General features: G+C 36.9%; 62 protein-coding genes, 1 tRNA gene and 1 pseudogene (2 of these 64 running past the window's edge). 24 read left to right on the top strand and 40 right to left on the bottom strand.

What is annotated here, in order from left to right; genetic code table 11:
- A protein-coding gene (locus tag EDC24_RS11035; protein WP_124222533.1) for a penicillin acylase family protein crosses the window boundary here: on the bottom strand, positions 1-1529 show its 5' portion. It extends 880 nt beyond the left edge of the window; only the first 1529 of its 2409 coding nucleotides appear in the window; the start codon lies at positions 1527-1529; its stop codon lies beyond the left edge, outside the window.
- Between the two features lie 120 nt (positions 1530-1649).
- On the opposite strand from EDC24_RS11035, the gene EDC24_RS11030 reads away from it, so the two are divergent.
- Entirely contained in the window at positions 1650-1871 is a 222-nt protein-coding gene (locus tag EDC24_RS11030) for a hypothetical protein (protein ID WP_124222532.1), read from the top strand.
- Positions 1872-1886: 15 nt separating this feature from the next.
- Positions 1887-2537: a hypothetical protein gene (locus tag EDC24_RS11025; protein ID WP_124222529.1), complete on the top strand. Its 651-nt coding sequence runs from the start codon at positions 1887-1889 to the stop codon at positions 2535-2537.
- A 44-nt stretch (positions 2538-2581) separates the two neighbouring features.
- On the opposite strand, the gene EDC24_RS11020 is transcribed toward EDC24_RS11025, so the two are convergent.
- On the bottom strand, positions 2582-3055 hold the full coding sequence (locus tag EDC24_RS11020) for a glutathione peroxidase (RefSeq protein ID WP_124222527.1): 474 nt from the start codon (positions 3053-3055) through the stop codon (positions 2582-2584).
- A complete protein-coding gene (locus EDC24_RS15430; RefSeq protein ID WP_281274520.1) occupies positions 3055-3189 on the bottom strand; it encodes a hypothetical protein in 135 nt (44 codons plus the stop codon). The genes EDC24_RS11020 and EDC24_RS15430 overlap by 1 nt, the downstream gene beginning before the upstream one ends.
- A 124-nt stretch (positions 3190-3313) precedes the next feature.
- Between EDC24_RS15430 and EDC24_RS15205 the strand changes: the two genes are divergently transcribed.
- Positions 3314-3457, top strand: a complete 144-nt coding sequence (locus tag EDC24_RS15205; RefSeq protein WP_170158566.1) for a hypothetical protein — start codon at positions 3314-3316, stop codon at positions 3455-3457.
- A 61-nt stretch (positions 3458-3518) separates the two neighbouring features.
- Here EDC24_RS15205 and EDC24_RS11015 read toward each other — a convergent pair whose 3' ends face one another.
- The 4 genes from EDC24_RS11015 to EDC24_RS11000 all read right to left on the bottom strand — a co-directional run bounded on the left by EDC24_RS11015 (position 3519) and on the right by EDC24_RS11000 (position 7413).
- Positions 3519-4259 carry a PepSY domain-containing protein gene (locus EDC24_RS11015; RefSeq protein ID WP_124222525.1) on the bottom strand — a complete coding sequence of 247 codons (741 nt, stop codon included), beginning with the start codon at positions 4257-4259 and terminating at the stop codon, positions 3519-3521.
- Positions 4260-4423: 164 nt separating this feature from the next.
- Complete coding sequence (locus tag EDC24_RS11010) at positions 4424-5299, bottom strand: PepSY domain-containing protein (protein ID WP_124222523.1); 876 nt, start codon at positions 5297-5299, stop codon at positions 4424-4426.
- A 58-nt stretch (positions 5300-5357) separates the two neighbouring features.
- The gene (locus EDC24_RS11005; RefSeq protein WP_170158565.1) at positions 5358-6716 is read right to left on the bottom strand and encodes a sensor histidine kinase; all 1359 of its coding nucleotides are present in this window, start codon (positions 6714-6716) and stop codon (positions 5358-5360) included.
- Positions 6700-7413 (bottom strand): response regulator transcription factor, encoded by a 714-nt coding sequence (locus tag EDC24_RS11000; protein ID WP_124222519.1) that lies wholly within the window; start codon positions 7411-7413, stop codon positions 6700-6702. The genes EDC24_RS11005 and EDC24_RS11000 overlap by 17 nt, the downstream gene beginning before the upstream one ends.
- A gap of 88 nt (positions 7414-7501) precedes the next feature.
- On the opposite strand from EDC24_RS11000, the gene EDC24_RS10995 reads away from it, so the two are divergent.
- Positions 7502-7894 carry a thiol-disulfide oxidoreductase DCC family protein gene (locus tag EDC24_RS10995; RefSeq protein ID WP_124222517.1) on the top strand — a complete coding sequence of 131 codons (393 nt, stop codon included), beginning with the start codon at positions 7502-7504 and terminating at the stop codon, positions 7892-7894.
- Positions 7895-7969: 75 nt separating this feature from the next.
- Here EDC24_RS10995 and EDC24_RS10990 read toward each other — a convergent pair whose 3' ends face one another.
- From EDC24_RS10990 to EDC24_RS10945, 10 genes are all read right to left on the bottom strand, one after another.
- Complete coding sequence (locus tag EDC24_RS10990) at positions 7970-8731, bottom strand: CAP domain-containing protein (RefSeq protein ID WP_124222516.1); 762 nt, start codon at positions 8729-8731, stop codon at positions 7970-7972.
- A gap of 87 nt (positions 8732-8818) precedes the next feature.
- Positions 8819-9775 carry a Gfo/Idh/MocA family protein gene (locus EDC24_RS10985; protein WP_124222514.1) on the bottom strand — a complete coding sequence of 319 codons (957 nt, stop codon included), beginning with the start codon at positions 9773-9775 and terminating at the stop codon, positions 8819-8821.
- Between the two features lie 83 nt (positions 9776-9858).
- Entirely contained in the window at positions 9859-11295 is a 1437-nt protein-coding gene (locus EDC24_RS10980; protein WP_245998127.1) for an aldehyde dehydrogenase family protein, read from the bottom strand.
- Between the two features lie 5 nt (positions 11296-11300).
- Positions 11301-12344 carry a homoserine dehydrogenase gene (locus tag EDC24_RS10975; protein WP_124222512.1) on the bottom strand — a complete coding sequence of 348 codons (1044 nt, stop codon included), beginning with the start codon at positions 12342-12344 and terminating at the stop codon, positions 11301-11303.
- 12 nt (positions 12345-12356) lie between these two features.
- Positions 12357-13541, bottom strand: a complete 1185-nt coding sequence (locus EDC24_RS10970; protein ID WP_124222611.1) for a cystathionine gamma-synthase family protein — start codon at positions 13539-13541, stop codon at positions 12357-12359.
- 28 nt (positions 13542-13569) lie between these two features.
- Positions 13570-14778: a M24 family metallopeptidase gene (locus EDC24_RS10965; protein ID WP_124222609.1), complete on the bottom strand. Its 1209-nt coding sequence runs from the start codon at positions 14776-14778 to the stop codon at positions 13570-13572.
- Positions 14779-15184: 406 nt separating this feature from the next.
- Positions 15185-16855, bottom strand: coding sequence for a PucR family transcriptional regulator (locus EDC24_RS10960; protein ID WP_124222510.1), 1671 nt, complete (start codon positions 16853-16855; stop codon positions 15185-15187).
- A gap of 90 nt (positions 16856-16945) precedes the next feature.
- Entirely contained in the window at positions 16946-18271 is a 1326-nt protein-coding gene (locus EDC24_RS10955; RefSeq protein WP_245998134.1) for a DUF2254 domain-containing protein, read from the bottom strand.
- Positions 18272-18312: 41 nt separating this feature from the next.
- Entirely contained in the window at positions 18313-19710 is a 1398-nt protein-coding gene (locus EDC24_RS10950) for a tyrosine phenol-lyase (protein ID WP_124222506.1), read from the bottom strand.
- 170 nt (positions 19711-19880) lie between these two features.
- Positions 19881-21254, bottom strand: a complete 1374-nt coding sequence (locus EDC24_RS10945) for a dipeptidase (RefSeq protein WP_124222504.1) — start codon at positions 21252-21254, stop codon at positions 19881-19883.
- 159 nt (positions 21255-21413) lie between these two features.
- Here EDC24_RS10945 and EDC24_RS10940 point away from each other — a divergent pair, with 159 nt between their 5' ends.
- On the top strand, positions 21414-22331 hold the full coding sequence (locus tag EDC24_RS10940) for a glycerophosphodiester phosphodiesterase family protein (protein WP_124222502.1): 918 nt from the start codon (positions 21414-21416) through the stop codon (positions 22329-22331).
- A gap of 34 nt (positions 22332-22365) precedes the next feature.
- On the opposite strand, the gene EDC24_RS10935 is transcribed toward EDC24_RS10940, so the two are convergent.
- The gene (locus EDC24_RS10935; protein WP_124222500.1) at positions 22366-22896 is read right to left on the bottom strand and encodes a YceI family protein; all 531 of its coding nucleotides are present in this window, start codon (positions 22894-22896) and stop codon (positions 22366-22368) included.
- A gap of 139 nt (positions 22897-23035) precedes the next feature.
- Here EDC24_RS10935 and EDC24_RS10930 point away from each other — a divergent pair, with 139 nt between their 5' ends.
- Positions 23036-23368, top strand: coding sequence for a winged helix-turn-helix transcriptional regulator (locus EDC24_RS10930; protein WP_124222498.1), 333 nt, complete (start codon positions 23036-23038; stop codon positions 23366-23368).
- 99 nt (positions 23369-23467) lie between these two features.
- On the opposite strand, the gene EDC24_RS10925 is transcribed toward EDC24_RS10930, so the two are convergent.
- The 7 genes from EDC24_RS10925 to EDC24_RS10900 form a co-directional block, all read right to left on the bottom strand.
- Positions 23468-23707, bottom strand: a complete 240-nt coding sequence (locus tag EDC24_RS10925) for a GIY-YIG nuclease family protein (protein ID WP_124222496.1) — start codon at positions 23705-23707, stop codon at positions 23468-23470.
- On the bottom strand, positions 23708-24544 hold the full coding sequence (locus tag EDC24_RS10920) for a gamma-glutamylcyclotransferase family protein (protein WP_170158564.1): 837 nt from the start codon (positions 24542-24544) through the stop codon (positions 23708-23710).
- Positions 24545-24556: 12 nt separating this feature from the next.
- Positions 24557-25240: a CPBP family intramembrane glutamic endopeptidase gene (locus EDC24_RS10915; protein WP_124222492.1), complete on the bottom strand. Its 684-nt coding sequence runs from the start codon at positions 25238-25240 to the stop codon at positions 24557-24559.
- A 129-nt stretch (positions 25241-25369) separates the two neighbouring features.
- Positions 25370-25468: a cytochrome bd oxidase small subunit CydS family protein gene (gene cydS / locus EDC24_RS15520; protein ID WP_425455187.1), complete on the bottom strand. Its 99-nt coding sequence runs from the start codon at positions 25466-25468 to the stop codon at positions 25370-25372.
- 2 nt (positions 25469-25470) lie between these two features.
- A complete protein-coding gene (locus tag EDC24_RS10910) occupies positions 25471-26496 on the bottom strand; it encodes a cytochrome d ubiquinol oxidase subunit II (protein ID WP_124222491.1) in 1026 nt (341 codons plus the stop codon).
- Entirely contained in the window at positions 26496-27839 is a 1344-nt protein-coding gene (locus tag EDC24_RS10905) for a cytochrome ubiquinol oxidase subunit I (RefSeq protein WP_124222489.1), read from the bottom strand. Before EDC24_RS10905 ends, EDC24_RS10910 begins: the two co-directional genes overlap by 1 nt.
- A 257-nt stretch (positions 27840-28096) precedes the next feature.
- On the bottom strand, positions 28097-28681 hold the full coding sequence (locus EDC24_RS10900) for a hypothetical protein (RefSeq protein ID WP_124222487.1): 585 nt from the start codon (positions 28679-28681) through the stop codon (positions 28097-28099).
- Positions 28682-28857: 176 nt separating this feature from the next.
- Here EDC24_RS10900 and EDC24_RS10895 point away from each other — a divergent pair, with 176 nt between their 5' ends.
- Genes EDC24_RS10895 through EDC24_RS10880 form a run of 4 tightly spaced genes read left to right on the top strand, consistent with a single transcriptional unit; the run spans position 28858 to position 32814 of the window.
- Positions 28858-30063, top strand: coding sequence for a hypothetical protein (locus EDC24_RS10895; protein WP_124222485.1), 1206 nt, complete (start codon positions 28858-28860; stop codon positions 30061-30063).
- 16 nt (positions 30064-30079) lie between these two features.
- Positions 30080-31234, top strand: a complete 1155-nt coding sequence (locus tag EDC24_RS10890) for a hypothetical protein (RefSeq protein WP_124222483.1) — start codon at positions 30080-30082, stop codon at positions 31232-31234.
- Positions 31235-31250: 16 nt separating this feature from the next.
- Positions 31251-32138: an ATP-binding cassette domain-containing protein gene (locus tag EDC24_RS10885; RefSeq protein WP_124222482.1), complete on the top strand. Its 888-nt coding sequence runs from the start codon at positions 31251-31253 to the stop codon at positions 32136-32138.
- Between the two features lie 13 nt (positions 32139-32151).
- A complete protein-coding gene (locus tag EDC24_RS10880; RefSeq protein WP_124222480.1) occupies positions 32152-32814 on the top strand; it encodes a hypothetical protein in 663 nt (220 codons plus the stop codon).
- A 31-nt stretch (positions 32815-32845) separates the two neighbouring features.
- Here EDC24_RS10880 and EDC24_RS10875 read toward each other — a convergent pair whose 3' ends face one another.
- The 3 genes from EDC24_RS10875 to EDC24_RS10865 all read right to left on the bottom strand — a co-directional run bounded on the left by EDC24_RS10875 (position 32846) and on the right by EDC24_RS10865 (position 34997).
- A complete protein-coding gene (locus EDC24_RS10875) occupies positions 32846-34048 on the bottom strand; it encodes a PstS family phosphate ABC transporter substrate-binding protein (protein WP_170158563.1) in 1203 nt (400 codons plus the stop codon).
- Positions 34032-34601 (bottom strand): hypothetical protein, encoded by a 570-nt coding sequence (locus EDC24_RS10870; RefSeq protein WP_124222476.1) that lies wholly within the window; start codon positions 34599-34601, stop codon positions 34032-34034. Before EDC24_RS10870 ends, EDC24_RS10875 begins: the two co-directional genes overlap by 17 nt.
- A 204-nt stretch (positions 34602-34805) precedes the next feature.
- Positions 34806-34997: a hypothetical protein gene (locus tag EDC24_RS10865; RefSeq protein WP_124222474.1), complete on the bottom strand. Its 192-nt coding sequence runs from the start codon at positions 34995-34997 to the stop codon at positions 34806-34808.
- A gap of 97 nt (positions 34998-35094) precedes the next feature.
- Here EDC24_RS10865 and EDC24_RS10860 point away from each other — a divergent pair.
- The 4 genes from EDC24_RS10860 (at position 35095) to EDC24_RS15200 (ending at position 36091) form a co-directional block, all read left to right on the top strand.
- Positions 35095-35166: transfer RNA gene (locus EDC24_RS10860), tRNA-Val, on the top strand.
- Positions 35167-35293: 127 nt separating this feature from the next.
- Entirely contained in the window at positions 35294-35500 is a 207-nt protein-coding gene (locus EDC24_RS10855; protein WP_124222472.1) for a helix-turn-helix transcriptional regulator, read from the top strand.
- A gap of 11 nt (positions 35501-35511) precedes the next feature.
- Positions 35512-35895, top strand: coding sequence for a hypothetical protein (locus EDC24_RS10850; protein WP_124222470.1), 384 nt, complete (start codon positions 35512-35514; stop codon positions 35893-35895).
- Between the two features lie 19 nt (positions 35896-35914).
- Positions 35915-36091, top strand: a complete 177-nt coding sequence (locus tag EDC24_RS15200; RefSeq protein WP_170158562.1) for a hypothetical protein — start codon at positions 35915-35917, stop codon at positions 36089-36091.
- A gap of 85 nt (positions 36092-36176) precedes the next feature.
- Here EDC24_RS15200 and paiA read toward each other — a convergent pair whose 3' ends face one another.
- Positions 36177-36701, bottom strand: a complete 525-nt coding sequence (gene paiA, locus EDC24_RS10845) for a spermidine/spermine N(1)-acetyltransferase (protein WP_124222607.1) — start codon at positions 36699-36701, stop codon at positions 36177-36179.
- 166 nt (positions 36702-36867) lie between these two features.
- Between paiA and EDC24_RS10840 the strand changes: the two genes are divergently transcribed.
- Complete coding sequence (locus EDC24_RS10840) at positions 36868-37572, top strand: hypothetical protein (protein ID WP_245998126.1); 705 nt, start codon at positions 36868-36870, stop codon at positions 37570-37572.
- A gap of 7 nt (positions 37573-37579) precedes the next feature.
- Here the strand turns inward: EDC24_RS10840 and EDC24_RS10835 are convergent, their stop codons facing one another.
- The 5 genes from EDC24_RS10835 to EDC24_RS10820 all read right to left on the bottom strand — a co-directional run bounded on the left by EDC24_RS10835 (position 37580) and on the right by EDC24_RS10820 (position 43116).
- Positions 37580-38101 carry an HD domain-containing protein gene (locus tag EDC24_RS10835; RefSeq protein ID WP_124222605.1) on the bottom strand — a complete coding sequence of 174 codons (522 nt, stop codon included), beginning with the start codon at positions 38099-38101 and terminating at the stop codon, positions 37580-37582.
- A gap of 127 nt (positions 38102-38228) precedes the next feature.
- On the bottom strand, positions 38229-38390 hold the full coding sequence (locus EDC24_RS15195; RefSeq protein WP_170158561.1) for a hypothetical protein: 162 nt from the start codon (positions 38388-38390) through the stop codon (positions 38229-38231).
- Between the two features lie 21 nt (positions 38391-38411).
- Entirely contained in the window at positions 38412-39098 is a 687-nt protein-coding gene (locus tag EDC24_RS10830) for a response regulator transcription factor (protein ID WP_124222467.1), read from the bottom strand.
- A gap of 18 nt (positions 39099-39116) precedes the next feature.
- Complete coding sequence (locus EDC24_RS10825) at positions 39117-42353, bottom strand: ATP-binding protein (protein ID WP_245998123.1); 3237 nt, start codon at positions 42351-42353, stop codon at positions 39117-39119.
- 385 nt (positions 42354-42738) lie between these two features.
- Positions 42739-43116 (bottom strand): DUF4870 domain-containing protein, encoded by a 378-nt coding sequence (locus tag EDC24_RS10820; RefSeq protein WP_124222465.1) that lies wholly within the window; start codon positions 43114-43116, stop codon positions 42739-42741.
- 505 nt (positions 43117-43621) lie between these two features.
- Here EDC24_RS10820 and EDC24_RS10815 point away from each other — a divergent pair.
- The 5 genes from EDC24_RS10815 (at position 43622) to EDC24_RS10795 (ending at position 48641) form a co-directional block, all read left to right on the top strand.
- The gene (locus EDC24_RS10815) at positions 43622-45070 is read left to right on the top strand and encodes an aldehyde dehydrogenase family protein (protein WP_124222463.1); all 1449 of its coding nucleotides are present in this window, start codon (positions 43622-43624) and stop codon (positions 45068-45070) included.
- 14 nt (positions 45071-45084) lie between these two features.
- Positions 45085-45945: an NAD(P)-dependent oxidoreductase gene (locus EDC24_RS10810; protein ID WP_170158560.1), complete on the top strand. Its 861-nt coding sequence runs from the start codon at positions 45085-45087 to the stop codon at positions 45943-45945.
- A 31-nt stretch (positions 45946-45976) separates the two neighbouring features.
- Positions 45977-46780 carry a DUF3100 domain-containing protein gene (locus tag EDC24_RS10805; RefSeq protein WP_124222459.1) on the top strand — a complete coding sequence of 268 codons (804 nt, stop codon included), beginning with the start codon at positions 45977-45979 and terminating at the stop codon, positions 46778-46780.
- A 12-nt stretch (positions 46781-46792) separates the two neighbouring features.
- Positions 46793-47248: a LysO family transporter gene (locus EDC24_RS10800; RefSeq protein ID WP_124222457.1), complete on the top strand. Its 456-nt coding sequence runs from the start codon at positions 46793-46795 to the stop codon at positions 47246-47248.
- A gap of 757 nt (positions 47249-48005) precedes the next feature.
- Positions 48006-48641 (top strand): hypothetical protein, encoded by a 636-nt coding sequence (locus tag EDC24_RS10795; RefSeq protein ID WP_124222455.1) that lies wholly within the window; start codon positions 48006-48008, stop codon positions 48639-48641.
- 531 nt (positions 48642-49172) lie between these two features.
- On the opposite strand, the pseudogene EDC24_RS10790 reads toward EDC24_RS10795, so the two are convergent.
- Positions 49173-49714: pseudogene (locus tag EDC24_RS10790) on the bottom strand (GNAT family N-acetyltransferase).
- 486 nt (positions 49715-50200) lie between these two features.
- Here EDC24_RS10790 and EDC24_RS10785 point away from each other — a divergent pair.
- The 3 genes from EDC24_RS10785 to EDC24_RS10775 are packed head-to-tail and all read left to right on the top strand — an operon-like array spanning position 50201 to position 53277.
- The gene (locus EDC24_RS10785) at positions 50201-51250 is read left to right on the top strand and encodes an MMPL family transporter (RefSeq protein ID WP_124222453.1); all 1050 of its coding nucleotides are present in this window, start codon (positions 50201-50203) and stop codon (positions 51248-51250) included.
- Positions 51243-52688, top strand: a complete 1446-nt coding sequence (locus tag EDC24_RS10780) for an efflux RND transporter permease subunit (RefSeq protein WP_124222451.1) — start codon at positions 51243-51245, stop codon at positions 52686-52688. The genes EDC24_RS10785 and EDC24_RS10780 overlap by 8 nt, the downstream gene beginning before the upstream one ends.
- Before the next feature lie 28 nt (positions 52689-52716).
- Entirely contained in the window at positions 52717-53277 is a 561-nt protein-coding gene (locus EDC24_RS10775) for a TetR/AcrR family transcriptional regulator (RefSeq protein WP_124222449.1), read from the top strand.
- 304 nt (positions 53278-53581) lie between these two features.
- Here the strand turns inward: EDC24_RS10775 and EDC24_RS10770 are convergent, their stop codons facing one another.
- Together EDC24_RS10770 and EDC24_RS10765 are read right to left on the bottom strand one after the other, a co-directional pair.
- Complete coding sequence (locus EDC24_RS10770; protein ID WP_124222601.1) at positions 53582-54148, bottom strand: GNAT family N-acetyltransferase; 567 nt, start codon at positions 54146-54148, stop codon at positions 53582-53584.
- 210 nt (positions 54149-54358) lie between these two features.
- Positions 54359-54979, bottom strand: a complete 621-nt coding sequence (locus EDC24_RS10765; RefSeq protein ID WP_170158559.1) for a hypothetical protein — start codon at positions 54977-54979, stop codon at positions 54359-54361.
- 165 nt (positions 54980-55144) lie between these two features.
- Here EDC24_RS10765 and EDC24_RS10760 point away from each other — a divergent pair, with 165 nt between their 5' ends.
- Positions 55145-55462, top strand: a complete 318-nt coding sequence (locus EDC24_RS10760) for a YrhK family protein (protein ID WP_124222444.1) — start codon at positions 55145-55147, stop codon at positions 55460-55462.
- A 457-nt stretch (positions 55463-55919) separates the two neighbouring features.
- Here EDC24_RS10760 and EDC24_RS10755 read toward each other — a convergent pair whose 3' ends face one another.
- The 3 genes in view from EDC24_RS10755 to EDC24_RS10745 are tightly spaced (each overlapping or abutting the next) and all read right to left on the bottom strand, a layout consistent with a single transcriptional unit that may run on beyond the window.
- Positions 55920-56552: an ABC-2 transporter permease gene (locus EDC24_RS10755; protein WP_124222437.1), complete on the bottom strand. Its 633-nt coding sequence runs from the start codon at positions 56550-56552 to the stop codon at positions 55920-55922.
- Complete coding sequence (pmtA, locus tag EDC24_RS10750) at positions 56545-57411, bottom strand: phenol-soluble modulin export ABC transporter ATP-binding protein PmtA (protein WP_124222435.1); 867 nt, start codon at positions 57409-57411, stop codon at positions 56545-56547. The genes EDC24_RS10755 and pmtA overlap by 8 nt, the downstream gene beginning before the upstream one ends.
- Positions 57411-57671, bottom strand: partial view of a GntR family transcriptional regulator gene (locus EDC24_RS10745; protein ID WP_124222433.1) — the 3' portion only. The gene runs 120 nt beyond the window's last position; only the last 261 of its 381 coding nucleotides appear in the window; the start codon falls outside the window, past its right edge; it ends in the stop codon at positions 57411-57413. The genes pmtA and EDC24_RS10745 overlap by 1 nt, the downstream gene beginning before the upstream one ends.

Raw genomic sequence — 57671 nt, 5'->3', positions numbered from 1 at the left:
GTTGCTATAAAGTCTTTATCAGGATTTATCAATGTTGGCAGTTCATCAAAAGGAATAAACTCATCTAAATCATTTTCCGAATCCCAACCAGGTAATGGCAGTAAGGCTTGATCTGGGTGATCATACTTAGGAATTTTGCCATTCGCTTTATATGCAATCGTGCCATCTTTTGATGCAAAGACGAAGTTCTGTGCTGGGGCATGAAAATCTTCTAATGCCTTTTCAAACTCATTCCAATTGCTCGCCCGATTAATCTTCAAAACAGATGATAGTTCAGTTGTTGCATCTAATGCAGTCCAATCAATCGACAGAGCATTAGATGGATCATTTGATCCTATATCATTAGCAAACTCAGAAATAATTGGTCCATGAACCGTTTCAACAACTTCATATTCAACTGATTCTTCACCGTCAACATGAATGGTTTCTGTAATGACATCCGCATCCACCCATTCGCCATCATATTCAAATTGATAAGGATTCTCTTCATTACGTCTCTCTAAATAAAGTTGTTGTACATCCGGTCCCACATTCGTAACACCCCAAGCAATCTCTTCATTATGACCTAATATAACACCTGGTACACCTGAGAAAATAACACCAGAGACGTTGTATTGATCAGATTCTAAATGAACTTGATACCAAATAGATGGTGTTTGCAATCCCAGATGTGGATCATTAGCTAAAATCGGTATGCCACTTTCTGTTTTGTCGCCACTTACAACCCAGTTATTGCTTCCATTAAACTCATGGGTTTGAGGTGCTTTCGTTAGACTTGCTGTGACGTCAACATATTCTTCATCTGATATATTTGTCATGGCCCCTTCTGGATAAGTCGGGAATAGCTCATAAGCCTCTTCTTCACTAAAATCATTTAACAAATAATAATTGAAAGCCTGCCTTTGCCAGTGACCACCCAAATCATAGGCCATGTATTTTCCAATCGTTAATGAATCTACAACTGACCACTCTTTCATGTCGTCTAAACCCATTAACTGAAATTCTACAGGAAACTTTCCATCTTCTTTCGATTCTTCAATATATTGATTAACACCCGCTGCGTAAGCTTCTAACACCGCTATGGATTCCTCATCATACAGCTTCAAAGATTCCTCAGCCGCTCGGCGAAGTCCTAGAGTTCTAAAATATTTATCTTGATTTAACGCTGCTTCACCAGCAACCTCGGCTAGCTCACCAGATGCTTGTCTCCTAGACATCTCCATTTGAAACAAACGATCTTGCGCCGTTACATACCCCTGAGCATAAAATAAATCGTGATCATTAGATGCACTAATGTGAGGTACACCTTGCTCATCCCTAACGATACTAACATCACTTTGTAATCCTTCTAATATTTTTTCTCCTTCAGTTTCAGCTAAGGATCGATTTATGTAAGCGTTAATATACAATAGCGTAGCGCCTACAGCGATTATAAGAATGCCTGAAATGATTAACGTCCATTTAACCCAACGTTTCATTCCTTTTTTAGATTGTTCTTCTTGAAACTCTTCTTTGCGTGCTTCTTCCATCACGTCTCCCCCTTTAACATTAATTTTACAAAAATTCTAACTGTTTAACAATTTTTAAACAGTTAGTTTTCAGTCGCCCATCGTACTTGATTTGTTATACAATAAGATAAGGTGATAAATATGTTTAATTGGATTCCAAAAATATTAATGGTCATGTCCATAGTTGCAACGGGCTTTCTATGGTATTTAAAGGTAGAATGGCTGTATGCTGTAGTGCCAATTTTATTTTTATTAACAGCCGTATCGGCCTTCATTTTTCGACATAACGAAACTAATCAATTAATTTTATTTTTGTCATTAGGATCAATATTTGGGATTGCTATATTTACAATGATTTTATAATTAAGGGGAATAATCATGAATACAAATAAAAAATTATTAATTACAGGGCTCATTGTTGTTGTTTTACTTGTAGGTATCATTGTGTACTTATCTTATCTTGGACTTAAACAAGATCCGGAGAAATCGAATGAGGTAAAAGAAGAAGCGAGACAATATTTAGAAGAGAATTATAATACAAATTACGAGATCAATGATATCTTATATGACAATGTTGATGTGTATGAGCAATTTAGTTACGCAGCGATGGTAGAACTTCCTGATACGCCTTATCAAGTACTCGTTTTTGAAGACTCAGAGTCAGGTGAGTATACAGATAGTTATGTAGCAGAAACATGGGAACATGAACTAGAAACATATTTACTTGAACAGCTGAATGAAGCCTATGGGAAAGACCAAATCCAAGAGGTATGGTTGACATATCCGAAAAATATCGGACAAGAACTAGGGTTGGGTTATCCTGATGTGCCATCGGTCAAAGAGTTTGATGTTAAACCGATTATACGAATTACGTTAGACCGTGGAGAAGAAGATCAAGATGAAGAGAAATTAGATCGCATTATCGAAAATCTACAAACAGATTTAAACGTTGATGGAGGATCTATTAATTTAAGCTACAATGATTCAGCGATTTTATTTAAAGACAAAGATATTAAAAAGGATTTTTAATATAGCAGTCCCCAACGAAACTTATTCGTTGGGGGCTGATTTACTTAAATTATATTCTCAATATCTTCTTTAATTTTCTCAGGTTTCGTCTGTGGTGAGTAGCGTTTAACAACATTACCGCCACGGTCGATTAAAAATTTGGTGAAATTCCATTTAACCTCTCCACCTAATATTCCCTTCTTCTCGTTTGTCAGAAATTCAAATAGAGGAGACTGATTCTCACCTTTAACATCCACTTTCTGATACATAGGAAATGTAACACCATAGTTTGTTTGGCAAAACTCCATTATTTGATCTTGGTCATCAAACTCTTGATTCATAAATTGATCGGATGGAAACCCTAATACGTCTAATCCTTTTTCGTGATAATCGTCATAGAGTTTTTGTAGCCCTTCGAATTGTGGTGTGAAACCACATTTACTAGCCGTATTGACAACTAGCAGCACTTTTCCCTTATGTTCAGTCATCGATTGCGTTTCACCATTACTTTTAGTAACTTCAAGATCGTATAATCCCATTACGTATCCCTCTCTTTCTTAGAATAACAATCCGTACAATACAACTGCTGCTCTTCATGAACACCATTTAAAAAACCATTTTCGCAATAAACTGGTTTCTCACAACTGTGGCAATGTCCGACTAACTCTTCCATTTCATCACCACCATTCTAATTTACATACTAGTATATCAAAGTTGACCATTAGGTAAGTAAGATTTTGTTTCTGTTTAGTCATGCTAAAATATAATTACAATACCATCTAGTAAGGAGTGAGCAGGTGGGTCTTAAATCTACTTTTTATAAATTTTTAAAAATTTGGAATGATGTCGATGCTATACGCAAAGGGAAAGTCGGAAAGAGAATAGGTCGACGTGCAGCCGGTAAAGCAACAGGTAAAACACTTAAAAAGTTATTCAAATAAAATGGGATGCCTAGCTTTTAGGCATCCCTATTTTTATCTCATCACGCTTTTGCGTGTTGTTTTAATCACGTTCAACTTCTAAAATCTCACCCGTGTTAGCATTAATCTTAATTTCTGTTTCCGTTTGGCCTTCTAATTCAACTTGATAGATCATCATGCCGTCATCTTCATCTAATTCAACTTCAGAGACTTTACCAGATGCGACTTCCAGTGCAAGTTTAATTGCTTGCTCATGATTAATCATTTTCTTTTGATCATCCTTCGCTTTTTTTACTGGATCTTTAGATGATTCTTGGTCGTCGCGTTCATCGTTATCGTGTTGGTCATCGTCATAATTTTCTTTTGAATTATCTTGCTTATTAACCTGTTTAGTTTCTTTGTTTTGCGATTGCTTCTCTTGTTGGTCACGATTATCTGATGAATTTACATTACTCTTCTTTTGGGAATCCTCCTTACGATCTTCTACCTTCAAAACCTTACCAGTATATGCATCGATGTATAATTCATATTCTTGATCACCATTTTGGACTTGTACTTCAAAATAAGCGTTATTAGAGTTTTTTGTCTCCAATTCAACTTCTTCAATGGTACCTTCAACTTCGCCTGAGACGATATCTTGTAACTCTTCAACACCAATTAATTTTTTAGTATCTAGCTTGACCGTTTCCATATCGCTTTCCACTTCCGCTTTTTCATTTAATGAATGCTTTGAAGTTAAGGAGTCACTTAATGCTACACTGCCCACTGTTCCACCTACTGCTACTGAGCTAGCGATCGCCCCAGCGATTAATTTACGTTTCATATGAATTCCTCCTAATCGTTTATGTTTCTAATTTCACTATATCTTTCAAAGATGAGAAAACTTATAATAGAAAATTAAAAAACGATTAGAATTTGAATAGAAATTAAAAACAATAACTTCATTAATAAATAAATCCAAAAAGAACGAAGCGCTGCTGCTTCGTTCTAATCCTCTTCACTGTCATCGTCATTTTGATCATCATCGTTATCTTTGTCATTAGCCTCTTCATAATCATCATAAATAATTGATGCAATGTTGCCAGTTAATGCATTGATTTTTACCTCGATATCTTGATCAAGTTCATTTTCGATTTGTATAAAATAATATAAAGTACCATTTAAATCTTCTAATTCAATGTCATCAACTTCACCACTAATTTTATTTAAAGCGATATCTACTGCTTCATCCCCACTAATTGGCGGTTGTTGAACCGTTTCTTTCTCTTCTGATTCAACTTCTCCCGTTTCTGCATTTACAACTAGGCGATAGCGATGTTTCTCACCCTTAATCTCTAATTTATAAATCGGTTGGTCGCCTTCCTCAAATTCAACCGTAACCAGTTGACCATTATATTGTTCATTAATTTGATTTATAATTTCTTCTTCTGTTAATAAATCAGTATCTTCTTCGACTTTAGATTCGTCAGGTTCCTTTGGCTCTTGTTCCTTCTCTTCTTGCTCTTTTGGCTCTTGTTCCTTCTCTTCTTGCTCTTTTGGATCTTGTGATTTATCTTCTTCATGCGTGTTCTCTTCTTGATGCTTTTCCTCAGTTTGAATAACGTCGATTAAATCGCCTGTTCGTTTATCGACAATCACGACATAGGCCGTGGAGTCCAACTGGACGTTCACCGAAAAAGTGTCCCCATCATCACGGGTCTCATAGATCTCTCCCGAGAATTGATTCAGAACAATCGATTCTGCTTCATCTTTAGAAATTTCCTGTGCAGATGTTGAACCGAAGAGAAATTGTTGTGCCAATATAAACACAACAACTGTAATAATGACGCCTCCTAACATCCATAAAATTCGTTGCTTAACCATAGAATTACCTTCCTTAATAGCGTTCTTTACTTATATCATACCTCAATAACATTAAAATTTAATGAGAATGAAATGAGTGAACCGTTAAAATAACCGTTGTTCCTTGATTTTTTTCACTTTCTAAATCGATTTTAATATTAAGGGTATCTGCTATTTCTTTCGCAACCGCTAACCCTAGTCCTGTACCGCCCTCGTCTCGTGTTCTTGCCTGATCGACTCTGTAAAAACGGTCAAAGATTTTGGCTTGTGCGGAGCTTGGAATACCTATTCCTTGGTCTTTAATCTTTATAACTGGTTGAGATTTCTGTAATAACTCAACATCAATCGCTTCATCGCTATATTTTATCGCGTTATCTATGAAAATATATAGCAATTGTTTTAACTTCTCTTCATCTGTTGAAACTTGAGCACTTTCACTGATATTCAGACGAATGTCGCGGTTGTAGGCTCGCTTCATATTCGTAGCCACATTCGTTACGACGTCTGATAAAGTGACCGTTTCAATATTTAGCTTCCAGTCTTTATCGCGTCTAGCCAGTAATAATAGTTGCTCGGTCAAACCTTTCATCCTTAATGCTTCAGTATGAATAGCTTCGATTGATTCCTTTACTACCTCAGGACGCTCTAATCCTCTACGTTTAACTAAACTCGCATAACTTCCAATAACTGTAAGAGGAGTTCTTAACTCATGTGACGCATTTGAGACAAACGCTTCTTGCTTCTCATAGTTTTCCTTCAGCAAATCCATTAAATCATTAAACGTCTCACTCATCGTCGAGAGCTCATCGTTCGTTGTTTTTTCAATCGGTATATGTTTAAATGATTGGCTACTTTTAATATCATTCATCGTTTGAATTAAAGATTGAATAGGTCGAATGATTAGATCAGATAACAGCCGACCGGATACTAAGATGGGAATGATCGCGATAAATGTTACAAGCATTAAGACTATTCTTAACGTATCTAAATTACTTTCAACAGCATCAAGACTTGAGAAAAACTGTAAATAAACGACCTGTCCATCTTCCCATATCGTTGGCAACTGAACTAATCCGTAACGTTGCCCGTCATAAGTAATCATCTGCGATTGCCGACCGCGTTCAAAATTGGCATCCACCTCTCTGAGTGAAGTCGATTCGTCACCTGAGACCGTTGCTGAAATCACTTGTCCATCCCGATTTACAATTCGAAGCATACCATTACTTGGATCATATACTCTTAAAATATCCTGATAGCTAAATTGTTCATTAGACTGACGTAACCCCGACAACACATTGCCAGCCTCAGATTCAATTCGCTCCATTTCCCGATCATAGGTAATATTGGTAAACGTAAAATAGACCGTGACTGACAACGCCACTATCACAATGACAAATAAAAATGTTGAATATAAGAAAATTTTATTTTTTAGCTTCATAAGCATCCTTCATAACATAGCCAACGCCTCTTACGGTATGGATCAGCTCACGGTCCGTATTGGCGTCTACTTTTTTTCTTAAATAACGCACGTAAACGTCAACCACATTCGTATCCCCTACGTAATCAAACCCCCATACAGCATCCAAGATTTGATCACGAGTTAATACTTGACGTTGATTGTTTAAAAAATATACTAATAAATCAAATTCGCGTGGCGTTAACTCGATTGGATAGTCATTTCTATAAACTTCACGAGTTCCTTCGTTTAATTTCAAATCAACAAAGGTTAACCATTCCTCTTCTGTTTCTTCAGATGTAGAATTAACGTTCACTTGACGTAATGTTGCACGAATTCTCGCTAATAATTCCTCAATTTGAAAAGGCTTCGTCATGTAATCGTTTGCACCTAAATCAAGGCCAGTTACTTTATCTTCGATTGAATCTTTCGCCGTCAGAAGAATGACAGGTGTTTTTTCGTCATCTTTACGAATCCGTCTTAAAAGCTCTACCCCACTCATTTCAGGGAGCATTATATCTAAAATAATAAGATCCCAATCGCCTTCTCGGTATTTTTCTAATGCATCATAGCCAGAGAAAGATTTTTCAACGCCATAGCCTTCATAAGTTAATTCCAACTCTAAAACACGCGCAATTTTCTCTTCATCTTCTATAACTAAAATATTTGTGTCTGCCATCCAAACACCTCTTTTAAAATCTAAACATTCATTTAATTTCATGATATCATAGAATATAACAAGACGTGAGATAAAGGGCGTGTGTGGTATGAAGAAAACCGTACTATTTGATGGCGAATGTAATTTATGTAACGGAATCGTTCAGTTTATTCTAAAACGTGATTACAATAAGCAATTTCAATTCGCCTCTTTACAGGGTAATGTAGGCCAATCACTTATTGAAAAGCATGAGCTACCAGGTGATTTGAGTACATTTATCTTATTAAAAAACGATAAAGTTCTAACTAAATCAACTGCAGCCTTACATGTTTTTAAAGATTTAAAGGGCCTTTGGAAATTTCTTTTTACCTTTATCATTATTCCGAAATTTTTAAGAGATCCGGTATATAACGTAATTGCTAACAATCGGTACAAATGGTTCGGTAAACAAGACCACTGCATGATGCCTAAACCAGAATATAAAGAGAGGTTTTTAGATTAAGCTTTCTATGATAGAGGGTTTGAACACCCTATAAAAAAGCTGTTCCAGATTGTAAAATGGAACAGCTTTTTTCAATTATTTAGCTATAAACATCTGAGTCCAATACGGTGACATATTTCCGCTTGGTTCATAACCAATCCCGATGTGTGTAACGGAATCGTTTAAAATATTTTTACGGTGACCTTCACTATTCATCCACTGTTTTACAACTTGTTCTGGTGATTTTTGTCCTGCGGCGATGTTTTCTGCTGCAACAGTGTAATCAACACCAAATTGATCTAACATCTCAAATGGTGAACCATATGTTGGTGACTGGTGGCTAAAATATCCATTGTCTGCCATGTCAACTGACTTTGTTTGAGCAACATTGTTTAGTTCTTGGTCAATTTTCAATTCAGATAAACCATTCTTCGTTCTTTCCTGGTTGGTCAATCTTACAACCTCTTCGATCATATCATTCGGTGCAGATTGATTATTTTGCGTTTGCTCGTTTGTTTGACTTCCATTTCGGTTTTCATTACGATTTTGATTATTATTTTGATTACCGTCACGATTTGGTTCTACTTCATTGTATCGATTATTAAAATTAAATCCTCTGTCATCATCATTGTTCCAAAAATTATTGTTATCATTGGTGCCATTATCATTAATAAACGGATTATTATTACGGTTCTCAGCTCCGTATTGACCATCCGTACCTTGATTGTCCCCAGCTCCAAAACCAACTTGTTCTAAATCTTGATCACCGTTATTTTCAGCTCCACCTTCCATATTACAACCAGTTAGTAATACGGAAAGAAGCATAATACCAAAAATCCATTTTAATTTAGCCGCCATGACTTAACCTCCTTTTTTAGTCGGGCATTATTAGTTTTAGACATGGGTAAAAAAATATGCTCCCAATTAAAGGGAGCACTGGTATCATCATTTACTTGCTAAAATGGCTTCTAGCACTTTCTGAACTTGATATCCTTCTTCAAAAGAAACTAAGTGAGCATCTTCGCCATCTAATTTTTTAGCTAATTCATCTAATAAATTTAAGGATTCAAGATGGGTTAGTTCAACTTTTGATTGGTCATTTTCTCGGTCTCTCAAATATAATACTCGCCAATTTCTAAGTTCTAACACAGCTTTTTCGCCCAAAATTTTGAGTGACATATGCTCTTTTTGACCGATCTCACTTAAACCATTAAATAAAAATGGAATTTGTTCATTTACTAATAACCTAGCCATTACACCCAACTCTGATGCTCGTTCGTCTAATGGATAGTCAACATGAGATGCTATGTAAGATGGCTGTCCTATAAGTCTCGAGATTAAATGGAGATAATGCGGGCCAATCTCCCGAATAAATCCACCTTGCTCTCGTGTAGCAATCCAGCTATTTTGTTGCCACGCTCTTGGCCAGGTCGGAAAATGCATATTAAACTCAATTCGCTGTAATTCACCAAGCGCTTTTTCATCAAGAAGTTGTTCCATTTTAAAATAAGCCTCTTGATAAGGTAATGGAAAATTCATGGCATGTACCACACCAGCATTCTCAGCTGAGTCATACATTTCTTTAGCTTCGTTAATGTTATTTGCTAAAGGTTTTTCACATAAAATATGTTTGTTGTGAGCTATAATATTTAACGCAATCTCGTGGTGAAATTTAGGTGGTACAGCTAAATAAACTAAATCAATCTCATCGTTTTTTAATAGCTCTTGGTGCGAAGGATATGTTGTTACTTCACCATATTTCTCATTAATTTCTTGAAGACGCGTTTGATTTGGTTCACAGTAACCGACGACTTCGTAACGCGGATGATCAACAAATTGTTTTAATAAACGTTCCCCGACTACTCCTAATCCAATAATACCTACTTGATAAACTTTATTCATTATGAAGTCTCCCTTATCGTTTGTCTATTTTAACTTATTATAACAAAAATCAGCCTGACACTTGTACGGTCAGGCTGATTTTTTTATAGTTTAATGGAGACGACTTTTGGTTCTGTCATGGACTCAATGGAAAACTTAATGCCTTCTCGACCTAAGCCGGAATTTTTCACTCCGCCAAATGGCATTTCATCAATTCGATAATCACTCGTATCATTTACCATAACCCCGCCACACTCTAGGTTTTGAATCGCGTAAAACGCATGATCCAAATTTTTTGTGAAAATACCAGCCTGAAGTCCGTAATTCACATTGTTTGATTTTTCAATCGCTTCTTTTAAAGAATCAACCGGGAATACATTTACGACAGGTCCGAAAATTTCCTCTTTCACAATTGTCGCATCTTCAGGAGCATCAGCGATAATCGTTGGAGCATAGAAAGCGCCATTTCGTTTACCTCCAGCTAAAATCGTTGCACCTTTTTCAACCGCTTCATTCACCCATTCTTCAACTCTCATAGCTTCTTTTTCCGTTATTAATGGTCCGACATTCGTCTCATCTAATAATTTATCGCCTACTTTTAAAGCATTTGTTTGAAAAGCCATTTTCTTAACAAACTCATCGTAAACATCCCGCTCAATATAGATCCGTTGTACGCCTATACAGTTTTGGCCAACTGCTCCGAATGACCCGGCAACGCTTGATGTAACAGCGTCATCAATGTCACAGTCACTCATCACTATGGCTGGCGAATTAGAACCAAGTTCCATGCCGATATGTTTAATCCCTGCTTGCTCTGCAACTTTTCTTCCTGCATCTAATCCACCTGTGAAAGAAACCATTTTTACAGCTGAATGTGTAACAAGTGTTTCACCTAGATCACGTCCTGAACCCGTAATGACGCTCAACATTCCTTTGGGTAAGCCAGCCGCTTCAAACGCATCCGCTAAAAGTAACGCACTTAATGGTGTGACAGATGCCGGTTTTACAACAATCGCATTTCCTGCTGCAATTGCAGGGCCAACTTTGTGCGCAACTAAATTTAATGGATCGTTAAACGGCGTGATAGCTCCGACAACACCTATTGGAAAACGATAATAGTAACCGACCCGATTTTCGCTGCCTTCATTTTGGTCAAAATTAATCGTCTCACCTTTTAATCTGCGGGCCTCTTCTGCACTAATTTCTAACGTTTGCATGGCGCGTTTAACTTCACCACGTGCTTCAGTTATTGTTTTACTACCTTCTGATGCAATCGTCTGAGCATAGAGTTCCTTATTTTCATTAATATAGTCAACCGCACCTTTTAAAACCCTTATCCTGTCATGTGTAGGCCAATCTTGATTATTCTTAAAAGCTGACTCAGCTTCTTCGATGGCCATTTTCATATCAGCTTTAGACGACAGTGGTACATGGGCAATCAGTCGATTATCCTGGGGATCATAAACGCCAAATGTTTGCGACGTTTGCACCCATTTTCCGGCTAACATCATTTTCTCTGCTCTCACTTGCAATTGTTTCATCTTTCTCACCTCACTATAATAGATTTTTTAGCCTGATGCGCATGAATCATATCTATGAGTAAAGAAAACCCTGTCTCTTTAAGTCCAGCACCTGCACCTGTTAACATGATGGGACCAGATAAATCACATTCGTACAGAATAGCATTTGTAGCCCCTTTTACACCTGCTAACGGATGATTTATATCGAGTTTTTCTGGTGCTACATAGGCTCGAACGCCATTATCGGTTTTCTTTATTCTAGCTAGAAGCTTCCACTTTTTGTCTTCAGCTTTTGCTTCTTGTATTTTCTCTTGTGTCATATCAGCTATGCCTTCACAACTAATTTCTAAAGCATTAATCGCTTCACCCATAACATAATGCGATAGTATAGCTGTTTTGTAACGCACATCATAACCTTCAATATCACTTGTCGGATCTGCTTCAGCATACCCGTATTCTTGCGCTTGCTTTAACGCCTGATCAAATGACATACCTTGTTCCATTTCAGTTAAAATGTAATTCGTCGTACCGTTTAAGATCCCAACGACCTCTTGAATATCATTTCCCATGAGTGTCGTTTTCGGAAGTCTTAAAGCAGGTGTTCCACTCATGACCGTACCTTCAAACCCGAAGAAACAATCATTCTCATCCGCTAACGTTTGTAATTCATCAAGTTTTAATGCAACAGGACCTTTATTTGTCGTGACAACACTTTTACCATGTTTAAAAGCAGCTTCGCAATGATCAATCGCCGGCTGGCCTGTTTTGACATCTGTAAACGTTACTTCAACAATTAAATCAGCATTTGATTCCTGTATTGTTTTTAGGCTATCCCAGCCGTATGACTGCGCATCCGGATATTCCTCGACACTACCTTCCTCACGTACCGCCCGCAACAACTCAGGTATACTTAATCCATCTGGATCATAAACGGCACCTTTCATCACATCCGAGACAGCTACGACTTTTGTTTCAAGACCGTATTCAGTTTTTAAATGATCCCGTTTTTCTTCTAAAATCTCAGCTAAACCTTGCCCGACACCACCAAAGCCAATGAAAGCAATATTCATCCAATTCCCCCTTTAACCTCTTGCCAATAAGTGATCTGGTAAATTGGCGAAAGCCTGATTTAAATCTTCAATTAAGTCTTCAATATCTTCAATCCCTGCTGAATAACGTATCAAGCCTTCAGGAATTCCCATAGCGGCTCTTTCTTCTGGTGTGCACTCAACGTGACTAGTCGTTCGGGATGGGCCTACAATCGTTTCGACTGCACCTAAGTTAGCTGCTCTGTTTGCAAACTTTAGTTGCGGTAATAAATGACGAACAGTATCAACGCCACCTTTGACCGAGAAGCTCAACATACCACCGAATCCTCTCATTTGTTTTTTCGCGATGTCATGCCCTGAATGTTCTTCTAAACCTGGGTAAAAGACATCATCGACCCAATCAATCTTTTTTAGATACTCGGCAATTTGTTGCGCGTTTTGATTTTGACGTTCAATTCTTAAATGAAGTGTTTTCATGCCCCGAAGTAGTAAGTATGCCGCCATTGGATCTAGCGTAGCTCCATTAATTTCACGGTAATGATAAATCTGTTCAACTAAATCCTCACGTCCACAAACGACGCCACCTAATGCATCCGCGTGACCACCTAAGAATTTAGTTGCACTGTGAATCACAAGATCAACGCCTAGTTCAATCGGATTTTGATTAATCGGTGTTGCAAACGTGTTATCAATAATGACTAATGCCCCAACATCACGTCCTGCCTGCACCATGCGTTCAATATCTGTAATTTTGACAGTAGGATTGGTCGGAGTTTCTAAATATAGAATCTTACAACCTTTAGCCACTTCCGCTTCAATTAATTCATGATTTCCCGTCTCACATAATTCAACATCGATTTGCTGTTTTGGTAAAAATTCTGTGAAAATTTTATTCGTTCCACCGTAAGTGTCTTTAATCGATACAATCCGATCGCCTGGAAATAAGAATGTACTTAGTGTATTACTAATTGCAGCCATTCCCGTTGAAAAACTTGTAGCTGCCTCAGCATCTTCTAGAATTTTCACTTTGTCTTCAAAAGCTTGAACCGTTGGATTCGTGTTACGACCATAAATGTGGCCTTCTTTATTACCAACAGCGACTTCATACCATTCATCCATGTCGTCATAACCAAAAGACACACTATGAACAACCGGAACCTGTGTTGCCCCGTGAACTAGTTGTTCTTTTTCTCCTGCCCAAAGTGCTTTCGTACCCATTTTTTCTTTTCTCACGAAAATCTCCTCCTTAACTGATTATTCCATCACTGCCGTCTGGTAGTTGAAATGGACTTTGAATCAATAATTCTCTTGGAACATCTGTAAACATCTCGACGCCCGTTTCGGTTACCAGGAAGGACTCACTCATTTCAAGTCCGTAATAATCTAGCCAAATCCCCGGGATAAAGTGGAATGTCATATTTGGTTGCAAAACTGTCTGATCACCTTTTCGAATACTTGCTGTATGCTCACCCCAATCAGGCGGGTAATTTAACCCCATGGAGTAACCTAACCTTGACTCCTTATCAATCCCATAACGTCTTGTTGCTCTTCGCCAAGCTTCTTCTAGCTCTTCTAAGACAATCCCAGGCTTCACGGTCGACATCACTTCGTCGATTCCTTCTGCTACAATTTCAGCTAAACGGTCCAGTTTTTCTGGCGCTTGACCGATATGCGCCGTCCTAGCCAATGGACAATGATAGCGCTTGTAACAACCTGCAAGCTCTACGATGACTGAATTATCCTCTTTGAAATATTGATCACTCCAAGTTAAATGTGGGGTTGAAGTGTTTTCCCCCGTTGGCAACATTGGTACAATTGATGGATAATCGCCACCATATTCTTCTGTTCCTCTAACTAACTCAAAAAAGATACTCGCCGCCGCGTCACATTCCCGTGCGCCCGTATGAATACTTTTTAGTCCTGCATACATCGATCTTTCCGCAATTTTCGCCGCCCGTCTGATATATTCAATTTCTTGTGGCGATTTAATGATTCGAACCCAATTGACTAATTGACTAGCATCTTTAAATGTAGCGTTCGGTAATTTTTCATTTAAAACTTCATACGATTTTGCCGTGAAATAGTACTGCTCTTTCTCAACGCCCACCGCTCGATTTCCGTGTCCAATTTGTTCTAAAATTTCAGCAATAAATTCCATCGGATGGTAGTTTTCTGACTGCACATAATAATCTGGATAAGACATAATGTTCTCGTCGTACATCCACGTTTTCGCCTTAGCACCCGCCGCATCCATAAAACGCCCAATCCAGATTGGCTGAGGCTCATCAATAATTACAATCAGCATTTGATGAACATAAAATGACCACGCATCATAACCAGACAAATAATTCATGTTTGCCGGATCGGTAATCAGAAGAACCTCAATCCCCCGTTTTTCCATGCTCGACTTTGTCTTCTCCAACCGACTTTGGTACTCGACAATATCAAAATCCAACACATTAACTCCTCCCTTCGACTAATTAACTGAATTTTTAGATTTCTTAATTCTATTGTATTGATTTAAAGCATTTTTCGTAATGTTCAAAGTGTATGAAGTTTTTTAATACACTTTTATACACTTTGATTAAAAGAGGCGTTGAGTGAGGTTTCCAGCGGGGGTGTCTCCTCTTCTAGCGGGTACGTTTCCTTCTCCAGCGGGTACGTTTCCCTCTCCACCGGGCCTGTTCCTCTCTCCAGCGGGTACGTTCCTCTCTCCAGCGGGTACGTTCCCCTCTCCAGCGGGTACGTTCCCCTCTCCAGCGGGTACGTTTACCTCTCCAGCGGGCCTGTTCCTCTCTCCAGCGGGTACGTTCCCCTCTCCAATGAAAAAAGCATTGAATTGCCTCGCAATTCAATGCTTCTTAATTAAACTTATTTAACATCCACAGTCTCACGCTGAACTCCAATAAAAAGGAATCGTCAGCGTCGACGAGTGACAACTGAGTTAACTTTTCAATGTTTCTTAATCTATACAACAAAGATTGTCGATGAAGATTTAGCGCTCGCGCGGTTTGGCTTACATTTCCTTTATACTTTTGATAAGTCATAAACGTCTGTATTAAGTCGGCATTCCGTTTTTGATCGTACTCGACTAAAGGTTTCAAAATCTCATGGACCTGCTTTACAATTTGGTCATCCTCTGTCAGCATCATGAGCAATCGATTGACACGCGTTTCTTCAAAAAAAGTTCGCTCTCCAAACCCGTACTGTCTCGTATGTATATCTAATGCAGTTCGGGCTTGCTGATAACTTTCATAAAAAACATTGCCACTCCCGCGATGAAACCCGACCCCCCAAGCAAAATCCAAATTCGCTAATTGCTCATGCAATCGGCGCTCTACCATATCCAAAAAATGATTAACATTTTCCTGATAGGCGTAATCATCTGTCTCTATAAAAATAATTACCTCGCCATCATCAAACGTTGACATCGTCTTACGCCCGAGTTGCTGACTCGCGTGTATAATTTCCTTTTGCACATAATAATTTAAACTGTGCAAAGACGATTGCATCGAACGATCATTTTCGTGCTCCTGTAAATCGATTGTCCGAAAATCTCCGACGATGCAAGCATAAGATTTTGTTAGTTCGTAACCTAACAATTCACCTTTCGATAAAATTTTAGTCGTAAGCTCTTGTTTTTCTTTCGCCAAATCTAATATAAAATTATCCTTCAGACGAATCTCGGTCGTCTCTATCGCATTTTCGGTTAAAAAATAGAGCGCACAAGCAGTTAAACCATGCTCTAATGCGTTCATCGTAAACCATGTTAAATCCTCAGGTTGATGAGGTTTAAAAAGCAAATAACCTTGTTTTTTATCATTCGAAAAAATCGTCAACTCATAACACGTCTCATCATTGACAAAATATTGGTCCAAATGGTGATACAAAGGGTGTTCATCAAAAGGAACTTCTGGATGTTCCAATTTCTTAATCGTTCCTTCTGTCTGGTTGTTTAATACGTCAATCATCCCTGTGTTAAAGTCATAATTGGCTCTTACGATTTGTCGCTGATCACTGATGGCAACCGGTAGTTTAATCTGATCATGTAAAATCCCTAATATGTCATTAAGCGAACCACCACTTAATACACAGTCCGTCAGATGTTGCCGCAACTCTTCTGCACGAAGACGCTCCCATTCATTTTCTTGATTAATCGCATCAATCACTTCTTGAATCACGTCAGAAAAACGAATTTTCCATGGAATGTCTATTAAAATAAAACCGGTCTCTTCGGCCAGTTGAATCACGCGTTCTGGCACATCTAAAATATGCCTACCAGTTGATATAGTTAGCGCAGACGCACCTGAATAAATCACATCTTGCACAAATTTTTCAAACGTTATAGGATCATCCGCACACCCAATCCCCGTCGTTAAAACAAACTCATGTTTTCGGACAAAATTTTCGACTGGCACTTCCATCACGGATACCCATTCAACCGTTGTAGCATTTAAATGTTCATGTCCGGTAATGACTTTAGCTTCATCCATAATATTTAAATTCACGACTTGATCCATCCGAATTCCCATTAGCATCACCTTTGTAAAAAGACATAGTCCTAATCACATTATAATGATGCTTTTGGATTACAGTCAATTTAGAAAATTTAGAAATTTTGTCTATAATTGCAGGAGCTTCTTTTCCTTTTCCTCAAAATAATAACGATCAAGCGGTTTTAGCTGTGAAAAAGCAAAATTCGCTTTTAAATAATCGTATAGCTCCTTAATTAAAATCTTTATACGCTCATCACCTTCTTTTCCAATTAAATATAATGTATCCATGATTACGAATAGCACAGAAACATCATCGTCCATACAATGGATTACTTGATAAAAAGACTGATAGAAAATATCTTTTAATTGGCGTTGCTTCGTGATGACTCTTGGCAAATTCTCTTCTTGGTAGACTAAATCCTCTTTATGATACTTCGTTATGAGCATCAATACTTTTCCCAAATGTTGAATACAATCCACAGCCGTATGTGGGTCATTGATGCCGCTCGACATCGCCCGAAGCGCAATTTCTTCAAGCTTTTGAATCGTGTATTGAACATCTTCACTTATATTACGCTCACTCCCAATTGTAAAAGCATCCAATATATCGTTTGGTAATGTCTTATCTGCCTTTTGGTAAACCGATGCAATAACCGTTGTTTCAACGACGAACGTTCCAATCTCCTCCGTGATCAATACGACCAAATCGTGCTTCGTCGATAACTCATATAAATTTTGATAATCGATAATTTGTAAGTAACCATATCCTGGACTTTTTAAATCTGTTACATGCTGGTACTCACTTGGGATATCAACATCTTTGTGATCTTTGATATAACTAGTCTTCTCGACCTTTTCATGAAATTTTTCTAAGTTCTCTTTAGCTTCTTCTGTAATACTTATAATTAAATTGGACACCTGAATGAACGTTGCCACATGTTGAATAAAAAACGCAAAGAAACCTAAACAAATTAAGGATAGTGCTACTGAAAACGTAGCTGACAAGATCTCATCAGTCGGGTGTTCAACGTGAATAAAAAGTAAACTGATTATAGAATACAAAAATCCACCCATAAAGACACCTAACACAGTTAACGTTCTTTTATCGGTCAAAAAGTTTTGTAACGTGCGAGGTGAAAATTGAGAGGAGTAAGTCGTCAGAACGATCATAATCGTAGAAAATGTGATCGTCGTCATGGTCAGTAGCGCACCGGCAATAACACCTAAAATATCTCTTCCCAATTCTGCATTTGTATATAATATATCAGGGACTAGTTTTGCTACGACATCCAATCGTCCATAATCAATCCAAATAATAACGATGGTTAAAATTAACGCGATTAAACAATAAATCGCCGGAATAACCCAGACACTTTCTTTTAAACGAAGAAAAAATTTTTTAATCATGCAACCACTACTTTTTATTATTAAGTTAAACAATAGCGTTTGCATTTTTGACAATAAAAAACCTCCCGCAGTCGGGAGGCTTCATCTTAAATTAACGTTTTACTTTCAACTAAAGGAGAAAATCTTGCGTTGAAGAAGCGTAATGTTGGTGGTTCATACTCCATTTGTAGGCCTGTAATTTGGTCGCGTTTTTCAAATAGTTCAATTACAGAATCAGCGACAACATCCATATGATTATTAGTATAAACGCGTCTTGGAATTGTTAAGCGCACCATTTCGAGTTTCGGTTTATTATTTTCACCAGTCTCTTTATTTCTGCCGGCTGAGACTATGCCGCGCTCCATGCCACGAACGCCTGAATCTAAGTATAAAGCGCCAGCCAATGCCTGAGCTGGGAACTGATCCTGTGGTATATGTGGCAAGAAGGCTTTCGCATCTAAGAAAATGGCATGCCCTCCAATTGGACGCACAACAGGAATTCCAGCTTCAATTAACTGATCACCTAAATACCTAACCTGATGAATTCGGTGCTCAATAAAATGATCATCCGCCGCTTCATAAATTCCTTGCGCCATAGCTTCCATATCACGACCTGCCATACCACCATACGTCGGCATCCCTTCATAAACGACGACTAACTCGCGTGAGCGAATATACAACTCCTCATCATTCATCGCCAAAAACCCGCCAATATTTACAAGCGCATCCTTTTTGCCACTCATCGTACAACCATCCGAATACGAGAACATTTCTTTTAAAATATTGCGAATCGATTGATCTTGGTAGCCTTCTTCTCGCTCTTTAATAAAATAAGCGTTTTCTACACAACGCGTTGCATCGTAGAAAACCGAAATACCATAACGTTGACATAGCTCATAAACTTCACGCATATTCGCCATACTAACCGGCTGTCCACCTGCCATATTAACCGTCACTGCTAAGCAAACATACGGAATTCGTTCAGCCCCTACGTCATCAATGAGCTTCTGCAGTTTCGTAAGGTCAATATCTCCTTTAAAATCAAGTTCTGCAGAAGAATCATGTGCTTCATCAATAATGACATCAACAAATGTTCCTCCATTGAGTTCTTGATGTGCCCGCGTCGTTGTAAAATACATATTCCCTGGAATATAATCGCCTTCTTTAATCATCAATTGAGATAGTAAATTTTCAGCTCCACGACCTTGGTGCGTCGGGAGCACGTACTGATATCCGTAAATCTCCTGAACGGCATCCCTTAAACGATACCAACTCTTACTGCCCGCATAAGCCTCATCACCAACCATCAATGCTCCCCATTGCTGATCACTCATAGCACTTGTACCACTATCAGTCAAAAGATCAATGTAAACATCCTCTGAGTCGAGCAAAAACGTATTATACCCAGCACGTTTTAGGGCCTGCTCGCGCTCCTCTCGAGACAACATATTCAGTGGTTCAACCGCTTTAATTTTGTAAGGCTCAGCTGTACGACGCTTTTTCATAACACACCATCTCCTTTTTGAAATAGTTCTAATTTTCAGTTTAATTCATTGCTGAAAACTTGCAAGAACATAATGCAAAGAATAAACGCTTTAAATGACTGAAGAGACAGTGCCGGATCGGGGTCTATTGCAAGAAAAAACGACCGCCATCAAGCGGTCGTTTTTTCTTCTTATTTTACATCTTCTAGCATAAACCAGTAATGAACGAGTGTGTCCATTCCTTTATCAAAATTCTCTAAGTTAAAGTGTTCATTCGGAGCATGTAAATTTTCATCTGGCAAGCCGAAGCCCATTAAAACAACAGGTACTTGTAAAATACGATCAAGTTCAGCCACAATCGGAATCGAACCTCCACCACGAATGTAGGCTGTCTCCTCGTTATAAATTTTTTCATAAGCTTTAGCTGCTGTTTGAATAACAGGATGGTCAAATGGCGTTACATAAGGTTTTCCTTTATCAAACGGCGTAACTTCAACGTTAACACCAGCTGGTTTATTTTTCTCAACATGAGCTGTTAAATTCTTAACAATCTCTTCAGGGTCTTGGTCTGGTACTAAGCGACAAGTAATTTTCGCAGCCGCTTCAGATGGTAAAACCGTTTTAATCCCTTCACCCTGGAAACCACCGTATATACCGTTAATTTCAAGCGTAGGACGAACCGAAGTCCGCTCAACATACGTATAACCTTCTTCTCCAGCAAGCTCAGGAACCCCAAGTTCTTGTTGAAGTTTTTCTTCGTCGAACGGAACTTGTGCTAAAGCTTCACGCTCTTCAGCAGACAATTCCGGAATATCATCATAAAAGCCATCTACTAACACTTTATTGTTCTCATCACGGAATGAATCTAAAATTTTAACTAAAGCGTGAATTGGGTTCATGACACCGCCACCGTATTCACCTGAGTGAAGGTCGCCTTTCGCACCTTTAACGTCGATTTGAATACCCGCAAGACCACGAAGGCCATATGTAATCGTCGGTTTACCTTTTTCCACTAACGCAGAATCCGAAACGACAATTAAGTCCGCACTCAACATATCTTCATGCTCCTCACAGAATTTCGGTAACGTTGGGCTTCCAATCTCTTCTTCACCTTCAATTAAAACTTTAAAATTAACCGGTGGTGTATCAACATTGTTTAAGACAGCCTCCATCACTTTCATATGCATAAAAACTTGTCCTTTGTCATCTGTTGCCCCGCGCGCATATAATTTATTATCACGAATCGTAGCCTCAAACGGTTCTGAGTCCCATAATTCAACGGGGTCAACTGGTTGAACATCATAGTGCCCATAAACTAAAACCGTTGGCGCATCGGGATTTTTAACAATTTCACCATACACAACTGGCTTCCCGTCACTTGGCATTACCTCTGCACGTTCAAACCCAATATTTAATAAATCCTCTTTTACCCACTCAGCTGCTTTCACAACGTCCTCATGATGTTCGGATAATGCGCTAATACTAGGAATAGCTAAAAATTCTTTTAGTTGCTCTAAATGTTTTTCGCGGTTGTCTTTTAGATACTGAATAACTTGATTTTGCATTATTCAAACCCCTTTCATTAGAAAAATTCTATTATGATTTATCTTATCACTTCCATGACATCAATTCATTATTGAAACAATAAATTTAGCAAAAATGTTATAATCACCTAGTAAAAAGGTATATGGATATATAAAGTGAAGCTCGTTGGAGTGACCAAAATGAAGAAAAAACTCTTTCAAATATTAATACCAATCATCATCGTCTACTTACTAGTTTTTTATTTACTATACTTAAGACCACAACCACAAGTCATTCAGCACGACTTTTTAGAAAGCAATCATGAAGGACCACTCGTCATTGCGCACCGAGCAGGTGATTTAATTGCACCCGGAAACTCCATGACAGCCATAGAAAAATCTTCAGAATTAGGTGTCGACATGATTGAAGTGGATATCCATATCACTAAAGACGGACATCTAGTACTGATGCATGATCCTTCGGTTGATCGAACAACTGACGGTTCCGGCTTAGTCTCAGAATTCACACTTGAAGAATTTCAAATGTTAGATGCTGGTTTTCATTTTCTCGATATCAATGGTGAATATTCGTTCCGTGGACTTGGCATTTATAAACCCACGTTGCGAGAAGTGTTTGAACGTTTCCCAGATATGAATTATATGTTAGAGATTAAACATACGAATCCGCCAGAATTATATGGTGTTATTTCCCAAAAACTATGGGAGTTAATCCAGGAGTATGATATGCAAGACCAAGTCATGGTTGCATCTTTTGACCAAGAGATCATTGATACGTTTAATGACCTTTCTAACGGCAGTATCGCCCTTGGTACTGGTGAACAATCAGCCTTTAATTTTGTCATCACACATAAACTCTGGGCTAGAAACCTATTCAAACCAACAGGACACGCCATACAGCTCCCTTTACATAATAAATATTTTCAGTTCTTTGCTGAAGATATCATAAAAGGGGCACAGCGACTCGGAATTGACATTCATTACTGGACAGTCAATGATGAAGAAACGATGCGTAAGCTTGTCGATGCCGGAATCGATGGAATTATTACCGACCGACCTGATTTACTAATAGATATTTTAGAAGAAAAAGGATTGAAATAGAAAAAAGCCAGGCTCATCGCCTGGCTTCTCTTATTTATTCTTCGATAACTAATTCAAATGCTGCTGTAAGGTTTACTTCCTTACCGATTAGAACGCCACCTGTTTCTAATGGTGCGTTCCAAGTCAATCCATAATCTTCACGGTTAATTTTACCTTCTACATCAAAACCAGCTACCATATTACCACCCATCGGATCTTTCGCAATTCCGTTTTGATAAACAGTAAATGTTTCTTCGTTCGTTGTACCACGAATCGTTACATCGCCAGTTACGTGATATTCAGAATCACTAACTTTTTTAACTGATTTACTTTCAAACACGATGTTAGGATGGTTCTCAACATCAAAGAAATCCTCTGATTTTAAATGACCATTACGATCCTCGTTATTTGTTTCAATTGAACTTACATCAACCGTTACTTTTACACTTGTATTTTCAAGATCTTTGACATCTCCATTGACCTCTAAATCAAAATCCTGAAATTCACCTTTCGCTTTCGATACCATCATGTGCTTAACTGAAAAGTTAATTGCACTATGAACTTTGTCTAATGTTACATTTGCCATGTTGAACATTCCTCCTCTGAAATAATTAAGTTACTTTATGTAAGTAAGTATATATTTAAAATTTAATTACGTCAAGTAAATAAAAACTATTTTAAAAATCTTTCTTATAAGGTATAATAAAATTAAAGAGGTGAATATCATGGCTGATACAAACATTTGCCCAAAATTCGAAAAAGCATTATCTATCTTAAATAAACGTTGGACCGGCCTAATCGTTTTTCAACTATTAAACGGTTCTCAACGTTTTTGCAATATTGAATCTGAAATCGGCATAAGCGGCCGCGTGTTGTCTGAACGACTGAAAGACCTTGAAAAAGAAGGTATCGTTCAGCGAAAAGTTTACGATGAAACACCAGTTAGAATCGAATATTCATTAACGGAAAAAGGCACCGCTTTGGAACCCGTTTTAAATGAAATCCAAAACTGGTCCGATCATTGGGTCGAACCACAAGAAGAACCGGTCGCAAAATGAGTCCTATCAAAGTAGGGCTCATTTTTATTTCAATATCCTTTTTTCAGAAAATTGAAACTTATATTAAATAAAAAAAGCTTGGGGTGCTTCTCCCAAGCTCTACTTCCTAATCAAACTTTCTTTTTCTACCTTCGATAACTGCTTAATCTTCGCTTCTCGACTCATAGCCTCAGACTTCGTTTCGAACGTTTCATAATAAACTATCTCTACCGGAAGTCTAGTTCGTGTAAATTTTGATGCCTTTCCTTCTAGATGTTTTTTTAACCGCTTGTCTAAATCATTTGTATACCCTGTATACAATGATTTGTCACGGCATCGTAGCATATAGGTATAATGCACTTACTTCCCCACCCTTAAATTTCTTACTCGCTGTTCAATTTTTTCTAAATATGATGCCGATAAGTGCGGCTCCCCTCCGCGCAAAATCTCATTTAAATAGTGATCCGGCGGCGAGGTTTCATTCATTTTTTCTTTCACAATAAAGGTTAGCATTGGTCTTTTCTCACCATCAAATTTCACGTCAACTACAGCAGGTCTATATTTACCAATATGTACCCCTTCCCGTTCGTACAAGTAATCTAGAGCTTTCTCACTAATACGATACACAATACCTTCAACCTCGTGAGTATTCGCTTCAACAATATCTGCACGCCCTCCGTCATGTGAACTCACCGTAAATCGAAGTTCATGTCGTGGCAAAACTCCCACCCCGAGTGTCTCAAACTGCTTCAGCATACCTGCCTGCTCAATCCGCTCATGATCCATACAAGATCCATACGCGAAATATAATGGTGTGCCTTGTTCAAGTAATTTTTTTAATCGCCAATCATTATGCGGAACTTTTTCATGTTGAGATGAATGGTGATAATAATAAACATAGGCTTCCATACTGCCCACATCTGAATAAATCATTCGCTTACTTCTCATATAATGATTATGTTCAGAGTCATCTTTATAACCTTCTAACGCATCGACTTTCGCGAGCGTCTCAGAATCTATTTCATACACTTCACCATAAACCAGATTGTCTGAATCAATCACCATCGCAGGATAGTCATAACCTGTATCGATCAAAAATCCTTCTGTCCAACTTTGCTCTGAGATCAGTGTCGCTTGTTTTAAGAAATCGTGGTTACGCTCACCTTTTCTCAACGTCCCGTAAACAAATAACTTCATACCCATTCTCCTTTACAACGTCCAAAATAAATAGAAACCAATAGATACAACCGCAATATCCGCAAAAATATGCAAAATCCAAGAATTCAAGAAGTTATTCGATTTTGTATTTAAATAACAAAACACTAACCCAACCACAAACAAGCCAACTAATGCGAGAAGTGTCAGCCAAATGTTAAACCATGTTGCAAAAATCGCAACATGATATACCGCAAACAATCCCGAGGAATAGAGATAACCTAAAATCGGCAAGTCTGATTGATAAAATTTAAGAAAAATAAAGCCTCTAAAATAAAACTCTTCCAACAAAGAATTAACAAACGTGATATAAACCGCTATCCAGATGTACTCTTTAAACGAGATCCCAAGTCGATCCCTAAGGTCAGAAATAATTGCTTCGCCTTCAATAAAACCTTGCAGCAGAATATAGGTACCGATTAAAATAATCATCGATAAAAGTCCTAAACCAAAGCCTAGCTTTAACCGATCCCAATCGATTTGATTAAACCTCAGAAAATCAAAAATCGAATCTTTTAAGAAATATTTAATATAAACGAGCGGTATGATTAAGAAAAGTCCAATCTTACTACTCGTCTTTACTAAATAATGTGCTCCAAATACTTGCTCAATCATATAAAGCAGTAAACAGCTTAATGCTGTCAAAATCACAATATGTACTATAAATTTCCGATCCATCTTCTCACCCTGTTTTTTAGGAATATTATAACAAAAAGCTAAGAAAACTACGATATTGGATTCAAAATTACTAGTGCTCGCACTCCACACAACAAAACCCGTGAATTCTAAAATTCACGGGTTTCCACTTCACTTCACAGCATCATCTTTTAACCCTGACCAAAAGGCTAGAAAAATTGACACAATCACCACTATAAACGGCGCGTACGTAATTAAGAAATGATCCATTCTTAATACCTCCTCTTTTCTTCTCCTCGAACATAATCTTTGTTAAATAAAAACAATCTTGCTAGTAAAAATAATGATGGAATGAGTAAAGCAAAACCGGCAATAAACGCAATGATTAACGCAGTTGCCATAGCATCATTCGTAAAACCATCATAAATCGTTAAGTGAGGGTACAGCAGATACGGGTAATGTGAAATGCCGTATCCAAAGAAAGCTAACGCAAACTGTATAATTAAACTCCAAAATGCTAAGCTGTAATATTTTTTAATCCACAACAACACAACCGTGATGATAAAAAATACGCCCGATAAGCCGAACATCCACCAAATATCCATGATGTTTTGAAAATGCTCGGCGTTATGCTGTCTGAGCTGCCAAATAATCAACCCTGCAGATAAAATCGTTGGTCCACTCCAGGCTAGGGCATATTTTCTTAAAACTCCTTTGGCATCGTAATCTTTCGCCACATCCGCATATGCCGTTAAAAATGTTGCAGATATATACAAGACGCTCACAACACTTAAAATAACAATACTCCAAGTGAGTGGACTAAAGAATAGCTCTTCATACATAAGCTTCGGATTGCCATTAACGATTTCCACAAATCCACCCTCAGAAATCGTCAGTACGATCGACAATGAAGCTGGGATCAACAGCCCCGCTAAACCATATAAGAAAATATAAAACTTACTGTCTTTTGCGCCATACGTCTGAAATGCATAGTAAGATCCGCGAATTGCTAACAAAATAATTGAAATACTAACGGGAACTAACAAAACTGTTCCGTAGTAGAAAGCTGTACTCGGGAAAAAGCCTACGATTCCGACAAAGAAGAATACTAAAAACACATTCGTCACTTCCCAAACGGGTGACAAATAACGCTGAATAATATGGTGTAAAATGTGTTTTGTATTTGCTATCTCACTATAGGCGCTGAAAAATCCAGCACCAAAGTCAATCGAGGCAATGATAATGTAGCCAAATAGGAACGTCCAAAGTACTGCGATCCCTACAATTGCTAGATCCATTACCACTCACCCCTTTCCTGGGCATGATCTTCCAGCTCTCGTTCGACTGGATTTTTCTTAAACATTTTCGTTAACACAATGACACTCGCGGTTCCTAACACGAGATATAATCCAACGAATAAAAATAACATTGTATCGACATAAGCTGCGGAAGTTGCGCCTTCAGGTGTTTTCATAACCCCTCGTAAAATCCATGGCTGTCGCCCGAATTCTGCAAAGAACCAACCCATCTCAATCGCCATGATTGCAAGTGGTCCTGACAATACAAGGATGAAATTAAAAACTTTATTTTTAATCACTTTCCACTTACGCCTTACAGCTAGCCAGTAAAAGGCAGAAATAAACGTCAACCACATACCGATTGTAACCATTAAGTCAAAGAAATAGTGAACAATAAGTGGTGGCTGCTCTTCTTCAGGATACTCATTTAATCCCGTTACCTCTGAAGTCGGATCACCATGCGCTAAAATACTTAACATATATGGTATCTCAATCGCACCTTGAACGTCGCCTTCATCATCCAAATAACCAAACATTAACAACGACGCTGCTTCTTCCGTTTCAAAATGCCACTCAGCAGCTGCTAACTTCTCTGGCTGATATTCAGCTAAAAACTTACCTGATAAGTCTCCAACTAATACAGTTGCAATCGAGAAAATAAGCCCGACTTTCATCATCAAGTAAAGTGACTTTTTATGATAAATATGATCTCGACCTTTAAATATTTGAAATGCGGCAATTGACGCCAAAATAAAGGCCGACGTCATATAAGCTGTCGTTAACACATGCGCGACTTTCGTCGGTGTTGCTGGATTAAACATCGCAGCTAATGGATCAACATTCACTAAGGCTCCATTCACAATGTCAAAGCCAGCAGGTGTATTCATAAAGGCGTTTACCATTGTAATGAAAAACGCTGAGAATGACGCACCAATGGCAACCGGAATCAGTAGCAACATATGCTTCTTCTGATTTTCAAACCGATCCCACGTATATAAATAAATCCCTAAGAAAATTGCTTCAAAGAAAAACGCAAAAGTCTCTAAAAATAGCGGTAGACTAATTACATGCCCCGCTAATTCCATAAAGTTTGGCCATAACAGTGACAACTGCAAGCCAATCGCTGTACCTGTTACGACACCTACCGCAACAGTAATGACGAACCCACGCGTCCAGCGTCTAGCAAGGAGAATATAATGCTCATCATTTTTCTTAATCCCAATCCATTGCGCAATCGCAATCATCAGCGGGACCCCAACGCCAATTGTGGCGTATATAATATGAAACGCCAACGTTAATCCCGTCAGAATCCGGCTGAACATCACCGGATCATATTCCCACATGAGTTCAACCCCCTTTTATTTAAAACAGTCGTCCAATAATCGACAACAACATAATACTCGCTACTACAAAACTGAGGATAATCAACCATTTTTCATGTTTTTTATACATAGAATCTCCCCTTCACTACCATCATACCCTATTCAACCTTTTAACTAATCCCTAAATCGTTAACGGAATGTTACTATTCAATGATGATTTTGTGAACTATTTCACAAAATTGCATATAACTATTATTTTCATCACCCAAAAATATCCTTTAATAGACTCGATCAAAATTAAACCACCTGTTATAAACTAATCCTGTTACCGTTATTTCAACAATGTGATTTTGACTCACATCAATTCCTGATTTCGGAATGTAATATCCAAACTCATCGCCATCTCGATAAATTAAGCTAGTTGAACGAGATGTATGCAATTCTTGAGTCTGACCATTTAGAGTCGCTACGGCATCTGCAACAAGTGTAGAACTGTAGGGTTCATCAGTTTGATATTTGATACCTGTTACTAATGTCGCCCCTTCATAACCATAGTTTCCCTTTGATCGAAATACAACTTCATAATAACCTTCTTGTTCCAGTACCTCTGATACGTAAATATGTTGTGTTTCGTTCATATATAATGTTTTACCTTCATTTATACTTAGATCACTTAAATCTAACTCAACAGTCTGCTCTTCTTCAATTAAAGAACTTTGATGCTTAAAATCAGAATCACCCATCACATGACTCATCCCATTCAGCCACATATTTAATAGCCCAGTAACCCAAATAATAAATAAACCAATGAGGGCCAATATAATACTTGCAATAATTTTTTCTTTTTTACTAATTTGACTCATGCACATCCCCCGTTAACCACATTTTATCAAATATTCAAAAAATTAAAAACGTCTTCACTCACTACAAACTTCGACAAGAAAAAACAAAAATGTTCATGAATATTCACAAATTTACAATTATTTTGTGTTATTATACAATCACATATAATACTTTCGACTTATTAAGGAGTTCAATCATGATTCGTTCACTCATTAAACATGAATTCAAGCTGACACTCACTAGTAAAAAAAATCTATTATTTGCTTCATTATTAGGGATTCTATTAATTATTTATGCTTTTGTCCTAATCGACCATGACACCCACCCTGAGTCATTTGACCCTGAGGCTAAACAGTTTGAACTTAACGAAATTGAAGCACAACAGGAAACCAGAAGACAAACCGGAAACACTGGAATAGGTGGCATGTCAGGGCCTGTCCATAACAACATGGCATATTATATTAATACACATCAAAAACAAATGAGAGCCTTTGAAAATGATAACTTTAGGCGTTATACGGTACATAGACTCGATTACTTAACAACAAGTGGCAGAACAGAGTATGTTGGGGGTGACTTGTTTATGGAATCACCCATTCCGGGCAAGGACCAACAACACTTATATGATAAAACCTTATTACGATTACAAAGCTACCTAAATCAAGATCACACAATCAACTATAGTATGTTGACCGAAAACACCGCATTACAACAATTACAAAAGCTATTATCTAATTCATTCGTCTACATCATCATATTTATTTTCATTTTTATTAGTAGCGACGCGTTAACAAGAGACAAGCATCATAAGACTTTACTACAAGGCTTCCCGACGTCGTGGTATCTCATGTTAAACGTTAAAAGCTTTATTTCTTATGCTTATGCTTTATTGCTAACTCTAGGGTTAATTGGATTGGGACTTGTACTGATTTCTTCCTTATATGGATTCGGGCATTTAGATATGCAAATTCCGATCAAAGTGAATTTCGAAATGTTGGGGATTGAGCATTATGAAATGATTTCAATATCAGAATTACTATTAAAATCATCCATTCTATTAATCATCATAACGTTAATATTTAATCGTCTAAATATGTGGTTAAGTCTAGTGAGTCGCAATGTGGGAATCGTCTTATTTGTGAGCACCTTTTTCTTAATATCCGAAATCATTTACTCTTCAAGAACAACACGTGAATTATTTGGAATTGAACTACAGTACTTTCCACAGACTTACTTTGACGTCGGTCAAAGTATAACGTTCGAGAAAAATTTCTTAATTAATGTTGATAACATCAACTTTCAACAAGGTATAACGGTCCTTTTAATCACACTATTCATTATAGAAATTCTGTTTTTCTTAACTAGCAAATGGATTACTCGACAAAAATTCTTTCAAACTTAAATAAGGTGGAAAACACATGTATTGGAAATATACATTATTTGAACTTAAGCTTCTGATCTCAAATAAAAAACATTTACTTATAGGACTGCTTCTTCTCCTATTTTTTCCGCTTCTGTTCATTCAACAGACAAATGAAACACACATAACCGTAAAGGAACAAAAAGAGGCTGAAAAAGAGGTTGTTGACTCTGCTATTTACCAGATGGAGGCTATACAAGATTCATCACCGGAGTTCCAAGCCATGCATGAAAACTTGCTACAACAGCTTTCAACATTAAACATGCAAATCTATTATATAAATGAAAATCGTGAACTGTTTATTGAAGAAGGCTACCGACTACATGACCTAAGGCTTGAAGCACATGAACAAGGTAATACTGGTATCCCGGAAGATAACATTTATCCTAAAGAAAAAGTTGAATCAGACCTAGACATGCTGAGTTATTTAGATCAACATAACTTACCGATTGAAACAAACCCGAATACGACGAGCCAATTCTTGGTCACTAGTGTAGATATGATAAGCGGACTATTACTGTTAACGATTGTACTCATTAGCGGTAGTGAAATTCTTACAATGGAACGACGGCACGAAACAGTCATGAGTGGAATCCCGATCACTTTTTTCAAAAAAATGATTGTCAAAGTTAAGATTCACTTCCTTTATATCATGACGACTTTAGTACTGGGGTTATGTATAGGCGGGTGGTTGGCCAACAACCAGGTCGGATTTGGGAGTTTTCAGCAACCCATAACCATTTACCAAAATGGTGATATGACAATCGTCCCTGTAAGCCAATATCTAACATATATGTTTCTAGCAATCATCGTTACGACACTTTTAATCTTAATACTATCAGTCTTACTAAACCTTTTATTTAACAACGCTTTCGTCAACTTAATTGCTGGATTAGGAATCTTTCTAATTCCAATGCTCTTAACACCTGCATTGGAATATGTACCATTTCTACGTCCGTTTACGTATGTAGATATGTCAAAAGTACTCTCAGGTGAGCTTGCTGAAACTTTAAACCAACCTGGGCTTGATTATGGCTATGCGATGATTTGGCTTACGGTTTTAGCTGTTGTCACCCTTATTGTGATATATATTAATCAAAAGCTTAACTTTTATAGCCTTAAACAGTTATTCAGAATTGAAGCCAAAAACTAATGAAATGAGGGTTTATATGATAGAGATTAAAGACGTCACTGTTTCTTATAAAAACCATAAAGTGTTAGATCAGTTATCACTTAGCGCTGAAAAAGGTGAAATTATAGGTCTAGCAGCACCAAACGGCACAGGTAAAACTACATTATTTAATGTCATGGCCAACTACGTTAAACCGAATCAGGGTTCCATCGTGTTTAACGAAGAATACACGTATAAATCTGAGAAAGACCAGCTTAAAATCCATAAACAACTGACAACATTCCCAGATCAGAGTGATTTATTTGAAGAACTATCAGGTGTTGATCACATTAAACTCTATAAGCACATGTGGAAGGGTCAGAAAAAGGTTAAAGATATCACACGTGAGTTAAACATGGAAGGTTACGTTAAAAACAAGGTTAAGACATACTCACTTGGTATGAGACAACGTCTTTGTTTTGCCATGATGGTTGCCGCTGACTCATCTATCATGTTAATGGATGAAGTCATGAATGGATTAGACATTTCGAATGTCTCGTTAATTTCTCAAAAATTAATCGAGATGAAAAACGAACAGAAATTAATTTTTGTTGCATCACACTTACTAGAAAACTTAGATTTATATGCTGATCGCGTTTTATTTTTAAAAGACGGTGATATTATTCATCAACACAGACCCAATCAACACGAACAAACATACTTAAAAATAAAAGCAACACCCGAAACCTATCACGAGATTAAACAAATGATCGACTTACCTGAAGACCATGAATATATTGCTGAACATTTACTATGCCTACCATTCAGTAACTTGCCACTGAACGAACAGACCTACTGGATGAAACAACTTCTGAAATTCGATGAAGAACTATCAATTGGGCCACTCGGAACCCTTGAATACTATGAAAAATACTATCAAATATAGGAGTCAGATACGGATGAAACGATTCCAGTTAATTGGTTACTTTGTCTTATTCGCAATACTTGCTGCATGCAACCAAGGAGAAACACCTGAGGAAAAGGCATATGTAGATAACTTTGAGATCATCGGCGAGGAAAAAGAACAATTATTAGAAATTAGCGATACGATTTACAACTCAGTCGATCGTAACAATGAAGAAGCTGAAACCGTTAGCAGTAAAATACCTGATGCACACGATTATTTAACCGTCAACGAGGGGCGTTATACGATAGCAGGATATGGTGCTGGGAACGTCTACATACACGACTCAGAAGATGAGCTATTGATTCATGACGTCCTAGGGCCCAATGGCGTTGAATCTTTAACCGTTGACCTTAGTGAGGACCATACGATCAAAGTCGATGGGTTTGAAAATATAAGTGTTATGCCCGCTGAGGACGACTTGCAAGAAAATATGCTTGCTTCTGGTATTTGGGAAGTAGGATTAGATATTGATGAAGGAACATACGAAGCCGTAGGTCAAGGAGGCTCAGGTTACCTTCAAATTTTCTCACAAGACGGTAATGACCGAGTTTATGAAGTCGTCGATGGCCCTTATGTGTCAACGAACCCCACCGTTGAACTTCGTGAAGGTGAAAAAGTTAAGATTACAAGTATTCCACTTATACAATTTCAATAGAAAAGCTGTCCAGTCTAATGAACAGCTTTTCTTATTTCACAGGCACATAACCCGTTTCCTCAATCAATTCTTGACCTTGGTTTGATAAAATCCAATCCTTGAATTCCGCCACATTGTCATGACTTGATTCCGTACTTACAGCATAAAAATGATCAGTAAAAAGATAGGTACCTTCTTGCACAGACGCTTTATCTGGGTATACCCCATTGATTTCTAGAAATTTTATCTCACCTTGTTCGACCATTTCATTCGCAAAATATCGGAAAGAAAAGCCAATCGAATTTCGATGGTTTCGATAGTCCGATGTTTCTTCAATAATACCACCCATGCCTGAGACGACATCATCCTTCGGTGGCTCCATAAGCTGTACACCATCCATAATTTTTTCTAACGTTGTCTGACTACCACTATTCTCTGGTCGTTGAAAAGCTTTAATCGCTTCATCCTGACCACCTACGTCTTTCCAATTGGTAATCTCACCTGAATAAATTCCTTGAACCTCTTCAACCGTCAATTCATCTACTGGATTATCTACATTGACAAAAAACACAAACGCTTCTTTTCCAATCGGTGTCATATTTAGCTCTTTACCGTTAGTTTCAAACGCTTGCTTTTGTTGATGGGATGGACCAGCAACAAAAATTAAATCAGCTCGATCATTTAATAGATTTTCATAAGCCCGAGGTGTCTGAGTGACCATCACTTCTCCTTCATAAAATGGATAGTCTTTCTCCGGATAAACAGCCTGAGCAAATGCTGCATAAACTGGATACAGTGCTGTTGCCCCATCTAAGACCGGCAGCTCATTTTCCAAGTCTATCGTAGATTCTTCATCAAAGGTCACTAGCTCATTTCCTTCTGTAAACGGTTGATAAGCTCTCAAATCAACATCTTGAGTACTCACCACTTCCAAGGAATCCAAATAATTTACATACCATTGATACCCTACAAAAACGAGTAGACACATTCCGAAATAAATCCCCATTGATATCACTAACTTTTTCGTGTGAAGGATATTAAATACACCTAAAATCCAAAAAACTACGATTCCTAAAGCTAGTAGAATAATTAAAACATATACGAGAGTCCGCCCAGTCGATACCGTCATCGATGTATAAATGATTGCTAGTAAACTAGTGAATATAATTCCAATTGTTAAAATAATTGTTACAAGAACTTTTGAACCTAGCCACATATATTTTTCCATAAATAACTCCTCATTGATCCATTTCATAAAATAATTCATTTAACGCATGACCAAAATGACCTTGGATTATTTCATTAAATTCATCAACCGATAAATTAGGATTTTCTTGCCCCGTTTCCTCTGAATAAAGTAACTGCTTACCCTCTGTCAATGTGATATGTATGAACTTCATTAACTCCCTCTCTTGCTCGTATAAAGAATCTCCATCCAGTGGACTTTCACCTTTAAGTTCAGCTACTGTTGGTATAGAATCAGCTGCTACCTGAAAAAATTGTGTATTTCGAATATCATGATCATGAAAATCCTGAGCAGCCTCTAAAATCGTCCCAGATTTAATTAAATAAGTACTAAGTTCATTTAGTTGTTCTTCTAATCTCTGATCTTCTATCTGATCTTCATTATTTAGAACAGCTTCAATTGATCGAATAGCAACATCTAAAGCAAAATAAAACTCGTTTAAAAAACGTTCCCATTGACGTTCTCGTTCATCAAGTACTTGTTTGTACTGATTGAATATAATTCCAAAAGCAATGACTAAGATAGCCATAGCGACCAATAAAATTTTGGATAATTTATTCATAAATATCCCCCAGTCTTTTGCTCTACTATACTCATTCTGATTATGCAATTTACTAACATAGTTCTAAGAAAAAACAGAAATTCCTTTAACTAATTTTACCATATTTTTAAATTGGAGATTTATTATACTTCAAACTTCCTATAGTTACACATACGATTTTTCAATAAAAAAGTCGCACCTTATGATAAGGCACGACATTAACTTCTATCCTTCTTTTAAGTCCTTAATCAACGTGATAACTCGTTTTGCATAAACAAAGGCTAAATAGCCAGTTCCAATTACAAACACAACACCAAATGCAATAAATAAGTAATATAAATATTGCGGTGCGGTAACAGCAACTGCAGCGATTAATAAACCGCCAATCAATAAGTACGTCAGAATTCTTGCTAACATATTTGAACCTCCGACCGAAAAAGTGTTGACATAAACAGTATAAGCTATTATATTAATATTTGTCGATAAATTTTATTTAAACATTTTTCAACAATATGACTCCGTAGCTCAGCGGGAGAGCACTTGCTTGACAGGCAAGGGGTCGGTGGTTCAAGTCCACTCGGAGTCACTCAACCCAACCCCTTAATCCAAAAGATGGATTAAGGGTTTTTTTATGCTTATTCATAATGTAAAGTTAACTTGACAGTAAAGTTTACTTTACATTATACTTTAGTTGAAAGGAAGTTGTTCGTTCAATGAAAAATAGAATGAAAGAATTAAGAAAATCACATAACATCTCACAAGAAAAAATGGCGCAAATGCTTGGCGTATCCAGACAAACCGTGATCTCAATTGAACGAGAACGTTACAACCCTTCACTACCCTTAGCCATGTACATTGCGCAATGCTTCGAGGTCAAATTGGAAGAAGTTTTTACATTGGAAGAAAAAGATCTTAAATGAGGAGGAGAATGATGTCTAAACAATACGACCGTAAACTCTATTTAATCTTTGGGGTTTTCTTTATCTTCATAACTGCAATTATTAATATAGCAACTATTACTGCTGGCACCTTCCCAGCTGGTCACGATGTGATACTTATTGCCCTTACAATCATTGTTTTCTGTAATGCTTATTTAGCACCTCAATTCATTCAAAATGACGAAAGAACGAAAAAAATCAAAGAACGCGGTATGTTCTATAGTTACTTTTTCATTCTTGGATACATGATGTTAATGATGACACTATTATACTTTGAAATCTTAAATATTAGTGCCTATCAAGCGGTGACACTACTAACCGGAATAACAGTGCCGACAGTATTTATCTCGTTCGTCATTCTTTCATTTAAATACTAGATTTTAAGGAGGCGCAAACATGCGAGAATTTTTATTTATTGGTCTTGTGATAATCTCTGCCATCATTTTATACTTACTCATTCGAAATGAACGCGACGAAAACAACGCGATAACACGAAGAGGCTATTATAAAGTATTGATCTTTATCATATCGAGTATTGTGATTGGCTTTTTTGCGGGGTTATTATTCGTATGAACTAAACATTGACCCTATTCGATAAAAATCCAAGGGGCTCTTCCCTTGAATTTTGCTGGCATTGGCATACGGTAATACTTAATGTTTAATTCCTATCTAAAGATTTCTCAATAATGAAATCCGTTTGCTCTTCATCACCCATATAAAAAGTATGAGCGCCAGTTTGAACAAAACCTATTCTTTTATAAACCTGAATTGCATGATCATTTTCCTCCCAAACGCCTAGCCATACCTTAGTCTTATGACGTTCCAGTGTCATTTCTATTGCCTGATTCAGTAGATATTTCCCTAGACCATGTCCTTGATATCCGTTCTTAATATATATTCTCTCTATTTCGAAAGAATCATCATCCATATTTTCAGACTGTGCATCATCAACATTTACTTTCAAATAACCAGCAAGTTGATGATCCACATATACAAAGAAAAACTCCGATGATTCGTTGGATAACTCTTTTTGCAACTCTCCTAAGTGAAAAGCCTTATCTAAATAGGCTTTCATATTCTCTTCAGAGTTTTGGTCTTTAAACGTTTCGTAAAACGTCTCACGACTAATATCTTGAAGTTCATACAGATCATCTAAAGTACATTTTTTCATATAGATTGACACCACAGTCAGTCCCTTCATATAAACTCTTTCTCGATTTGAATATAGATTTACATTATACTATTATTCAAAAGGTATTATAGATAGTTCGATAAATTTAATGAGGTGACCTTTTATGCAACCACCCGAAAACATATTAAATGTCTGGAGAAAATTTCATAGATTCCCAATGGAAAGATTCACGAAATTATGGTTTTATAATCAAAACCCAACGCATAAACAACGCGATGTTCAATTGATGAAGCAACACTGGCATCAGTACGGCATTACTGGAAATTGTTTTGACCTTGCCATATGGCTACTCCATGAATTTCAACAACATGGAATCAGAGCCTATCCTATTGGTCATCACCTATTTACAGAAGATGCACACGTAGCAGTCATCGCAGAAGATCATTCAGGGAATCGATTCTTATGTGATTTAGGCGATCAATGGACCCACCCTATTCTAATTGAACCTAGCAACACAAATTTCACAAGCGGAAAACTAAGCGGATTCTTTCCTGCAGCAGATATACAAGTAAACACGAAAGGACACCAAGTAGAAATTCTGTACCATCGCCCTAACGGTAAAATATCGAAACAAACCTATAGTGTAGAACCACTGAATCAGGACACATTCATGCAGGCGGCGGAACACTCCCAAAACTCTATTAATCCAAAACCCTTACTAGAATGCAGAGTACCTTATCAAAACGAGATTGCCCATTGGGAATTCAACAACTGGAGAAGCTTCCTTAGTACCAGTGAAGGTCTGTTCGAAGACCCAGCACCCGATTCCATTCAAGAATGGGCTCGCCTCATTCATCAGAAAACAGGATACGATTTAGATTTTCTAAACACAGTCTTACTTCAATTTAGAAAACTGACATAAGTTAAATCTACGCAAAGTCAGACAAACTAGAACTAATCTTCAAATCTAGTTCATGAATCAACCGCTCTTCCCAATGCCGACTGATCGAACGATAATGATGCCCATCCCCTGGCTCTTTATCTCGTTCATCCGCCAAGTGAACCACCTTTTGTAAATGAGACAACTCATAACTGCCTTTTGGAAGAACCGAATCCGTATGCAACAACACCGCATGCGATATCTCCTTCGCAGCAACCTGATCCTCCCCTAAACGTACTAACAATTTATGAGCCCGCTCAGCTCCTTTAATCGGGTGGATGTCACACTCACGATAAAGCTGATAATTCCACCCACCATGATCAGACCAGTCATAATGCCCAATATCATGTAAAAATCCAGCCTTAACCGCCCAATCAGGATTCACATTATATTCCAATGCCAGATCAAACACATAATGACCTACCGCAATCGCATGTGCCATACCAGACCGTCTAACATACTTTTGCACAATCGGATGATGATATATATCCTTCATTAAAACTCGTCTCAACAAGCACCCACCCTCCTATTTTTGGTTAAATTATCGATATATTAACACCTTATGAGGTTGAAATCAACTGTACTAATCAAAAAACCTCAGTCTACTACAATAAACTGAGGTTAATCTTCTAGCTCACTTATTTTTTCTCTTTCCAATGGTGATAAATTAAACTAATCTCAAATGCAAAAAAACCAATAAAATACTTGCTCCAAATGGGTAAGGCGAATTTAAAAGTTTTAAAATTAAATAAGATATACCAACAATTATTAAACCAATCATCAGGTGTTTTTGCATTCATTAATCCCCCTCCACATTCCCATTATTTCATTTCAAACATATATCCAAACCCACGTACAGTCTTAATATATTTAGGGTTCATAGGATCTTCTTCAATTTTTCTTCTCAAATTACTGATGTGTACTTTAACCGTTTCAATATTCCCTGTTGCATCAAGATTCCAAATTTGGTCATATAATTGCTCGTGACTCCAGACGCGGTTCGGGTGCTTCACTAAATGAACCAGTAGTTCCATTTCCTTAATATATAGATGAACCGGTTTCCCGTTTATATAACACTTGTAATGATTCAAATCGATTTCCAACGAACCACAATTAATTCGATCATCACTCTCCGGACTGTATTGATAACGCCTAATATTGGCTTGAATACGCGCTAATAATTCATCAAACACATACGGCTTCGTCATATAATCGTCGCCACCAAGCTCAAAACATTTCACTTTATCCATCGTACTTCTTCTTACACTAAGAAAAATAATTGGAACTATTAACTGCTTTCTGATCTCCTGGCATACCTCAAAGCCGTTCATATCAGGCATTTCGATATCTAATAGAATTAATTGAGGTGAAACATCTTGAATGACATTTAACGCCTTTTGTCCATTTTCTGCTGCAAGAACCGAATACCCTTTTCCCTCCAAATACAATTTTGTCATCTCCCGAATACCTTCTTCATCTTCCACAATCAAAATCGTTTCCTTAGTCACAACCTCTCCCCCTCTAAATTAATTTGAAGTGACTTTGGACGTCACAGGAATCTCTATGAAAAATGTAGTCCCCACATTTTCCCGACTCCTTACATGAATAGCGGCATCATGGTGATGAATAATTTCTTTTACAATAGACAATCCAAGACCGGTCCCATTGATATAATTATTATGAGTATAACCCTTATAGAATCTACTGAATATATGCGGAAGCTCTTCCTCTGGTATCCCGTAACCGTTATCGCGAATCGTTAATATTAATTTATCTTGATCAATCTCACCGTCAATGGCAATTTCACCATTCTCATCCGTATTTTTAATTGCATTCGATAACAAATTTGAAAACACTTGATCCATCCGTTCTTCATCAAGCATGCATATCATATACTCAAATTCTTCTGTCACAACTATTCCGTTATATGTCTTTCCACTTTGTCTAACGATAAACGCACACTTGTCATTGATTTGTGATAACCATTCTACTAAATGGACTGTTTTCTTATTCATACTCGCTTGACCCGATTCTAATTTGGCTAGGTCATATAAATCACTAATCAAACGATTTAACACGTTAATCTTTTGGCTGACCATCTCTCTATAATGCTTGTTATCAGTTGCAATCGTTCCCTCACCTAATGATTGAAGATAATTATAAATTAAAGCCACAGGAGAACCTAATTCATGAGCAATATTCGCAAGCATCTCACGTCTCGATTGCGTCATATCCTCCAACTCTTCGTTGACTTTCTGAAGTTTTTGGTTCGTTTCTTCTAATGACTGCGTACGCTCCTTCACTTTATGTTCTAAGTTTACATTTAACTGTGTTAATTGTTTATTTAAAGAACTAATTCTTACTAAGCTTCTCACACGAGAAAGTAGCTCTTGTTTATCGCACGGTTTTACTAAATAATCATTAGCACCCGCTTCAAACGATACAATTTTATCTTCAAGCTGGTTTTTAGCCGTTAACATTAGAATCGGCAGATCCATTAACGAATAGTCCTCACGTAAACGCCTACAGATTTCATACCCAGACATTTTAGGCATCATAATATCTAGAATAATTAAATCTAGTTCTTCTCGGTGTACAATCTCAAAAACTTCCTCGCCATTAGTGGCCGTTAACACTTCATATCCTTCTAATGAAAGCTGATTCGTTAAAACCTGCAAATTAACCGCTTCATCATCCGCAACTAAAATCTGCCCCCTAGGTCGTGTAATGTCTTTATATGTCTTTTGAACAGTCGGATCATCCGGCACTAAAAGCGAACGAATATTCATATTGACAGCTTCCACTCGCTTATCTTGATACTTAGGTATCATCACATAAAAAGTCGTACCCACGCCCAGTTCCGATTGGACATCAATCTCGCCATCATGTAACTCAACTAATCGTTTAGTAATGCTCAACCCAATCCCAGAACCAGAAATATCTCTAGAAGACGACTGATGTACTTGATAAAACGGATCAAAAATAGATTCTAGCTCATCTTCAGCAATTCCTCGCCCTTTATCTTTCACAGTAAACACCATTCCATCTTCCTTCTCAAAGACTGATAAGACAATCTCTCCTTCTTCTGTATGTTTTATCGCATTGTCTACTAGATTATGTAATATTTGCTGTAGCCGATTTGGGTCTGCTTTAACTGGTGGAAGTTGTTCTGGAATATCTGTTATTAGCTTAACTGATTTGTCTTTGATAAGTGGTTGCGATATGGCCACTACCACATCAACGACACCTTTTACATCAACGGGCTTTAATTGTACATTGAGAGACTCATGCTGAAGTTTTGAGAAATCTAATATATCATCAACCAATCGAACCAGTCGGTTACCACTTTTAATAATCATCAATAATTGATTTTTCATATTAGATGAAACTGGACCAACGACACCATCTTTAAGAGATTCTGCGATGCCAATCATCCCGAATAACGGCGTTCTAAGTTCATGAGAAGTCAATGCTAAAAACTCATTTTTTAATACATCTGCATTCTTCAAATGCTCCATGGCAAGTATCTGGCTCTCTTGTGCTTTCTTTTCAGCCTCATCCTTTTCTTTACGGATTATATTTATTTTATCTGCCAAAGCCAGAGATAATAGAACAACTTCGATAGATAATGCCATTTGTCCCGCATATTCCGTAAAAGCGTTATATGGTACGATCGCCGCCCGCTCAAGGATGGTAATAAACACACCAGTTAAAAATATCACCCAGCCCACAATGTAAAAACGCGCCTGACGAGCCCCTTTCTTCAAGCAAATGAACGCCACAATCAAAACTGTTGAAAAAGTCGTAAATGCACCGACCACCATCATATTTAATGCTATATAATGTGAAACATATAAAAATAAAATCACAAATAAATGCCAGATGATTAACCCGGCAGATACGTACTTATACCACGAGATATACTGATTGACATCTAAAAAAGCTTTCGTAAATAAAAGTATAAATATACAACCCAAACTGACCCAAAACGGTGTTGAAATCAGGTTCCACTCAGGCTGTTCAGGCCACAAATACTGGTAACCCAAGCCATTAATAGATAACTTACCTAGTAACGTAAACGTGATCACCAAAACATAATATAGATAACTGCGCATCCGTAAACTGAAATACAAAAACAAATTATAAAAAATCATCACAATCACAATGCCATAAAAAATCCCCAACAAAATAATTTCATTTTGAGTTTTTTCCATAAATGCAGATTGATCCCATATATTAATCGGAGGATGGAGGTCACCACCACCAACTGCCTTGGCATAATACACCTGACGCTCACCAGGTTCAACATCTAAATCAAAAACAAAATACCGATGCTGATAATCCCTCTCCTGAAAAGGAGAAGTCGCCCCAGTATGAGCCTGATGTACCCACTCTCCTTGCTCTTCTTTATAGATTTCGAGCTCATAAATTAACGGAAACGCAAATTCAAGTAACCAATCTTTATGATTAGAGTCATTCAACACTTCAAACCGTAACCATGTTTCAGATTCAAAAAAACCTTTTTGCTGCTCAATCTCTTCATGATGTTCGAACCTATCAAATTCATCAGCCGTAACATCATCAATAGATAAACTCCCATCACGATCTTTCACCATATACATTGCTTCGTATAAATCAATACGTTCCGAGGAAGCATCTAAGACGATAACATCATGACTATCTGCACTTGAAGAAGCCGCTCCTAAACAAGTGAGTCCAATCAGGATCACCAGCCACTTAACCGTTTTTCGAATGAACTCCACCCCCTTCAATCAATAATAGTCCTTATTAACTATCATTTTACATAACCACCATACACAATAGAAGATTATTTTTTGATTTTTAAGAAAATTATCTTTAACCTAAAAAACTCGTTCTCCTTAATTAGAGAACGAGTCTTTGTTATATAATTTTTTTGAGCCATTATTTGTTCTGCTGGAGTCGAATATTCGACTTCCACACAAACCTCTGTATTTATCCGGATCCGTTTCAATACTAGTACTTAATTCTCAAAAAAATTATATTGTTCCCACTCCATATCATTCAAAAATTGGTGTATATCTGAAACCAATCATATAACTCTGTACTTACACCAACCTCTGAACCTCCCCCAAATACGTTAAACTGTATACACCTCTCACAAAATCGTTAGCTATTACTAATTTGTTCTTCAGCTAAATTCCCAACAAACGGCAGCTTGAACCACTTCATCTTATAAGCGCTAAACATACAGTAGATCCACAAGATAAAACCAACAGGCGCAATTAACAGCGACAAGAGCCATCCTATAATCGGAATTAATCCAACTCCAAAACTTAAAATAAACATCCCAATCCACACGAAAATCGACTGAAAAGCATGGTAACGTACGAACTTACTTTCCTTCTCAATTAGAAGAAAAATAATCCCCGTGACAAAACCCGCTAAATAACATAGAGCCCCTGCTAGATTTTCATTCAACCCAGTTGAACTCTTCTCCTCTTCGCGAAACACTTTCTCCTCACTCTGATTCGCTTCATTACTCATCCATCTTCCCTCCATCAAATAAAACATATATTCTACATTTTCCATCATATTTAACGAAGGTTAAAAATAGGTTAAGAGAATTAAAAAACATAAAAAAATCTATCCAACACTAGAAGTCGTCAAGAAATACATAACCAACAACACCGCCATAAAGGTGATTACACCAATGATTAATTTTTTCATTATATATCCTCCTAATTATTATTGTTTTCTAATAAATGTATTTAATTCTCTATCTACTTATTCACACTATTAATTCAATCTACCTCTAAGTTAGACATGACAGATTGAATATCCTTCCATTCATAAATTAAGAAACTAAGCTCAGCACCTGCAATCTTCACTCTCTAGATAAGATTTAATTATGGTTTTGTAATTTTGTAATGCAAATAATCACTAAAATTTACAAAATCTCTCTATTTCTGAAAATATTCATAGATTTTTTAAAAACACATATTAATTACTAATCAATATTTTAAAGCTTGATCTAGTCAGGAGGAATCTCATGTCACAAATCTACTACAACTACATTGGTGGGTATTGGGTTGAGTCTGATTCAGGGCAATTATACGAAAGCATTAACCCGGCTAATAGAGATGTATTGGGACAGTTTCAACTATCAGATGAAACGGATGTAGAAATGGCAGTAAATGCTGCAGACAAGTCCTTTGAAGACTGGGCTAATACACCAGCACCTAAACGCGGAGACGTGATCTTTAATTTAATTCAGATATTACAACGAAACTTTGATGACTTAGCCCAAACGATCGCAAAAGAAGTTGGAAAATCATATCGTGAAGCTAAAGGAGAAGTTAAAAAAACGATTGAAGCAATGAAACAATTCAGTGGTGAAGCAACAAGGATTACTGGTGAAACTGGACCGAGTCATCTGAAAGGTGTTACAGCCTATACTGTCCGTGATCCACTAGGAGTTGTAGGTGTTATTGCACCATATAATTTCCCTTTAGGTATTGGTATTTGGAAGATTGCACCTGCAATTATTGCAGGTAATACAGTTGTTTTTAAACCAGCTAGTAATACATCATTAATAAGCATTAAAATTATGGAGATGTTTGAAGAAGCTGGGGTTCCTAGTGGCGTCATCAATATGGTGACAGGCCCCGGTGGCTTGATTGGAAACGCAATTGGAAATCATCCACGTATTAAAGCCGTATCCTTTACAGGTTCAACTGATGTAGGTTTAAAACTTGGACGAGCGGTTTCAGAACGTGGAGCTAAAGTACAAGCAGAAATGGGTGGTAAAAACCCAGCGATCATTCTTGAAGACGCTGATATAGACCAAGCAATCGAAGATATCGTTGTCAGTGGATTTTTAGATAATGGACAACGGTGTACGGGTACCAGTCGACTAATCGTTCCCAAATCTATTTCACGTACAGTTACTGATAAACTTGTAAATCGTGCTAAAAAACTCGTTATCGGCGATGGATTTAAGGAAGGTGTCGATAATGGTGCTATTATCGATGAAAACCAAATGAACCGTTACTTATCATACGTTGATTCAGCTATAAGTGAAGGTGCCAAACTCGAGTTTGGCGGCAGGCGCTTGACTGAGAATGGATTGGACAAAGGATATTTTGTTGAACCCACTGTTTTAAGCCAGGTAACCAATGACATGAAACTATCATGTGATGAAATATTTGCTCCGGTAATTGGCGTTATTGAAGTTGAGGACTATAAAGAAGCACTAAAAATTGCAAATGAAACAGAGTTTGGATTGTCCTCTACTATTTATACAAATGATCTTCATAAAGCTCACCATTTTATACGAAATATTAAATCTGGTGTGACACACGTCAACATGCCTTCAACACATTTTGAAAACCAATTTCCTTTTGGTGGCTATAAAGCCTCCAGTATCGGTCCGCGTGAACAAGGCAGTACGGCTTTGGAGTTTTGGACACAACACAAATCCGTTTATATAAAGCCTTAAGGGAGATGTTTAGATTGAAGAATATTGGCGTAATCGGTTGTGGGTTAATGGGTGGTGGAATCGCAAAAACGTTATTACGAGAAGGATTTAATGTTACCGTTTTTGACATCAATAAAAATAATACCAATCTACTAGCAGAAATGGGAGCTATAGAAGCCAAAAATGTACAAGAAATAGGATTAAAATCAGAAGCAGTCATTCTATCTTTACCTTCACCAGAAATCATTAAGGAAACAGTAACCGAAATACTTAAAACTCTTCCCAAAGGCCATATGATTTTAGATATGAGTACCAATGACGTTGAAATGACGCGTCAACTTCACACTACTTGCTTAGAAAAAGACATCATCTTTTTTGATTGCCCACTTAGTGGTGGGCCTCAAGGGGCGGAAAACGGCGAATTAATCATATTCTGTGGTGGGGACGAAAACCATTACACAAGACTGCGCCCCCTATTCGATTCAATTGGAGAATATGATGAGTATGTTGGACCAAGTGGTTCAGGCCAAATTATTAAACTTTGTCACAACATGTTAGTAGCCGGGATTATTCATTTATTAAGCGAAACGTTGATGACAGGAGAACAAGCAGGCGTTTCTATGGAGAAGTTAGCTAACATATTTCAAAAGGGTACTGGCCATACACGCGTGATGAATGTATTTGGTCCTAACATACTGAACCAAACATTTGATCAAGTCAAATTTTCACTAAATCATATGACTAAAGATTTATCTCTTTATATGAACCTAGCTGATAACGTTCATTCACCAACAATGATGAGTCAAAAGATCCATCAAATATACCGAGATGCACAATCCAACGGGAAAGGAGAGATGGACTCAACAGCAATTTATCAATGGTTAAAGAGTTTATAAATTGAACCTTAGATTATAAGGAGGAAAAGAAATGAATACTGAAACTCAATTTGGCATTTGGAAAGATTGGCGATTACATGCCATCGTTTTGTTAGTTGTTGTAATAACCGAAGCTATTGGTACATTCCAATTCTCTGTTGGACCAGGCGTTATTTTACTACTACCAATGCTTTACGCATTAATTATCGGTCTTGTCTTATACTTCACACCTGTGATTAAAGAAAAACAGTCTAAAAATGCAGAACCCTTAATCGTTTTAGGTGTCGCATTATTATTAGCCAAAATAGGTGTCATCATCGGTCCCTCTTTACCAGACATTATTGCAGCCGGTCCCGCCCTACTACTCCAAGAACTAGGTAATTTAGGAACTATCTTACTAGCTTTACCAGTAGCCATTTGGTTAGGAATTAAACGAGAAGCCATTGGGATGACTCACTCAGTCGCCCGCGAACCCAATGTTGGGTTAATCATGGATAAGTATGGCATTAGCTCACCAGAAGGCCGAGGCGTTATGGCTGTTTACATTTTTGGAACAGTGTTTGGTGCCGTATTTATGGGATTAATCGCTGGATTCCTAGCGACTTTAACACCGCTTCACCCATTATCATTCGCCATGGCATCCGGAATCGGAAGTGGAAGCATGATGACAGCAGCAAGCGGATCACTCGTTGCAGCATTCCCTAACTTAGAAGATCAAATCATCGCCTTCGCCGGTGCAAGTAACTTATTATCACTATCAACTGGTTTATACGTAAGTATCTTTATAGCCTTACCGTTAACTGAAAAACTATATAAAGTGATGACTGGTCGACGCGATCAGAAATCAGTTGAATAGGAGGAATACAAAATGCTATTAAAAAACATACAAGAATGGACCCTATTACTAGTCATTTTTGGCATCATCTCTTTAGTCGGAAACTGGGTCAATTACGAGATAGTACCAACATCAGCAATACCAGGAATGATAGTTTTAATACTAGTTTGTTTGGCAGGCTTTATATTAAACCATATCATTCCCATTAACTTCCCAAGCGTCGCTTATATCGCATTAATCGGAGTCGCCGTATCCATGCCATGGATGCCAGGATCCGAAAAAGTTGTAGAATGGACATCAGAAGTCCAACTTTTAGCACTAGCTACCCCAATCCTCGCCTACGCCGGCATCTCAATCGGCCGCTCATGGGCAGACTTTAGAAAACTAGGATGGAAAACACTAGTAGTTGCTAGTTTAGTATTACTAGGAACCTTTATTGGGTCAGCTTTAATAGCTGAAATTGTGTTAAGAATGCAAGGGATTATCTAGTGAAACAGTTAAAAGGATAGCAAATGTTAATTTTGCTATCCTTTTAATAAATTAGACCCAACTATTCATTTTTTAATATTTTCTTAACCATCTAACAAATAAATAGGGTAAACTAATAAACTGAAAACAAAACCATATCCTAGAATTGTTCCTGTAAGACTTATTTCTATTATATATAACACCCAAATAATATAAAAAAATGGCATTATGAGAAAGGCATTTCTTTGATTATGATACATAAGATGTCACAGTTACCCTACCAACGAAATAAAAGTCCAGACAATGGCAATAATATTTGCTTTGTCTGGACTTATTTAATTTCTTTTCCCCAAATTACTCGAGACACTGGTGACCATACCATACTCTAAATAGCTTCTCTTTCTTCGAAGCTTTTCTACATCAAGGTATGATTTAGTAAAGGGCTTACCGCTCTGTTTGCGAAAACTTAATTCTTCTTCTAATCAATTTCTAACGCCTGTTGCACCTTTTTCTCTTTGTTCTTTTTTAAAAACTTGAACATCTCTACCCCTCCTGAAAACTGATGTCTTTTACAAAAAAAATAATATAAATATTGTCTTCTATATTAATTTCAAATTCCCCTAAATCAAGATATTCAAAACCTGTCCCTCTTACTTGAGATATTTTTAGTTGAAAATTACAAAACTGAATAAAAAGCCATAATTTTCAGATAATTAAGGGGGCTGAAAAGTTATCATAGAACAGGGTTAAGTGAATAAAATTAAAAGGAGGAATTTTTTTGAAAAAAGTATTTGTGTTGCTTGTTGTTTTTTGTCTGTTTATTGTATTAATTGCTCCTAGTGTGTCAGCAAAACAAAGTAAAGGTAATGAAACTTCAGTGAACTATCAGTTGAGTGACGAGCTAATAGAAGAAGTTCAAAAAGGAAAGGCTATAAGTCCATATGTGGATTCTAGTGATCTATTTATTGAATTTGATCACAAGCAAGCTTTGAAGGATGGCTTAGATGAAATACTAGTTGAACAAACTAAAGAGGTTTATGATAAAGCAAATGACTATTTGTTAAAACAACAAAACACTCAAAAAAGTCAACTTACTGTGGGAACAAGTTCTGTGGAACCATCGTGTAGAGGTTCTAACTATGAAGACCTTGAATTTTGGGGTGGCACCGTATATGTTGATTCTTGCAAAGCAGATCACATGGCTGCGATTATAGCAATAGGTGGTGGGGTAGCAGCAATAGTTGGATTTTTTCCAGGTGCGACTCCCCTCGGGGTTGCAGCTGCAGTATATACTACTGTTACTGCAGGAGCTATAAATTACGCTAATGCAGGTTCTACTGGAGTGAAATTTAATGTTGCGAGAAATTGGTATTGGCACGACTCATATAGTATAGTTTGTGTGAGATCACAATAATTTTGGGGGGATATAAAAGTATTGATGATTATACTTAAGTTAATATTAGCTTTGTTAATTATAAGTATTATTGTAATTGGTGTCTACACATATCATAATACTGATAGCTCTCTCTCTACTTACCCACCAATCTTACTAGCATGTGTTGCGCTTGTATTGATATTTATTGGTAAAATGGATTCAAAAAAATAACTCAAAAATTAACTCGTCCTTCAACCCGCAGGGCGAGTTGATTTTTTATTAATTAGGAAAGTAAAGACATATATTACCTTTTGTTATTAAGTATTTAACTCCACCTGACCGTTTACATTAACACTGAATGGTTCAGTCACTTTTGATTGGATATGTTCCATCCCTTCTTCACTCGAAAAGAATGTTTCATAAGGCTAATGTTGAATAAGGAGTTGTCTTCGTGGCAGTTCCTATTGTTAAATGGTAGTGATGTTGAAGATGAAACATTACATGACTATCATTCTTATAAAATATATAAAGAGCGAACCCTTGTTCCACAAAAGCATCCCGTTAGCTTAACTACATTTTTGTCCATCCTGTCCTTAAAATTGAAAAAATTAAAGCATCGCGAAACTGATTATTTTGATATAGATACCCTCTCAATAATCCTTCTTTGGCAAAACCTAATCATCTTAAAGTTGTATGGAAGGTTCATTTTGAGGATATGTTACGGCTCCTATTCTAAACAAATCTAAATCTTGAAATGAGTAATGTAATACTTTTTTTACTGCTTCAGTCGTAATTCCCTTTTTCCGATAGGAAGGATGTAATTCAATACCAATCTCAGCCTTTTTACTCCAAGTACTAAGATTGTTTAATCCCAATGTGCCGACAAAATCACCTGTTTTTTTAAAACAATACCCCACCTTATACCTCTATTGCTTTCATATGTTTTTTGGAAGGACTCTACTATTTTTGAGGCATCATCAATACTTTTTAAGCTATCCATCCCATAATATTTAGTTACTTCGTCTTTTGACATAATTTCAAAGAAACTTTGGGTATGCTCATCATTTATTTGAACTAACCAGTCGATCTGTTTCTAATTCAAGAAAACTCATTAGACACTCTCCACTCAATTTTTTCATCTTTATCAATATTAGGATACAAATCTTTTAAGGCACCCACTAAATCGGATAATACTTGCTCTCCTAGATTCATATTAATCAACTCTCCTTAGCTCTTATTAGTAACTAAGGATTACCTATGCATAGAACAAAAATACCAACTGAGTAAGTATTACTATTTATTGTCTTTGATTTTATTCTTTGTAATAAGAAAGATCCGATTACTTTTGGGGTAATCGGATCTTAATGGCTGTGCATAGCTAGTGTGGTTTATACTGTTCAGCAAATGACTTTGGTGTTTTTCACTTTCTTATTCAACAACCCCCCTTCAGTTTAGGTACTCAATTTTGCACTAATTAAGATAACATTGACATTTAAAAATACAGTATATAATATATAGAATGTAAGTAAGTACTTACATACTTTATCGGTATGAATTGTTTTGAAGTTTTCTAAATTATACAAGGAGGTCAAACAAGTATGAAGAGTTTAATATCCCGCCTACTGATCCGCAAACCCGTGAAGAGCGTATTTATTTCTTTACTTTTAATAGTAATTCTATTAACTGGTGTTCAATTTATTGAAATGAAAACTGGAAACGATACGCTTGTAGAGCCTGATACCGCCGTTTATCAGGATAATGAAATGCTTGGTGACGAATTTGGTGGAGAATCTGTAATTATCTTATTCGAAGCTGAGGACTTAGAATCACTGTTATCAGTAGACACATTTGAAGTAATGGAATTAATGACAACATTTTCGAAAGAGCAAGAGAACATTATTCATAGTGTTGTCAGTCCTTACACTATGCTTGAGGTAACTTTGAAGCAACAGAGAAATCTTGCAGAATCAGGACTTAATGAAGTAACAGATGGGTTGGTAAATATATCGGACCAACTGACAAGTTCGCATGAGCAAACATCACAATCTCTTAAAGAAATGAGTAACCGAATAGACAAGTTCGCTAGTCAAAGTGATGCCTTCTATCAAGGGATTCCACAGGAACAGGAAACACTCAATAAATTACTATATGAGCAAAACGGATATGGTGAACTTCGTAATGTTTTTGCTGATACGGTTATAGATCACCGCTACACTTCCATGGTAATCACTTTTCGAGGTGGGATTTCAGACAGTGATAAAAGTGATTTTATAAAAGGATTATCGAAATCTTATAATGAGAGACATTACCCTGAGTTAGATATCATCGTTTCTGGAAAACCAGTACTCGACGATGATATCCGACGATCAATGCAGGAAAATATTCAACAGATGCTTGCCTTGTCTGCTGTTTTTATGGTTCTCACTCTATTCATAGTTTTCCGTGTATCCTGGCGCTTACTTCCACTAGCAATAATTTTCATAGCCTTACTTGGTACCGTAGGGGTAATGGGTTGGCTTGGGATACCAGTTACAATGGTTTCCATGGCAGTTTTTCCAATCCTTATTGGCTTAGGTATTGACTATGCAATCCAGTTTCAAAGTCGGTATACAGAAGAAATGAGAAGGGATGAAGAAACGCATGGATAGGCTCACTAAAACACGAAGTCAAGCAAAAAAAAGTTTAAAGATAACAATTCAAAAGATGGCTCCAGCAGTACTTACGGCACTTATTGCAACAACTTTGGGATTTATCGCTCTTTATACTTCACCTGTACCTATGATCCAAGACTTTGGAAAAATGTTATCTTTAGGGATGATCATCAGTTTCATTGTTGGGGTATTTATTTTAATCCCTTTACTATATATACGAGATGGATTCTTCAGGGAGAGTGAGGTCAAAATCGAGCAAAAATCCATTTCTATATCGACTTTTGATCGTTTTTTAAATTGGTGGACGAACAAAGTCATGATGTTTAGATGGGTAATTCTTATAGTAGCCATTGGTCTTGCGGCACTAGGTATAGTTCTTGATTTAGAAGCTCCAGCAGAAACTGATGTTGAGACATTCATGCCTCAAGAATCTGAGGCACTCGCAGACATCAACTATGTACGAGAAGTACTTGGATCAACAAGCCAAGTGTCCCTTATCTATGAAGGTGAGGACATATTAAGTGATTCCACTCTCACTTGGGTCGAAAGGATTAGTGAAGATATTGTAGCTGAATTCCCAAATGAAGTTGTGAAAATCCAGTCATTACCTGAGCTTTTGGATACAATCGAACAAGAACAAAGATCGTTAGAGATATCCAGTAATTCCACATATGGTTTTGAAGATTCAGCTACTGTAAATAAAGTTGATTTGATTGAATTACTGCCAGAAGATCAACGCAATCGCTTCATTAACACTACTAATACAAAAGGTGTAATTCATATTAACATTGAGAAAATGTCCACAGAAGAACTTGAATCTTTTGTTGAAGAACTGAAGTCGTTTATTGAAGGTAATCGTATTGGCTCTCTAGAAACAACATTAACAGGACAATCAATCCTTGACTTGGAAATGGTAACAGCACTTACTACTGGACGTTACCAAATGACACTTCTTGGGATGGCACTTGTATTTCTCGGTCTTCTAGCTATCTATCGCCGACCTGAAAAAGCAATAATCCCTTTGTTGCCAATTCTTTTAATTGTTGGCTGGTCAGGACTCGTCGTGTACGGACTAGGTATTGAATATACGCCGCTAACTGCTACGCTAGGTGCTTTAATTATAGGTATCGGTACAGAATTCACCATTTTGCTGATGGAACGTTATTATGAAGAGCGTCAAGCAGGGGCATCTAACCGAACAGCAATTCTTATAGCTAATCAGAAAATTGGTAAAGCCATATTTGCTTCAGCCTTAACAACTATTGGTGGATTTAGTGCACTTCTATTCTCAGACTTTGCAATTTTAAGTGATTTTGGTATGATGACCTTAATTAACATTGGATTAGCTTTAATTAGTACCATTTTAGTCTTGCCTGCATTGCTAATGATTGTTGGACCGTGGATCTACAGGGAAAAGCTAAGACAATCAATATAATGTTAGCTTTGATCTGGAAGGAGATACCATGAGAGACAAAACTGAGCAAATTATCCAATCTGCTTTACAAGTTTTTATACGGAAAGGTTTTCAAGCAACAACACAAGAGGTCGCAAACGAAGCGAAAGTTGCGGAAGTTACACTTTTTCGGAAGTTCGGTAATAAACAGCAATTGTTTATTACTGTCATCAAATCAGTACTGGAAAAAAAGTTTTATGCTCATTTAATGGAACAGGCTAAAACACACGATACCGAGGATTTCCTCCGTTCAATTATTGATAACCGTTTAAATGTCCTTTCAAAAAATCGTAATCTTGTGAAGATGCTTATTGCTGAGAATTTAATGGGGAACCTACCCCCAGAAATAAATTTGCCTGATATGATTTTTACATCACTTACTCATGGTATTGATCAACACGCCCAACAAAATAATTTAGATATCGACTCGACTCATTGGGCACGGCAGCTGAGTGGTATCTTCTTGAGCCATCTCATACTTCCTAATGAAAAGCTATATAATGAACTCTCTGAAGGAGAAAGAAATCGTTTGTTGAATAAATATATTTCAGCTTTTTTAATCAATGAGTAACTAATAGTTCACAAATGGGAATATCTTATATCTGCATAAATAGATATATGCATAAAACTGACTCCTGCACAGGTGGTCAGTTTTTTTTACTCTTAAACATTATTTATGCTTCAATATACCTTTTGGTAAATCGAACCTTCCTACCTCTAAAGTAATCATCTTCACTCTAGTTAATTCCATAAATCCCTCTTCTTCCATTAGCCTGAAGTTACTTAAGCACTTCTTTAACAAATCCCTCTAAAAATAATGCCTTTTTTTTACAAGATTATAAAAGCGATTGTTCACCTGAACAACCGCTTCCCTATTAGCAACATTCATTTGAATTTTTAAAGTAAACTAGATTATCCGTCCACTGCCCAAACTCATAGATAAAACCTTTTCTTGTACATTCGTATTCCATGCCAACACTTTCTGCTAGTTTGGAGGAAGGCTGGTTAGCAATGTTGATATGAGCTTCGATACGGTGGAAGTTTAAATATTTGAAAGCAATATTCAATGCCTCTTTAACGGATTCTTTGCCATAACCATTTCTCCAATATTGGTTATGAATTGAATAGCCGACCCTTCCCCATTGAAAGTCATCTCTGGCTAAAGTTGAGAAATCTACCATTCCCAGATGTTTACCGTCATCTTTTCTAAACACACCAAAAACATAGGCAATATCTTGTAGCGCTAACTCCTGATGTTTGTCTACTAATCGATGAAACCACTCTAGTGTACAGTCACTCATATCCATTTTACCTTGATCATGTCTATGTTGAGATGGATAACGACTCTCAAATTCATGAAGCCAATTATTATAATCAGCTTTCTTTAATGGTTTAATAACTAACCTCTCAGTTTCTGAAACAATATTAAATGTTTCCTCCATTAATTCCAATGTGACATCTCCCTTGTATGAACTTTGTCCAATTACCAAAACCTTCACTGTCAAAATGATTTAGTTTATATGCCATAAGCCATCACACCTTTCTATGTAATAGAAATATCGTACTATAACTGATGATTAAGATACTACTTAACTAATGATTTGGTCGTCACTTATTCAATTGGGTTATTATTGCTCTTGCAAATCGAGTTCCTACTCAGACCGCACTCCAAAAAGATTATACTCCTCAGTCTCATCAACCAAATCTTGCAAGAAGTTTATCCAGTCATCATCTTTCTTCATACCGTCATGATCATCATAGAAGTGCATGTGTGCGCCTTCTGAGTTGATTTTCGGATAATAATCTTTCACTAGTTCCTGCCATGCTGTATGAAGTTCAAGTGCTCCCTCGAATATGGTTAATTCTTCTTCGGTTAATGTGATTTTTTCATTTGAATTTGATTTAGAAGTAAACATGTATTCTGCTTCATCACTTAAATTGCTGGCAAACTTCCATGGGGAAGACTGTTTTGTGTAATTAAAATCCTGACTGTCAAAACCCATAAATCTAATCGCAAATTCAAAAAGGTTTGTCATTCTATATATTTTTCCATAGTTACTCTCTAATTCATTTACTTGTGTTTCAGTAAGCTGTTGTTGATCAACTATATCATTGAGCACTTCTGTATTTTGGTTAATGCCAATACCAATAGCTGCTAGGTCATCATTCAAATCATCTGAAATCCAATGATTATACTTGTTTAAATTTATTTGCTGATAGATCGTGATTGAGATCAATATAGCAACAATTAGTATGTAAATTCCTCTTTTCACCCAAATATTCATAAAAACTCCTTTTCACTTATCTTTCTAACTATAGAAGGATTTTCTTCAAATATTAGTAAATTTCCTTCCATTAGTGAATATTCCTAGCACGTTTCAAATTTCATTATCAAGGTTAAACATTCAATATGGAACTTTCACTCAAGGAGAGGTTCTATGTCACAACAAACTCAATCCAACTCTCATATACATCATCAATCTCGAGAGGATTATGTGGATAATCAGATGAAAAAGCATAATCGATTCTACAAAGATATTTATAATGTTCTATATACGCTCAATGATTTTACGATTGCCTTTTGGTTCTTGGTTGGAAGTATTTTCTTCTACTTTGAATCGTTGAAGACTTGGGGTGTGACGTTGTTTGTCATCGCCAGCTTTCAGTTTATGATTAAACCGACGATTCGTCTTGTTCACGAGATAAAGGCTCGTGGGCATTATGGTAGGGAATATGATGAGATGAAGGAAAATTAACTTTCAAAATATAAGAGAACCCAATTTATATCTCGGGTTCTCTTGAGGCGGAGAAAACGTCAAATAACAGTCCAAATAGACTACGAAATAACACATTATTAAAACTGAAATCGCAGCAGAATCAAGACTTTAGAAATGCCTATATAAAGGCATTTCTTTTTATGATTGTTTAAAAATAACAATCGAATCAGCATAGTTTTAAAACTTTTAATAGCAGAAAATTATACATACTACAGAAATTTATGTAAGCTTATCAATTTCTCCTTATTTAGAGTAGAGAGTTAAGTTTCAAGTTTGTTTAAAAAGAGTTCCTCGCTAAGATGATTAAAGTGACCAATACTTAGGAGGAACTTTTATGAAGTATAAAGATTATAAGCCAATTCATCCATCCAAGATGTTCTGACAAGTGGCTTGAATTTCTTCCAGTTCTTTACCGCTTAGTTTCTCTATTTATACATTAAAACTGTTTTTTCATATATATCCGTCCCGAAATGAACCATGATACAAGAAGTAGACCAGCAGTTATTCCTAAAAGAATAATAGACACCCATTCTGTTGACATCTGTTGATAATATTCAGTCAAACCCCAAAAGTTTTTTTTAATGCCCGTATTAATGAGTTGGGGAAGAAAGGTTAGACTTACAATCCCAAGTACCATCATACCAATCATTACAAACCTCGGTCCCAAAAAGTACAACAAGGGAAAATAAATTGAAATAAACATTCCAACCAATGTAAAACTCAATGCCAGTTCTATTAAACGAACCCCATTAAATATGGGAAAAAGCTTGATTACCGCCACCATTACTATTATTAACAAACTAAATAAAAACGCGCTTACATATTTTGATGCAACAATTTCTTGTCGATTGACTGGCAAGCTATTGATAAGATTTTCACTTTGATTCGTGTTTTCAGACATATCACCAACAAAAGGGAAAAGGCAGCCAAATATTACCGCCAAGTAAATGGGGTCCTGACCATGATTGCTGAATAATTCAGCGAAAATAGATCCCAATACTAATAAGGTGGTCATACTCAAAATAATCGAACGATTAACTATCCATTCTTTTAAAAGTAAACTACGCATGTTGCCCACTCCTTACGGTATATACCATAATTTCCTCCAATGAAGCCGGTTCCATAATGATGTCATTCCCCATCAAATTCCTGACCTTCTGCGGATTATCTGTTAACGCTTCAAATCCAACAGAAGTTTCCCTCAGATGGATAAACATTTGACGAATATCATCATCTAACAATTCCTTTGCCCCTCTTATAATGTGATACTTTTCTAAAATATGATCTTTTTCATCATCAAAAATTATTTCGCCATTATAGATAAAAGTTATATAATCTGCAATTTGCTCTAAATCTGTAGTTATATGTGTAGAAAAAAAGACTGTTTTATTTTCGTCTTGAATGATTTCGGATAAAATATCAAGAATTTCTCTTCGGAATACAGGATCCAACCCAGAGGTTGGTTCATCCATAATAATTAATTCTGCATCATGCGATAAAGCGATCGCTAAAGAGAGTTTCATTCTCATTCCTGTAGATAAATGTTTAATTTTTTTCTTCCATGGTAGATTAAAATACTTCATATAAGATTGGAATGTTGATTCATCCCAATTATCATAAAATGAAGAGACCAAACGTTTCATTTGCTTTACAGAAAGATGATTATAAAAATGATTTTCAGCATAAACAAAACCAATTCGTTGCTTAATTTCTTTGCTATTGGCTACAGTCTCTTCTCCAAATACCTTAAGATCTCCTGAATTTCGCTTCAACAAACTCATAATAAGCTTAATGGTTGTGGTCTTCCCTGATCCATTAGGACCAATAAAACCTGTGATATACCCTTTTTTAACCGAGAAACAAACATCGTTTAATTGAAAATCATTAAACGATTTATTAACATTTTCAAACTTAACTACATTTTCCATTATTCCTCTCCTTCCCCATATAAAAGTTCAAGCATTTGTTTCATTTCAGAAAGACTGATGTTTAATGCTTTACTTTCTGAAATAATCTCTGAAAGACTTTCCTCAATCATTGTTAATCGTTTTTCTTTTAAAAGATCTTTATTTTGTCCAGCAACAAAAGAACCTTTTCCAACAAACGAAATAATAAACCCTTCATTTTCTAATTCCTCATAGGCACGCTTTGTCGTAATCACACTAATTCGTAACTCTTTTGCCAAACG

Source organism: Aquisalibacillus elongatus, from assembly GCF_003843875.1.
GTDB classification, from domain to species: domain Bacteria; phylum Bacillota; class Bacilli; order Bacillales; family Alkalibacillaceae; genus Aquisalibacillus; species Aquisalibacillus elongatus.
The sequence above is the reverse complement of the archived record's forward strand: the minus strand, read 5'-3'. Positions and strand labels throughout refer to the sequence as shown.

Coding starts and splice junctions, on each gene's coding strand:
- EDC24_RS11030 (WP_124222532.1), top strand. CDS start 1,650: ATGTTTAATTGGATTCCAAAAATATTAATGGTCATGTCCATAGTTGCA.
- EDC24_RS11025 (WP_124222529.1), top strand. CDS start 1,887: ATGAATACAAATAAAAAATTATTAATTACAGGGCTCATTGTTGTTGTT.
- EDC24_RS11020 (WP_124222527.1), bottom strand. CDS start 3,055: ATGGGATTATACGATCTTGAAGTTACTAAAAGTAATGGTGAAACGCAA.
- EDC24_RS15430 (WP_281274520.1), bottom strand. CDS start 3,189: ATGGAAGAGTTAGTCGGACATTGCCACAGTTGTGAGAAACCAGTTTAT.
- EDC24_RS11015 (WP_124222525.1), bottom strand. CDS start 4,259: ATGAAACGTAAATTAATCGCTGGGGCGATCGCTAGCTCAGTAGCAGTA.
- EDC24_RS11010 (WP_124222523.1), bottom strand. CDS start 5,299: ATGGTTAAGCAACGAATTTTATGGATGTTAGGAGGCGTCATTATTACA.
- EDC24_RS11005 (WP_170158565.1), bottom strand. CDS start 6,716: ATGAAGCTAAAAAATAAAATTTTCTTATATTCAACATTTTTATTTGTC.
- EDC24_RS11000 (WP_124222519.1), bottom strand. CDS start 7,413: ATGGCAGACACAAATATTTTAGTTATAGAAGATGAAGAGAAAATTGCG.
- EDC24_RS10995 (WP_124222517.1), top strand. CDS start 7,502: ATGAAGAAAACCGTACTATTTGATGGCGAATGTAATTTATGTAACGGA.
- EDC24_RS10990 (WP_124222516.1), bottom strand. CDS start 8,731: ATGGCGGCTAAATTAAAATGGATTTTTGGTATTATGCTTCTTTCCGTA.
- EDC24_RS10985 (WP_124222514.1), bottom strand. CDS start 9,775: ATGAATAAAGTTTATCAAGTAGGTATTATTGGATTAGGAGTAGTCGGG.
- EDC24_RS10980 (WP_245998127.1), bottom strand. CDS start 11,295: ATGAAACAATTGCAAGTGAGAGCAGAGAAAATGATGTTAGCCGGAAAA.
- EDC24_RS10975 (WP_124222512.1), bottom strand. CDS start 12,344: ATGAATATTGCTTTCATTGGCTTTGGTGGTGTCGGGCAAGGTTTAGCT.
- EDC24_RS10970 (WP_124222611.1), bottom strand. CDS start 13,541: ATGGGTACGAAAGCACTTTGGGCAGGAGAAAAAGAACAACTAGTTCAC.
- EDC24_RS10960 (WP_124222510.1), bottom strand. CDS start 16,855: ATGGGAATTCGGATGGATCAAGTCGTGAATTTAAATATTATGGATGAA.
- EDC24_RS10955 (WP_245998134.1), bottom strand. CDS start 18,271: ATGCAAACGCTATTGTTTAACTTAATAATAAAAAGTAGTGGTTGCATG.
- EDC24_RS10950 (WP_124222506.1), bottom strand. CDS start 19,710: ATGAAAAAGCGTCGTACAGCTGAGCCTTACAAAATTAAAGCGGTTGAA.
- EDC24_RS10945 (WP_124222504.1), bottom strand. CDS start 21,254: ATGCAAAATCAAGTTATTCAGTATCTAAAAGACAACCGCGAAAAACAT.
- EDC24_RS10940 (WP_124222502.1), top strand. CDS start 21,414: ATGAAGAAAAAACTCTTTCAAATATTAATACCAATCATCATCGTCTAC.
- EDC24_RS10935 (WP_124222500.1), bottom strand. CDS start 22,896: ATGGCAAATGTAACATTAGACAAAGTTCATAGTGCAATTAACTTTTCA.
- EDC24_RS10930 (WP_124222498.1), top strand. CDS start 23,036: ATGGCTGATACAAACATTTGCCCAAAATTCGAAAAAGCATTATCTATC.
- EDC24_RS10920 (WP_170158564.1), bottom strand. CDS start 24,544: ATGAAGTTATTTGTTTACGGGACGTTGAGAAAAGGTGAGCGTAACCAC.
- EDC24_RS10915 (WP_124222492.1), bottom strand. CDS start 25,240: ATGGATCGGAAATTTATAGTACATATTGTGATTTTGACAGCATTAAGC.
- cydS (WP_425455187.1), bottom strand. CDS start 25,468: ATGGATCATTTCTTAATTACGTACGCGCCGTTTATAGTGGTGATTGTG.
- EDC24_RS10910 (WP_124222491.1), bottom strand. CDS start 26,496: ATGGATCTAGCAATTGTAGGGATCGCAGTACTTTGGACGTTCCTATTT.
- EDC24_RS10905 (WP_124222489.1), bottom strand. CDS start 27,839: ATGTGGGAATATGATCCGGTGATGTTCAGCCGGATTCTGACGGGATTA.
- EDC24_RS10900 (WP_124222487.1), bottom strand. CDS start 28,681: ATGAGTCAAATTAGTAAAAAAGAAAAAATTATTGCAAGTATTATATTG.
- EDC24_RS10895 (WP_124222485.1), top strand. CDS start 28,858: ATGATTCGTTCACTCATTAAACATGAATTCAAGCTGACACTCACTAGT.
- EDC24_RS10890 (WP_124222483.1), top strand. CDS start 30,080: ATGTATTGGAAATATACATTATTTGAACTTAAGCTTCTGATCTCAAAT.
- EDC24_RS10885 (WP_124222482.1), top strand. CDS start 31,251: ATGATAGAGATTAAAGACGTCACTGTTTCTTATAAAAACCATAAAGTG.
- EDC24_RS10880 (WP_124222480.1), top strand. CDS start 32,152: ATGAAACGATTCCAGTTAATTGGTTACTTTGTCTTATTCGCAATACTT.
- EDC24_RS10875 (WP_170158563.1), bottom strand. CDS start 34,048: ATGAAATGGATCAATGAGGAGTTATTTATGGAAAAATATATGTGGCTA.
- EDC24_RS10870 (WP_124222476.1), bottom strand. CDS start 34,601: ATGAATAAATTATCCAAAATTTTATTGGTCGCTATGGCTATCTTAGTC.
- EDC24_RS10865 (WP_124222474.1), bottom strand. CDS start 34,997: ATGTTAGCAAGAATTCTGACGTACTTATTGATTGGCGGTTTATTAATC.
- EDC24_RS10855 (WP_124222472.1), top strand. CDS start 35,294: ATGAAAAATAGAATGAAAGAATTAAGAAAATCACATAACATCTCACAA.
- EDC24_RS10850 (WP_124222470.1), top strand. CDS start 35,512: ATGTCTAAACAATACGACCGTAAACTCTATTTAATCTTTGGGGTTTTC.
- EDC24_RS15200 (WP_170158562.1), top strand. CDS start 35,915: ATGCGAGAATTTTTATTTATTGGTCTTGTGATAATCTCTGCCATCATT.
- EDC24_RS10840 (WP_245998126.1), top strand. CDS start 36,868: ATGGAAAGATTCACGAAATTATGGTTTTATAATCAAAACCCAACGCAT.
- EDC24_RS15195 (WP_170158561.1), bottom strand. CDS start 38,390: ATGAATGCAAAAACACCTGATGATTGGTTTAATAATTGTTGGTATATC.
- EDC24_RS10820 (WP_124222465.1), bottom strand. CDS start 43,116: ATGAGTAATGAAGCGAATCAGAGTGAGGAGAAAGTGTTTCGCGAAGAG.
- EDC24_RS10815 (WP_124222463.1), top strand. CDS start 43,622: ATGTCACAAATCTACTACAACTACATTGGTGGGTATTGGGTTGAGTCT.
- EDC24_RS10805 (WP_124222459.1), top strand. CDS start 45,977: ATGAATACTGAAACTCAATTTGGCATTTGGAAAGATTGGCGATTACAT.
- EDC24_RS10800 (WP_124222457.1), top strand. CDS start 46,793: ATGCTATTAAAAAACATACAAGAATGGACCCTATTACTAGTCATTTTT.
- EDC24_RS10785 (WP_124222453.1), top strand. CDS start 50,201: ATGAAGAGTTTAATATCCCGCCTACTGATCCGCAAACCCGTGAAGAGC.
- EDC24_RS10780 (WP_124222451.1), top strand. CDS start 51,243: ATGGATAGGCTCACTAAAACACGAAGTCAAGCAAAAAAAAGTTTAAAG.
- EDC24_RS10775 (WP_124222449.1), top strand. CDS start 52,717: ATGAGAGACAAAACTGAGCAAATTATCCAATCTGCTTTACAAGTTTTT.
- EDC24_RS10770 (WP_124222601.1), bottom strand. CDS start 54,148: ATGGAGGAAACATTTAATATTGTTTCAGAAACTGAGAGGTTAGTTATT.
- EDC24_RS10760 (WP_124222444.1), top strand. CDS start 55,145: ATGTCACAACAAACTCAATCCAACTCTCATATACATCATCAATCTCGA.
- EDC24_RS10755 (WP_124222437.1), bottom strand. CDS start 56,552: ATGCGTAGTTTACTTTTAAAAGAATGGATAGTTAATCGTTCGATTATT.
- pmtA (WP_124222435.1), bottom strand. CDS start 57,411: ATGGAAAATGTAGTTAAGTTTGAAAATGTTAATAAATCGTTTAATGAT.